Below are 55,213 nucleotides of genomic sequence, written 5' to 3'. Positions count from 1 at the left end.
TAACGTGCTAAGTTGGATTTCACGACTATGAGAGATTGTTCGATAACCAATGCCCTTGACGTCATCGGGGAACGCTGGACCCTGGTGGCCCTGCGCGAGATCATGCTGGGCAATCGACGCTTCGACGCGATCGTCCGCAACACCGGCGCCAGCCGTGACATCCTGGCCACCCGCCTGCGCAAGCTCGTGGATGCCGGCGTCCTGGAAAAGCGCCAGTACGAAGAGCGCCCTCCCCGTTACGAATACCTGTTGACCGAATCGGGGCGCGCCCTTCGGCCGGTGCTGTTCGCCTTGATGCAATGGGGAGACACGTTCGTCACACAGGGCCCCCCACCGAGCGTCTGGGAACACCGATGCGGGTCGGTACTGCGTGTCCAGCCCACCTGTGAGAATTGTGGAGAGGCAGTGACGTTCGACGATCTCACATCGCGACGGCTTGGCAGGGTGCGATGAGCTCCAGGCCTCTCACCTACGGGCCCGCGGGGGCTACCTGCCCAGGCGAAAGCACTTGGGCTCCCACACCATCCGGTCTGCGACGATTCGAACAGACAGTCCCCATCGGACGCGGCGATGAGGCATGGCGAAAGGCTTCGCAGGCCGTACTGGCGTGGGGTGTCAAGCGGCGCAGCGGCTTCCGGGTGAATCCGGAGGTGACCGTGAGCGAGGGCGCCGAGTTCCAGATCAGCTTCGGATGGGGCCGGTTCAGCATTCACGAGCCGGTGCGCATCGTGGCCGTGGCCAACACCAACGACCGCTGCGGGTTTGCGTACGGCACGCTACCGGGCCATCCCGTATCGGGCGAAGAGGCATTCATCGTGCACCAGAATGGCAACGGCACGGTGTTTCTCACGCTGCGCTCGCTGACGCGGGCCGCCCCATCAGGCTTCTGGCGGGGGGTCTTCCCGATACTCCTGATGGCGCAACGGGTCTTCCGTCGTCGTTACCTGCGGGCGCTGGCGTCCTAATCGACGGAGGACGCCAGGTCCACCAGTGTCCGCGCCGGTCCTGTCGGCGGAGAACCCGGCCGCCATACTGCCCGGAACTGACGCGTGAACACCATCGCGTCGGCCAGGGCGACCTCACACAGCGTGCCCGCGGACAGTTCGGGGGCCGCGATGAGACGGCTGATTATCGCCGGCGCCAAACCCGTTGCCGCCGCGGCCTTGATCGCCGCTGCCGAGCCCAGTTCTGCCGCCGGCGTCGCGGGCTGGCACACCTGGCTAAGCACCTCCCAAACGGTGTCGCGGGTACCGGAGCCCGGCTCGCGCATCAGAAGCGGCGTGGTGGCGAGTTCGCGCAGCGTCACGGGTTTACGCCGCCGAGCCCACTTGTGTCCGGGCCCCACCACGACGACCAGCTCGTCGGCGCCCAGCACTTCCCCACCCAGTCCGGCGGGCGCGTGCGGCCCCTCGATGAATCCCAGGGTCGCGCTACCGCCCCGCACCAACTCACAGACCTGTTGCGTGTTGCCCACTTCCAGCGACACCGCGACATCAGCGTGCCGTGATCGAAGAGCTGTTAGCCACAACGGAATCCGATGATCGGCGATGGTGCGCGAAGCGGCGACCACCAGCCGCGGCGCCTGGCCGGAATGCAGCGCGGCCACACCGGTGACGAACTCTCGCGCCGCTGCGAGCACCGGAGTGGCGTAGCCGATGACGGCCAATCCAGCATCGGTAAGCCGCGACCCGGTGGGACCACGCTCCAGCAATACCAACCGAAGGCGCCGTTCCAGCGCGCGGATACGCATGCTGGCCGCGGGCTGTGAAATGCCGTGCTGGCGCGCCGCGGCTCCGAGGCTGCCCGTCTCGGCGACGGACACCAGCAGGTCCAGCACGTCGAGATCGGGTGTGCCCGGCGGAAGAGGCATAAGTACAGTTTATGGGGTTCGACTAAAGCGCCTGATAATTGCCCCCTATTACGATGGGAGGCCCATGGACGACAACGACATCCGGCACCTGCGCCGCTGCATTGAACTAGCCGCCGAGGCCCTCGATGCCGGCGACGAGCCCTTTGGATCACTGCTCGCCGGACCCGACGGCACCGTGCTGATCGAGGACCGCAATCGCGTCAGCGGAGGCGATTCGACACGCCACCCCGAATTCGAACTGGCCCGGTGGTCCGCTGAGAATCAGCCGCCGGCCGACCGCGCATCCTCAACGGTGTACACCTCGGGAGAGCACTGCCCCATGTGCTCGGCCGCCCACGCATGGGTGGGGCTGGGCCGAATTGTGTACGCCAGCTCCTCGGCCCAGCTGACGCAGTGGCTCACCGACCTCGGCGTGCCCCCGGGCCCGGTTGCGGCACTGTCCATCAACGAGGTCGCGCCTGGCATTGAGACCGACGGTCCGGCACCGGATCTCGCCGGAGATGTGCATGCATTGCACGTCCGCTTCCGCGCGGGTGGCTGATCAGTTCACTTGACGCACGCGACGCCGTCCGCACCCATCTGGCTCAAGTCGGTTGGCGCCGGCGCCTGCACGCCCGTTCCCGTCGCGGCAACCGCGGTCAAGACGTCGGTCGAATTGGCATCCGCTGACGAGTCGCCCTTCTTCCCGGCGCTGTGATGGGCGATGTAGTCGTCCGCGGGGAACTGCGAACCCACCGTCAGCTGAACAGTTCCGGGTGCGACCGCACCGGATTCCGTCATCGGCAGATGCAGTTGATCGGCGAGCGCCTGCGCGCCCTCTTGGGCATCTGCGCCATAGACAATCGAGCTCTCGGTCGACATCGCCTCGGCCGTCGTCGCGCGACCACGCGTGAATCCCCGAGCCGTAAAGGCATCTTCGATGGCCGCACCCAGTCCGTCGCGCTCCGTCGCGTTGACGACGTTGAGCACCACGGGCGTCGAAAGCGGGGCCGCGGGCACCACCGCGGCCGCAGTGGGCGGCGCGGGGGCGATATCGGCGAAGAAGCGATCATGGACGATCTGCCGGATCGTCGGGAGGTCCACGATATTGACGTCCGAACCGTTCGGATCCTGGCCAAAGTCAGAGATGGGCAGCGTGTAGAGAGACATTGGCCTCTTGGTCAATGCCGAGGCGCGCGCGGCGAAGTCGACGATATTGAGGCCGGAGTCGATCGCGACGTTCTCGTGCGCGACGTTCAGGAAGTTGCGCACCGCGGCCGGATTCGACATCGCTCCACCCTTGCGCACCGCGGTCAACAACGACACCACGAAGGCCTGCTGGCGCCGGGTGCGGTCCATATCCGTGAACGATCCGTCGTTCTCGTCGCGCCTCTGCCTGACGAAGGCCATCGCCTGGGCTGCGTCGATCTGCTGAACACCTTCGTGGAAGTTGGCGCCGGAGAACTCGTCGACCGTGTCGTGGTTCAGACACACGGTGATGGGCTGCACCGACTTGGCGATCTGGAAGAACGCGGCGAGGGTCACTTCCACGAAGTGATCGATCGGCACGCCCAGAAAGTCACGCACCGTGTCGATCTGAGCCTTGCGCCCAGCCTCACGGGCGGCCTGCTCACGGGCGGTCAGATCGTTGGCACCTGCAGTGTCCGAACCACCGCTGGCCTGCCTGTCCAGTGCCTGCTGGTAGGCAAATCCGTAGGCCTGCTTGATCTTGCCCTTGCACACCGACCCGGGGCAGCCCGCCAGGTCCACATAGTCGTCGCGCGGGATCGACACCGCGGTGATAGGACCGTCGTTGCCCGGGATGTGCACCACAATCAGCACATTCGCGTTGTACCCACCGGACGTCTCGTCACCGGCATGCAGCGCGTCGTACATATCCTGCGGTAGCGGCTGCCCGTTCTGGTCGAGCCGGCTATCCAGGCCCATGAGCAGGATGTTCTGGTCTTGGCCGACAGGAGTCAGCACCCCGGGTAACACGTGTGAGGTGATGATCTGCCCTACCGCCGTGTTGTATCCGGCCCAGCCAAAACCTGTGATGGCCATGACAAATGCCGCAGCGATACCGACGACCAGACGCCCCTTCTCCAGCACCCAGCGCTGTGCCTCACCAGAATCCAGCTCGCCCATAACAGTTGACCATTGTTGTGGACAATCGGTCCAAAACACGGCAAGCACGCCTCGGACTCTCCGGCGAGTCCCATATCGACGCCCACTGTGAAGTACGTGTGAATTTGCCAGGGCCGCTCGCTAATCCGCGCGCGCAAGCCCCAGCACCGGGATAATTCGAGTGGTCATGCGCGCGTACTCGGCGAAGTTCTCGAAGCGTTCCGCCTGGCGCGTATAGATCCGGTCGCGTTCCTCACCCACCACATCACGCACTGTCACCGGAAAGCGGTCATCGCCGATCTCCACCGATACCTGGTCCGGGTGGGCCAGCGCGTTGTAGTACCAGCCGGAGCTGTTCTCCCGTCCGTTGTTGGAGGCGAACACATAAAACTCGCCACCTTCTTCGCCCGGTTGGTAAGCCATCGGGTTTTGACGCGGTTCGCCCGACTTGGCGCCGATGGTATGCAGGATCAACATGTCGAACTGCGCGAGAAAGCCGTCAACGGCGCCGTTCTCGCGAATCTGGGCCATCACGCTCGCATGAAAGTCTTTGGGGTTCGTTTCGGTCATGCCCTATTCAATGTCAATCTAATTGACACTATTCCCGTGGCGGATGAAATCCTCAACAATTCCCTCGACAAACCCGTCGTCGACCGCCTCCCCCGTCACGATCACGCGGTAGTACAGGGGCGCCACCAACTGTTCGGCGAGGCGAGCGACATCGACGCCCGCGGGCAGTTCCCCCCGCTGCACCGCCCGAGTGAACGGAATCTGATCGCGTGCCTGCTGTTCGCGTAGATAGCGAGCCCGGAACGCGTCCGCGAGCTGCGGGTCATGCTGAGACTGGCCAATGAGAGCCCGAAACACCGCGCCAGCATCATCGGTCGTGAGGAACCGCGCGGTGGCGCCCAGATGGTGCCGCAGGTCGGCCCCGAGGCTGCCCAGATCGGGTGGATCCAACTGAAAGGCGGCGTCTTCCAGGAAGACGTCCATCAGCACCTCCGCCTTGGAACTCCACCAGCGGTAGACGGTCTGCTTGGCCACCCCCGCGGCCTTGGCAATGCCTTCCATGGTCACTCCGGCATAGCCCTTGGCGACCAGCAGATCGTCGGCGGCGTGAATGACGGCCTCACGCGCGGTCTCGCTGCGGCCATGCCGATTTCCGAAATGGCGGCGCGCGTCGTCGGCCTCGCGGGGCTTCGCCGTCTCACTCACAGCATTCATCGAATCACCACCCTAGACTAGACGAGACGTTGCGTCTATTCTAGGTGATATGACAACGACACTTCATGAACCCGAATTCGCCACGATCGTGGACCGGCTCTTCGAGAACGCCTCACGCGATGCACTCCCCGTCGACCGGACTACTTTCCACGAGAAGTCCGTCGAGGAGCGCGTCGAACTGTTCCAGAACATCTACGTGCCCGTCGCGCCCGATGCCGGACGGCTCCTCTACAGCCTGGTCCGCGCCACCAAGCCCAAGACCATCGTCGAGTACGGCCTGTCCTACGGGATCTCGACCCTGCATTCGGCCGCGGCCGTTCGCGACAACGGTTTCGGCCGCATCATCACCACGGAAATGAACACCGCGAAGATCACCGCCTCACGCGCGACCTTCGCCGAAGCCGGAGTGTCCGACCTCATCACCATCCTGGAGGGCGACGCCCGCGAGACACTAAAGACGATTGATGGACCGATCGAGTTTCTGCTGCTAGACGGCTGGCCCGACCTCGACTTGCCCATTCTCAAGATCCTCGAGGACAAGCTGGCGCCAGGAGCGCTCGTCATCGCCGACAACGTCGGATTCGAAAGCAGCAAGCCATATCTGGAGTACGTCCGCACCCCAGAGAACGGCTACGTGAGTGTGGCCTCACCCATCGGGGAATGCATGGAGCTCAGCTGCCGTTGTGCGTAACGGCGCAATCTCACAGAAGCGTTGGCGGCGGTCGTCTCGCCAAAGTCTCCCGCCGCCAACGCCTTCAGAACCACTCCAGGAAGGTGTGGCATGTCCAAATCTACTCTCGGCCTGACGGCCGCGGCGTGCACTTCGTTCGCATTGCTGTGTGCGGCGCCCGCATCCGCGGGACCCAAATCACCTCAGACACCCAGCGAACTCGGCGCCGAGCTCCAGTCACAGGGCTATAAAGTTCAGTACGAGCGAATCGGCAACTGTGCCTTGGATGCCGGATCGGTTGTCGGCACCCGGATCGGCCCGGCGGTGTGGGCCGATACCACCACCCAGACCAAGGCCGGTGGCGGCGTCGGCGACGGTGCCGGCACCCGCGGAGGTGTCACCTGGAGCCATGACGTGGACCACCAGATCGCCTACATCACGGTGGCATGCAAACGCGCGGCAAAATGAGCCGAGCCGTACGGGAGATCCGGTCGCGATGGCAGCGGTGATGGTTGGCAAATAATCGGATGCGCTAGCCGCCCTGGGGAACTAGCATGCCTGAAATCGTCAGTGCCACAGGGTAGCTGGTACGCCCGAAGTGGAGGACTTCCGCCATGGCAACGTGGGTCAGCCGAGGCGAGCGCCCAGAGGATGCCTCGGCCAACAGATCCGGAGGCGAGCCCTGAGGGCTTCTATGCTGGCGGCGTGAGCACGAGCGAGCCCATGGGCACCATTCGAGTCAGCGCTGTAGTGCTGCGGGACAACCGCGGAGCTGTCCTGACCGTCCGTAAACGCGGCAGCACCCGGTTTATGTTGCCCGGCGGTAAGCCCGACGTGGGCGAGAGCGCAGCGGAAACCGCCGTACGTGAAGTCCGCGAAGAGCTGTCGATCGATCTGGAGCCGACGGCACTGCGCTCGCTCGGGGTCTTCAGAGCTGCCGCCGCGAACGAACCCGGATTCGATGTTGAGTCAACGGTGTTCGCCCATCCGCCGGTACCGGTCAGTCAACCGGCCGCCGAAATCGAGGAACTGCGCTGGCAGTTACTTGATGGGCCGTATCCCACAGATCTGGCACCCCTGCTCGCAGAGCACATACTCCCCGCTCTTGTCCAAGCGCCAAGCACGGGTCTGACAGCCCCCTAGAACAAAAGAAGACCCCCCGAACGTTCGGGGGGTCTTCTTTCTGTGGAGCTACGCGAGTTCCCCCAGGAAGACGCGCGCTGTGTTGATCACATCAACAGCCGATCGACACTGGTCGATTGTTTGCTATGCCAGCAAGTCTCCCAATGGCTACCCGTAGGACTGCTGGTCGGTAGCCCGACCACGACCGCGCGAGCCGCGCAACCCGCAGCGTTACAGCAGCCAACACCTGGAAGCACTCTCTGAGATCTCGCCGCACCCATCGGGGTGAGCGAAACAACTGTGACTCGCCGAACTCATCGTGTCCAACCTCGGGAGGTGGTACACGTATGTGCGCAAGTACGTTCAGGCTAGATACACAAGCTACGGGAGCTGCAGTGGCGCTGACGATCCGGAAGATCCTCGAACAGGTCCAGAACGGGACCATCAGAATCCCTGCTTTCCAACGCGGATTCGTGTGGGATGCGGAACGCGTATCCTACCTAATGGATTCGGTCTATAAGGGTTATCCATTTGGGGCGCTCATCTTGTGGCGGACTAAAGAGAAACTGAGCCATGAGCGAAAACTGGGCCCATTCGAGTTACCAGATGTTGAACCTGAGTATCCGATCGACTATGTGCTTGACGGGCAGCAGCGGCTTACGTCGATATTCGGCGTCTTCCAGACCGATCTAACACCTGTTGAAGACGCTTCATGGACGAAAGTTTACTTCGACATGTCCGCGGAGGCAGACCTACAAGAAAGCCAGTTCGTATGTCCTGCGCCGGGCGACATTGACGTGAAACGGCATTTTCCTATCGGCACGTTTTTTGACGTAACCGCCTATCGACAGGCCACCGAGCATCTGACGCCAGATCAGGCTAAGCTAATCGACATTGTTCAATCTTACTTTAAAGAAGCGACCATTCCGACACAGGAAGTCGCGACGGAGGACAGAGCCAAAGTTGCGATCGTCTTTGAACGAGTTAACCGCTTAGGCGTGGAACTAGACACTTTCCAATTGCTTTCGGCGTGGACTTGGAGCGACGATTTCGACCTTCAGGAGAGGATTCGCACACTCGCCGATGAAGTCTCTCCACACGGCTTCGGCGATATCTCAGAAGACACCAATCTGATCCTGCGTTGTTGCGCCGCTGTCGTAGCCAAAGATGCATCGCCAGCCACGCTAATGGGCCTCAAAGGCGCAGACGTCCGGGCAAAGTTCGACGAGATCGAAAATGGCGTAAAAGGTGCCATAGATTTTCTGCGCAACAATCTGAACGTAAAGACACTCGCGAACCTACCTTATCCATCTCTCCTCGTCCCGCTAGCAGTCTTCTTCGCTACCACCGACAACAAGGGGGTGAAACTGAGCAGTCAGCAACGTGAAGCTATCGAGAGATGGATTTGGAAATCTTGCTTCTCGCGTAGATTCAGCGCAGCCGTTCTCCGAAACCTAAAGCGTGATATTGACGAGGTTTTGAAGCTAAAAAATACAGCGTCGTCAGAACTTGACTCTTTCACAGTTTCTTTAGACGAAGATTACTTCATCGATCAGGCCTTTACCATCGGAACCGTTCACACTAAGACGTTGATCTTGCTCTTGGCGAATAAAGGACCGCGTTCATTTATATCTGGCTCCTTAGTGGATCTTGGACCAGTGCTACAAGCATACAATCGCGAAGAATTCCATCATTTAATGCCTAGAAGCTTCCTCAAGGACAAGGGTCGAAGTACCACAGATATCAACCGGCTAGCGAATTTTGCGATTATCTCTGCAATGGACAATAAGGTGCTTAGCGGCGATGCTCCCAGCGTCTACAGACGAAAGATGCCTTCAGAAGCTATCGACGACATTCTTGTCTCGGCGATATGCCCAAACTCTCTGTTTGATAATGATTACGACGCATTCATTCGCGCGCGGGCGAAGTCGCTCGCTGACTATGCCAAGTCACTCATGGGGTTGAAAACGACATGAGAAGTGATAGGACGTCTCTCCGACTGCACTACAACCACCTAGCCCTAAACCAGATCCTGCGTGTCGGCCGACTTGGTCGAACGTACTGATTCGGCGTTTGCTGGTCGCTTCACGCAACCAGTCCTGAAGCCGCGGCAGCAGTCCCCAATGTTGATGTGGCGTTGATGTAAAAACGCCCCAGTCAGATTTTGATTCTCTGACCAGGGCGTTTCTTTGTGGAGCTGCCGGGAATTGAACCCGGGTCCAACGGCCGTTCATTAAGGCTTCTCCGTGCGCAGTTCGCTATGCCTCTACTTGGATCTCTCGGTCTCGCGAACAAGCCGAGATGACGATCCCAGTCGCTGTTTGATGTCCCTACGGGCCCCGCGACCGAACCCGTAGGTTTGTCCCTCTAGCTGATGCCAGGGTCCGGGCCGAGGGCGCTCCCGGTCTGACAGACACGCAGTCGCTTAGGCAGCGAGTGCGTAGTCGCGCTGATGAGAATCGGCGCTTAATTGGTTGCAATGACGCTTACGGTGGTCTCTTGCCTGCACCGGCACGCTTCCCTTAAGTCGAGACTCGCTGTCGAAACCTTTCAGCCCCGTCACCCCACCGACCATCGGTGAGACACTCCATCCTACCGCCGAAGATCCACGAAGCCACCGAATTACCCGGCCATGCCACGGTAGCGTGCTGGAAATCGCCAAACCTGGGGAGTTACCACCATGCGCATGCTGCCGAGTGCCTACGCCGCCGTTGTGGCCGGTGCGACCGTATTCGCTGCTCAGGCGTCCGCCGAGCCGGCGGTACCCAACCTCGACGGCTACGCACCTGTCGAGCCCACCGCCTATGAGACGTACTCCGCATACGCCACGACGGGTGTGCAGTTCCTCACCCCCGACGGCCTGCGCTGCCGCATCACCTCGAACTCCCGGGCCACCGGCCTCGAGGGCACGTGCTGGGGCAAGCTCCCCGGCGTCGCGGGCGACGAGAACATCGCCACGGTCTCACTCAACACCCCCGCCGCCAGCCTGACCCACATGCCGGATCTGGGCCAGCAGGAGATTGTCGCGCGGCCCGACGCGTCACCGGCCGGCCCGGCGCCCGTCGACCCCAGCGCCTATCGCCCGCTGACCTCCGGCCAGAAGATCACCTACGGCCTCAAGGCCACCAACAAGATGATCACGTGCGCCGTGAGCGATCAGCGCGAGACGATCTGCATACTGCCCACCAACTTCACCGGCGACAGTCCGCACGGATTCGTGCTGTCCCCCACGGGCAGCCGGGCCTTCTAGCGCGCGTCCTCGAGCACCTGCAAGGCGGCGTTGTATCCCGGTATGAAAGAAATCGCCGGTCCCCCATGACATCCGGCGCTCCCGAGGTACAGGCCCTCGACGGGCAACGGATGGTCGCGGTATCCGCGTGGCCCCGGTCTGTTGACTCCGATCTGGTCTGCGTGCACTAACCCGAAGCAGTAGTCACCGCCCGGTGCCCCGAACATGGTGCCCATGTGCCGTGGCGTGAAGGTGGTGTGCCGCAGCACGATGTCCCCGAAATTGGGAGCCAGCCGGGAGATCTTGTCGATGACCCGCTGCCCCATCTCCGCCTTCATCTCGCCGTACCGGGCATGCTCGGTCTCGACCGGAAACCACAAGGCGAACGCCGAGGCCGCGTACTTGCCCTCCGGCGCCAGCTCTCGGTCGTGCAGGGACGGGATCTGGAACACCACGGCGGGGTCGGCGGGCACGATCCCCCGCCGACAGTCTTCCCACTGCGCCTGCAGCTCTTCGGGCGTGCTGTACATCCCGATCGTCGACTGCATCTGCGGATCGTTCAGACTCTCGTACGGCGCGACGAACTCCGGCAGCGCCGCCAGGGCGAAATGCATTTGCAGATAGCTGCCGCGATGATCCACGCGCGCGAATCGGTCACGCTGATCTGGCGGAACCACCGAGGAATCCAGCATCTCCACCACGGTGAGATCAGGCGCGACGCACGAAACAACCACCGGCGCGGTGATTGTCGATCCATCGTCCAACGCGACTCCGGTCACCCGACCGCCTGCGGTGAGGATTTCGGCCACCTTGCTGCGGAGCCGCACCTCCCCGCCGTGCCCGACGAAGTGATCGTGAAGATGCGACGTCAACGCCCCAATGCCGCCACGAAGCTTCTTCATCTGCAACGCGGTCGCGTCCGGCATCGCCAACCCGAAGGCCAGCGCGGCTGCGCTCCCGGGTGTTTCCGGGCCGCGATAGGTCATGTTGAGCGCCAGGAATGCCAGCATCCCGCGCAGCGCACCATGTTTCTCCTTGTCGGGGAAATACCGGTCCAGCACGTCGGTCACCGAACCGAAGAGCATCTCGTTGATGCTGGCCCGCTCGAATTCATTTGTTGCGCAGGCATACATCTCGTCAAATGTCTTCGGCTGCTGTCCCACCTCGAATCGCCCCAGCGCCCTCGTCGGCGCTTGACTCCACGCCATGATCCCCGCCATGCCGTTGACAGCCTCGGCTCCATGCGCCTCATTGAGATGGGTCAACAGCTTCATCGGATCGCTGTAGTAGATCAGCGGATCGTCGCCAATTCCCCTGAGCGCCACCGAAACAACGTCCAGGTCGACCGTCGGCAAGGCATCAAGGCCGAGGTCACGGCTCAGCACGGCGGATGTCGGAAACTGGACCGATCCGGCGATCTCGAACCGGTACCCGTCGAACAGCTCCACCGTCGAGGCCATGCCGCCGGAGTAGAGCTTGGCGTCGAGGCAGACCGTACGCAGCCCCGACTGCTGAAGTTTCGCCGCCGCAGTCAGTCCGTTGTGCCCGGCGCCGATCACGATTGCTTCGAAGTCCGCCATCACCCCACGCTGGCACGGCTCACCAAGTTTTGTCAATAGTGACAAAACTTGGTTTCAGGACGTCTCGCCGATTCCCGCCTTCAGCGAATCCAGCGCGGTGCGACTCAGCCGCGTGAGCTCCTCGGGCGAGTGATCCTCACCGAGCATCCACGCGTCCATGGCACCGAAGACCGCTGCGGCAATACAGCGCGCCGTCACGGTATTACGCAGGCGCACATCGGGATTGACATCGCCGCCACCATCACGTACGAGGTGCTCCTCGATCACCTCGGCGAATTCGGCCTCCACCTGGCGGATATGCCGCACGATGCGCGCCCGATCGAGCTCCTGGTTGCGCAGCGTCGCGATCTTGATCACCGCGTCGACGTCGTAGGGGGCGCTGAAGATCGCCGACTCCACCGATACCAGGATGGGTTCGCCCGGAGTTCTGGCATCCAGGGCGCTGCGAAACCATTGCAGACCAAGGTCGTAGTCCAGAAAGAGCAGATCGTGCTTGGACTCGAAATGGCGATAGAAGGTTCGCAGCGAGACACCGGCATCCGCCGCGATCTGGTCAACGGAGGTGTCCTCGACACCCTGGCCAAGAAAGCGCACCATCGCCGCCTGCCGAAGCGCCGCGCGCGTCCGCTCGCTGCGCACAGTCTGAGCAGGTCTGACCATCCTGGAAAGGTACCCCACCGGCAGCCGAAGACAAGTTATGTCACTATTGACAAAACTTGATGGTGCTGCGAGGCTCCGGACATGGTGTCGCTCGTCGTCCACGCGATCCTCGGAATCGCAGTCATCGCGCTCATCGTCGCGTCGAATCGACCGATATTCGCCCGGACCGCAACGGGTCCCGCGTTATCGCTGCTCGAAATCGTGTACTACGTCGTCGGTATCGCCTCGATCGCGCTAGGCTGGTACTTCAACATCCGGTACGTCGCCGAGTACCACGTGTCCAACCCGATCACCGGCTGGATCGACTACATCAAGCTGATGTTCGTCAATCCGGCCGCGGGCTCAGCCAGCCAGGACTACACCATCGGCAATGTCATTCTGCTGCCGCTGATGACGATCATCGACGGGTACCGCCGCGGCATCCGGCGTCCATGGCTCTACTTCGTCTCGAGCCTCTTCACGAGTTTCGCGTTCGCGTGGGCCTTCTACCTGATCACCGTCGAACGCCAGCGCAGGCACCAACCGGCCACGGTCTTCGAATCCGTGTGAGCTACATGCCTTTTGCGCGACGCCCCAGTTCACGGGTGATCTCGCGGGTGGCGTCCCGCTTGGCCAGGTCCTGACGCTTATCGTGCGCCTGCTTACCGCGCGCCAAGGCCAATTCCACTTTGACCTTGCCGTCCAGGAAGTACAGCGATAACGGCACCAGCGTGAGGTTGCCATCGCGGATCTTGCCGACCAGTTGATCAATCTGCGCTCTGTGCAGCAACAGCTTCCGGTTCCGCAGCGGCGCATGGTTGGTCCAGGTGCCGTGGTCGTATTGCGGGATATGCAACGCGCGCAGCCACACCTCGCCATCATCGACGGTGGCGAACGCATCCACCAGGGAGGCCTTACCCTCGCGCAGACTCTTGACCTCGGTGCCCACCAGCTGCACCCCGGCCTCGTACACATCGAGAATCGAATAGTTGTGCCGCGCCTTGCGATTGGACGCGATGATCTGGCGCCCGTCGGTCGGTTTCTTACTCATCGCCAGGACCTATCTACGCACGTACAGACGCAACGTCACATACGCGGTTACCCCGGCCAGCAGAATGCCCAGCGCCGCCATCTGAATCGACGCGAGGAACACGTCCCCGTAGGTGATCGGGGCAATCAGGTTGGCCTGAATGAACTGTTCCAGCGCCCCGTTGAGGATGGTCACCCGCGCCACGATCAGACCGATCACCGCCAGCAATACACCGGCAAGCGCAGCGATCACCGCCTCCAACAGGAACGGCAATTGTGTGTACCAACGAGTGGCACCCACCAACCGCATGATGCCCACTTCGGTGCGCCGCGTGTAAGCAGCGACCTGAACCATGTTGGCGATCAACAGAACCGCACCCACGGCCTGGACCAGCGCGATCATGAACGCCGCATCACGCAGGCTGTTCAGGACCGCGAACAAGCGGTCGATCAGATCCTTCTGGTTGAGCACGCCCTTCACACCGGGCTTGCCGACGAAGGACTCATCGAAATCCGCGTGCGTCTCCGGGTTCTTGAGCTTGACGATGAAGGAGGCGGGGAACGCGTCCTTGCTCACATCCTTCATCAAGTCCCGGAACTGTGGCAGCCGCTTCTCGGCGTCCGCGTACGCATCCTCACGGTTCACGAAACGCACCGACTTGATGTCGGAACGCTTCTCGATCTCGTCGCGCAGGCTTTTGCAGATATCGCTGCTGCAGTTGGTGTCGCTGGCCGACAGGTCCTCGGTGAGGAAGATCTGCGTCTCCACACGGTCCAAGTAGATGGCCTTCGAGTTCTTGGCAAGCGATATCACCAGCAGACCACCACCGAACAGCCCGATCGCGATGGCGGTCGTGATGATCATCGCCACCGTCATCGTCACGTTGCGGCGCAGGCCGGTGAGGACCTCGTTGAACAGGAATCCAAAACGCATGTTCTATTCCACTTACCTATCTACCCCGTAGACACCGCGCTGCTCGTCGCGGATCAGCTTGCCCAGTTCCAACTCGATCACGCGTTGGCGCATCGAGTCGACGATGTGATGGTCGTGGGTCGCCATCAGCACGGTAGTACCGGTGCGGTTGATCCGCTCCAGCAGCGCCATGATGTCCTCGCTGGTCTCGGGGTCCAAGTTCCCGGTCGGCTCGTCGGCCAGCAGCACCAGCGGACGGTTGACGAACGCGCGCGCGATACCGACGCGCTGCTGCTCACCACCGGACAGCTCCGAGGGCAACCGGCTGGCCTTGCCGGTCAGGTTCACCATCTCCAGCACCTCGGGAACGATGCGGTTGATGATGTCCGTCTGCTTGCCAATCACCTCTAGCGCGAAGGCCACGTTCTCGTACACCGTCTTCTGCTGAAGTAGCCGGAAGTCCTGGAACACGCAGCCAATCGTCTGCCGAAGGTGCGGGATCTCGCGGCCGCGCAGCTTGTTCACATGGAACTTGGAAACCTGGATTTCGCCCTTGGTGGGCAGCTCCTCGCCCAGCAGCAGCCGCATGAATGTCGACTTACCCGAACCCGAAGGACCGATGAGGAACACAAACTCACCCTTGTCGATCTCGAGGCTCACGTTGTCCAACGCGGGCCGAGCCGACGATTTGTAGAGCTTGGTTACCTTGTCGAGGCTGATCACGGCACGCCAGTCTAGCCGGGAAACCCGTGATGACCGTGAGGGCGCACTACGGCGCGGGGGTCGCGGGCGTCGGCGGAGGCGCACCCGGCAGTGGCGGAAGCTGCGGCGGGACCACCCAGGGAGGCAACCATCCGGGCGGCTGAGGCGGGGTCGTCGTCGGGGGTGTCGGCGGTGTTCCGCTGGGCGTCAACGTCGGGAATGTCGTGACGATGGTGTTCGTCGGCTCCGTCGTCGTGGTCGTGGTGGGCGGCGTCGTGGTCGCCGGACGCCTGGTGGTGCTCGGCACGGGCCGCGGCGCGGTCGTGGTGACGCTGGGCGTGGGCACCCAGGTGTATCCGGGAGGTGGCTGCGGCGGCGCGGGCTCCGGCTTATTGATCTCGTAGAGCCAGCTTGCCGCGACGAACGCGAGAATCAACACAGCCGTCGAGGTTCGGATCCTGACCTTTGCCCTGAGCTTCGTTCCCCAGGACAGGAGCTTCTCCCACAACGGTTCCTGGCGGGGTTCTCTCATTTGAGATCCTCGTCCTTCACGATCGGTTGCGGCTTGGTGTCAACACCCTCGTCGCGAGCCTCCTCGCGTCTGTTGTCCCGTTTGAGCTCTCCGGAGCTCGACGACGACATGGTGCGCACCACCGGGCGACTGTCCCCCACCAGCGCCACGCCCGCCTTGGCCAGCGCCGCGATCACCTTGGCGCGTAGCCGCCGGCCCACCTCGAACTGCTTACCGGGCAGCGACCGCGCCACCATGCGCACGTTGACCCGGTCCACCTCGATGCTCTCGACACCCATCAGCGACGGGGCATCGAGCAGCAGCTGAGACAGATCGCGGTCCACCAGCGCCTGCTGGCAGACGTCGTACAACACATCGTTGACCCGGGCCAGGTCCACGCTCGTCGGAACCGGGATATCGACGACCGCGCGCGCCCAGTCCTTGGAAAGGTTGACCGCCTTGACGATCAACCCGTTCGGAATGGTGATGACCTCACCCTCGCTCGAACGCAACTTGGTAACCCGCAGGGTGACCTCCTCGACAGTCCCCCGGGACTCGGTGGTCTGCCCCTGCACGTACAGCTCCACCAGATCGCCGAAGCCATACTGCTTTTCGGTGATGAGAAAGAATCCGCTCAGCAGATCCTGGACGACACGCTGGGCACCGAAACCGAGCGCACCACCCAGCACGGCGGCCGGACCCGCGAGCCCGCCTATCGAAATGCCCAGCACCCCAACGACGTGCACGGTGGTGACCACAACGACCAGCACCACGACGATCCAGGAGACGACGGAGGCGAGCGCCTGCCGGTGCTTACTGGCTTCGGAGCGCACCAACGCGTCGCTCTGCGTGAACGAGCGGTCCAGCCGGCGGGTGATCTTGTGCGCGCCCCAGTTGATGAAGCGGACAAGGATCATCGCGCCCAGGACGGCGATGACGATCTGCAGGCCGCTGTCGAGTAACCAGCGACCAACCTCGCTGGACCACAGGGTGTTCCAGCGCTCCTCGAGACGAAGACTCGCCGCGCTGAACTCGGCGGCGCTAGTCATCTCGCCTATTGCGCCACCGAATGCCCGCCTCGAGGAATCCGTCGATGTCCCCGTCGAGCACCGCCGCGGGATTGCCTACCTCGTACTCGGTACGCAGGTCCTTGACCATTTGGTAGGGCTGCAGCACATAGGAGCGCATCTGAGTGCCCCATGAGCTGCCGCCATCGCCCTTGAGCGCATCCATCTCGGCGCGCTCCTCGAGCCGCTTACGCTCCAGCAGCCTGGCCTGGAGCACCCGCATCGCCGCGACCTTGTTCTGCAGCTGCGACTTCTCGTTCTGGCAGGTGACGACGATCCCCGTCGGGATGTGCGTGAGCCGCACGGCCGAGTCGGTGGTGTTCACCGACTGGCCACCCGGTCCGCTCGATCGGTAAACGTCAACGCGCAGATCGCCTTCGGGGATATCGATGTGATCGGTCGTCTCCACCACCGGCAGCACCTCGACATCGGCGAACGAGGTCTGGCGCCGACTCTGGTTGTCGAACGGGCTGATGCGCACGAGCCGGTGTGTGCCCTGCTCCACCGAGAGCGTGCCGTAGGCGAAGGGGGCGTGCACGGCGAAGGTCGCGCTCTTGATACCCGCCTCTTCGGCGTAGGAGGTGTCGAAGACCTCGACCGGGTACTTGTGCGCCTCGGCCCAGCGGATGTACATGCGCATGAGCATTTCGGCCCAGTCCGCGGCGTCCACACCGCCGGCGCCGGACCGAATCGTGACCACGGCCTCGCGCTCGTCGTACTCACCCGAGAGCAGCGTCCGGACCTCCATGGCCTCGATGTCCTCGCGCAGCTTCGCGCGGTCGGCATCGGCCTCCGCCACCACCGAGGCGTCGTCGCCTTCCTCGGCGAGCTCGTAGAGCACCGGCAGATCATCGAGCCGCTGCCGGAGCGCTTCGACGCGCCGCAGCTCACCCTGCGCGTGCGAAAGCTGGCTCGTCACCTGCTGGGCACGCGCCTGGTCATCCCACAAGTTGGGGTCGGCGGCGGATTCTTCGAGCGTCTTGATCCGGGCACGCAGACCGTCGACGTCGAGCACCCGCTCCACCGTGGTGAGGGTCGTGTCGAGGTCAGCGATGTCGGCTTGGCAGTCCAGATCCACAACAGTTGAGGTTACCGGGCTGACGGAGCACAACATTCCGACCCGATGGATCACCCCTACCCTCGCGTCACCGCGCGGATGTGATCGGCAGAGTGGCCCAGACGGATAGCTGCCTCCGATACCGCCGCGCGGTCCATTAATTCCGGTGGCCCCAGCGCGCCGAGGACCGCTGCCACCTCGCCGTCATCGCCGAAGACGGGAACACCCAAGAACCCGATCCGGCATGGCTTGGCCAAGTCAACCGGTTCGCTCATCATGTCCACCATGACGTCCAGAGTTCGCTGGTCGGCCTCGCGGCGCCCTCCCGCCGGCGCACCGGCGAGCGAGTAGAACTGATCTACATGCATGCTCTGGCGCGCGACATAGAAGCCGTCGGCACGCACCCGCGCCAACATGGCCGAGACACGTTCCCATCGCGAGTCAGAAACCTTCGCCCCGGCGTTCTCCAGCCACCGCCGAACCAGCGAATCGTCGGCCCACGCCATGAAGATGATCCCGGCCGGGGCCGCCAAACGGACACGGCTACCGACGGGATAGCCGACACCCGTCGCGGAACGTCCCGACGACGAGATGACCGCCACATCGTCGCCGATGACCATCGCCATCGTGGCCAGCGCGGCGAAGTGGTGCGCGAGCTCGGCGACCTCACGGTCTGCCGCCGCGGCGATGCCGAAGCGCGCACGCGCCGCATGACCGCCGATGAGCAGCGCCGGGCCTATCGAATACGTCTTGTGCCGGGGATGTCGCTCCAGATAGCCCGCGTCCGTTAGCGCCTGAAGTATCGCGAGAGTGGATGCCGCGTTGACACCCACCGCTTCGGCGATCTCGGTCATCGACTTGGGCTGGGTGGGTCGTGCCGCCAAGTGATCCAAGATCTGCGTGGCCCGCACGACAGCGGGCGCGGGCTTCGTCATTCGCGTCCCAATCTGGTAGCAGACTGCTACGATTTGCTGTCGGATTTGATATATCAAATCCGACAAAGACATACAATAATCAACTACTAGCTACCCGGTGGATTGATCCATGCATTCCTTTGGAAAACAGCTAGCCGCACTACCAAGATCACGGTACGGCCCGTGGGCCGTTATCGCGGCCGGAGAGACAGAAACGGCGACCGCGTTCGCGCGCCATATCGCGGCGAACGGCATCAACATCGTCCTGGCGGCGCATGGCGGCAGGGCCGACGCATACACGCTGGCCGTGACCGCCGGGGTCAGTGTGCGCACCACATCGCCCGACGTCTTCACCGGCGAGCTCGCCGCGGCCACCGACGACATCGACGTGGGCCTGTTGGTGTGCGTCACCGACGAGGACACCGGCAGCAGCCGCTTCGGCGAATCCGACCTGAATCGAATGCGGACGCTCTACCTGTGCCATCGATTCGGGCATAGAATCGCCGACCGCGGCCAGGGCGGCGTCATCATGGTGAGATCGCTGGCAACACGAGGGATGGCGCACCACACTCAGCCGCGCGGAGCCGATTCGACATTCACGACGGGCATCCGCGATGACCTGCACAGGCAGGGCGTCGAGGTGGCCCTGTTCGACGATTACGTGCCGCACCGGCCCGCGATGGACGCCGACGACCTCGCCTTGATGGCCCTGGCCCGGCTCGGTCGGCGACGACACCGTCAGTGTCTTCACGAACTTGATCAGCCGGATTGCCGCAGCGTCCGCGGCGTCAACTGACGATCCGACAGTTGTGCACCGGGCGTTCAGTTTCCCGTCCCTCCCTATCCAAACTGACGCACTGGTAAGTTCCTGACCGTGAGTCAGGAACTTAAAACTGCGCCCAAGACCGAACTGCTTCACCCCACCCAGGACGACTTCGCCGAATTCGACGGCGAGACACGTCGGCTCCTGAAGGCAACCGTCGATTGGTTCGAAGAACGCGGGAAGACCCGCCTGCTCAAGGACTATGTCGACAAGGTCTTCTACCAGGACTTCCTGGACTTCGCGGCGCGCGAGAAGCTGTTCGCCACCTTCCTCACCCCGGCCGCCGACGGCGCCGGGAACGCCGACAAGCGCTGGGACACCGCCCGCGTGGCCAAGCTCTCGGAGATCCTCGGCTTCTACGGCCTGAACTACTGGTACCCGTGGCAGGTGACCGTGCTCGGGCTCGGGCCGGTGTGGCAGAGCACCAACACCGACCCCCGCAAGCGTGCCGCCGACCTGCTTGATGGCGGTGCCGTCGCGGCCTTCGGCCTGTCGGAGCAGGCCCACGGCGCCGACATCTACTCCACCGACCTGGTACTCACCCCCGTCGAAGGCGGCGGATACAAGGCCTCCGGCCGCAAGTACTACATCGGTAACGGCAACTGTGCCCGCATCGTCTCGGTGTTCGGCCGTGTTCAGGACCGCGACGGTCTGGACCAATACGTCTTCTTCCTCGCCGACAGCGAGCACCCCAACTACACGGTGATCAAGAACGTCGTGCCGTCCCAGATGTATGTCGCCGAGTTCGAGCTCAACGACTACCCGGTGAGCGAAGACGACATCCTGCACGTCGGCGCGGACGCCTTCAGCGCGGCACTCAACACCGTCAACATCGGCAAGTTCAACCTGTGCTTCGGCGGCATCGGCCTCTCGACACACGCCCTGTACGAGTCCGTCACCCACGCGCACAACCGCATTCTGTACGGCAACCCGGTCACCAAGTTCGACCATGTGCGCCGCGAGTTCGTGGACGCCTACGCCCGGTTGATGGGCATGAAGCTGTTCAGTGAGCGCGCCGTGGACTACTTCCGCACCGCCAGCCCCGAGGACCGCCGCTACCTGCTGTTCAACCCGGTGACCAAGATGAAGGCCACCACCGAAGCCGAGAAGGTACTGGCGTTGCTGGGGGATGTCATGTCGGCCAAGGCATTCGAGGCCGAGACCTACACCACCGCGGCACGTATCGACGTGGCGGGGCTGCCCAAGCTTGAGGGCACGGTGGCCGTCAACCTGGCACTGATCCTCAAGTTCATGCCCGCCTACCTGCACCATTCGCAAGACCTCCCGGTCCCCGGAGTGCAGCTGGAAGCTCGCGACGACGAGTTCCTGTTCAACCAGGGCCCGGCCAGCGGCCTGGGCAAGGTCCAGTTCCACGATTGGCGCAAGCCGTTCGCGGAGAACGCCGGCATTCCGAACGTCGCAGCCTTCACCGAGCGCGCCGAGGCGCTGGCCACCCTGGTGGCCGCGGAGAAGGACGCCATCAAGACCGCCGGCCTGGATCTGCAGTTGAGCATCGGTGAGCTGTTCACTCTCGTGGTGTACGGCGGACTGATCCTGGAGCAGGCCAAGCTACGGGGTACCGACGAGCAGCTCATCGACCAGATCTTCGAGATCCTCAACCGGGACTTCTCGCAGTACGCGGTCGACCTGATCGGCAAGCGCGAGGCCACCGCTACGCAACGGCAGTGGGCCAAGGACGTGATTTCAGAACCCGTATTCAATTCCGAACGCTTCGATGCGATTTGGAATCGAGTCGAGGCGCTGTCCGGCGTGTACGAAATGCGGGCCTAGTCCGCAGGTCTACCCGCGCACCCTCGGAACCGTCGCTAGCATCGGTGGGGTAACCCGTCCGCACAGGACCGCGGCCAGCCCCCTGTCGGCCAGCCCATAGCCGACGACAGCCGCTGCCCCCTGTCGGGCAGATAAGGACGTACGAGGGTGCGCGCCGTTCACGTCGCCATCGTCGGTGCGGGGCCCTCGGGCTTCTTTGCCGCCGGATCGCTGCTCAAACACTCCGATTTCGACGTGCATGTCGACATGCTCGAAATGCTCCCGACTCCTTGGGGTTTAGTTAGGTCCGGGGTCGCTCCGGACCATCCCAAGATCAAGTCGGTCAGCGCGGTGTTCGAGAAGACGGCGACGCATCCGCGTTTCCGGTTCTTCGGCAACATCGAAGTGGGAGTGCAGATCACTGCCGAGGAGCTGGCGTCGCGCTACGACGCGGTGATCTACGCGGTCGGAGCCCAGTCCGACAAGCCCCTGGGCATCCCTGGGGATCAGCTGCCGGGCTGTATCGCCGCCGTCGACGTGGTGGGTTGGTACAACGCCAATCCCACGCACCAGAAGGTCTCGGTTGACCTCTCGGGCAAGCGGGCCGTGGTCGTCGGGAACGGGAACGTGGCGCTGGACGTGGCGCGCATCCTGGGCATGGATCCGGAGTCGCTGCACACCACCGACATCGCCGATCGCGCGCTGGATTCTTTGGACCACAATGCGATCCGTGAGGTTGTGATCATCGGTCGACGTGGACCGCTGCAGGCCACCTTCACCCCGCTGGAGCTGCGCGAGATGGGTGAGCTGCCGGGCGTCGACGTCGTGGTGGATCCCGAAGATCTGGCCGGCATCACCGATGAACAATTGGCCGCCGCACCCAAGCCCACCCGCACCAACATCGACACCCTGCGCAAGTTCTCGGAGCGATCGCAAACCGAGGGCCATCGCCGGGTGGTGTTCCGGTTCCGCACCTCCCCCATCGAGCTGCACGGCGACAGCGAAGTGGAATCAATCACGTTGGGCCGCAACGAACTAGTCGAAGAAGACGGATATATCGTCGCCCGTGACACGGGTGAACGCGAGACGCTGCCCACTCATCTGGTGGTACGTGCCATTGGTTATCGCGGAGTTCAGCTACCCGGGCTGCCCTTCGATTCCCGGCGCGGTGTCATCTTCAACAACGCGGGACGTATTGAGGGCCGCGAGAACGAGTATGTGGTCGGCTGGATCAAACGCGGTCCGGTCGGCGTCATCGGAACCAACAAGAGCGACTCGCAAGAGACGGTAGACACCTTGCTCGCCGACCTGGCGACCGCCGACTTGGGCGCCGCGCCCGATACCGCCGCCCTGCAAGAATGGCTGTTGGGCCACGAACCCCACATCGTGTCTCAATCCGATTGGCTGACCATCGATTCGCATGAGCGCGCGACCGGTGAACCGCAGGGCCGCCCCCGCGTGAAACTTGAGACGGTGCCCGAGCTGCTGGCCGCAACCGGACGACACGGCGAACCGTGACCGTCCACATCGTGGTGTCGCAGGTGATGCCCGCCAGCTGCGAGCGCACATTCGACCTGATCCACGATTACAGCCGACGGCTGGAATGGGACACCCTGCTACGCCGCGCGTCCGTGGAGGGCGGCAAGGCTGATGTCGGCAAGGTCGCCGTCTGCACCGCGCGCTGGATCCTGGGCGGATACTCGTTTCGTACCCGATACGTCACGTTCAAACCTCCGCATCTGGCCGCGATCAAGCTCGAATCCAGGCCGCCCTTCTTCACCAAGTGGGCCGCGTCGCTGCGCCATGAATCCATCGACAGCGACGACACCGACCTCGCGGCCGATCACCGCGAGGAGATGTCGCTGGCGACCTACACCATGACCTTCGCCTGCCGGCCGGCGTTCATCGAGCCCATCGCGGAGCGAATGTTCAAGCGCGAGACCGAGAATCGCCTCGTCGCATTGGCGAACTTTCTGCAACCCTGACCCCTCGCCGACCGCGAGGATAGATACGCACCAGTCGCAACATATGTCCGCGGCCTCCAAGCTCCATGCCACCAAACTTCCTTATAGTTTCCTTAGATATCTCTTATTTTTCTTATTTATCGAGTAGTCTCGCCCCTAACCAAGGGAGCGATGGATGACAGACCATGCGGTAGTGGTTGTCGGCGGCGGGCCGACCGGACTCATGTTGGCCGGCGAGCTGGCGTTGGCGGGTGCAGATGTGGCCATAGTCGAGCGGCGCACCACACACGACCTCGATGGCTCACGTGCCGGTGGCATGACGTCACGCACCCTCGAAGTGCTTGATCAACGCGGGATCGTTGACCGGTTTCTACCCCAGGGGTTTACCGCACCCATCGCACATTTCTCCGCGCTCCTTCTGGATATGACCGACCTGCCGACAAGGCACACATACGGATTGGCGTTGCTCCAGTACCGCATTGAACGCACCTTGTCCGAATGGGTCGGCGAGCATGGAGTGCCGATCTATCGAGGGCGTTCGGTTGCCGGGTTCACCGATTCCGGCGATGCCGTCGATATCGACCTCTCCGACGGCTCGACGCTGCGGGCGCAATATCTGGTTGGCTGCGATGGCGGACGCAGCCTGGTCCGCAAAGTCGCCGGAATCGGGTTCCCGGGTTGGGATCCATCGACTAGCTGCCTGGTCGCAGATGTTCAGGTGGTCGAGGAACCAGACTGGGGTATCCATCGCGAGGGCGCCCTGCATTCATTCTTCAGATTCGAAGAAGGCGGGCCCGTCCGGGTCTTGGTCACCGAACCACAACTCGGCCGAACGGATGAACCAACCCTAGGAGATCTCAGTGAGGCGTTAGTGGCTGTCCGCGGCACTGACTACGGAATGCATAGTCCCACATGGATTTCCCGATTCTCCGATGTGACCCGACAAGCCGCCGCCTACCGCGAGGGGCGGGTGCTGCTTGCCGGTGACGCAGCCCATGTGCACTTCCCCATCGGCGGGCAGGGCCTCAACACCGGAGTCCAGGACGCGGTCAACCTAGGTTGGAAGCTGGCCCAAGTCGTCAATGGGACATCGCACGCGAGCTTGCTGGACACGTACCACGCAGAACGGCACCCCGTAGCGGCCCGAGTGCTCCACAACACCATGGCACAAACCGCACTCAGCCGCTCCGGCGAGCGGGTTGACGCCCTGCGCGACATCATCTCGAAGCTACTGACCTTCGACACGCCCCGACACCACGTCGCGGCAATGATGAGCGGCCTGGACATCCACTACGACCTGGGTCCAGGGCACCCCCTCCTCGGACGGCGCGTGCCGGATCTCGACGTGCTCACCAGCGATGGCATTGTGCGCGTGTTTACGCTGCTGCACGATGCGCGCGGCGTCCTTCTAAATTTCGGCGCACCCATCACCGGCACCTCAGGATGGTCACATCGGGTCGATGCCATCGATGCCGAATATGTTGGGGTATGGGATCTTCCGGCCATAGGTGTCGTCAATGCCCCCCAGGCGATACTGATCAGACCGGATGGCTACGTCGCCTGGGTCGGCGACGGCACCGCGGCCGGGCTCAACGACGCGCTGCACGAGTGGTTCGGGCCACCGCGTTACAGCGGCGGGGGCTCGTAATACCGCGGCGGCGGTTCGTGCTTTTTGGCCGGATCCTCTGTTGATGACGGCGCCTCGATCGGTCCCGGAGGTGGCGGCGGCGTTGACGGCGGGGGCGGTGGCGGCACCGGATCGATGTTTTCGATCGAGGGCGGCCCACTCGGATACTGCTGCGGCGTTGGCCCAGCCGACGGAGCCAGCAGCACATCCCAACGCTCGGGATTCTTCGGCGAATACAACACCGGAATCAGATCGCCGATGCGCGGCCAGTTGTTGACGTCACGCACGATCTGCCGGTAGGTGATGTATTCGGCGACCGTTGGGCCATTAATGGCACCGGTGATGGTAACCAGCTGTCCGCCCGTCACCCCCTCGGGACGAGGGCTTACCCCGGTCACCAACAGGGTCCCTTCCGCCGCGTTCATACCGGGTTGAGCCTGCCGACCGCGTCGCATCTGCATGATGACGAGAGCGAGCGATCCGCCGATCAGCAGTAGCACCAAGAATTCCCACACACCCCCATGGTAGGACTGCAGGCATGACGCCCACCGTCTCCTTGCGCGAAGATCGTCGGCTGGCACTCGAATTAGCCGATGCCGCCGATGAAATCACCACGTCGCGGTTCGGCGCGCTCGATCTTCGGGTAGACACGAAACCCGACCTGACGCCGGTGACCGACGCAGATACCTCGGTGGAATCCGTCCTGCGCTCACTCTTGCATCGATCGCGCCCGGCGGATTCAGTGTTCGGCGAGGAGTACGGCGGGGAGGCCGCATTCACCGGTCGGCAATGGGTAGTCGATCCCATCGACGGCACCAAGAACTTCGCGCGCGGGGTCCCCATCTGGGCCACACTCATCGCGCTGCTTGAGGACGGCGTGCCCGTCGTCGGTGTGATCAGTGCCCCGGCACTGTCCCGCCGGTGGTGGGCGGCCGCCGGGCTCGGCGCGCACACCCGTGTGGGTGCGGGTGAAGATCGGCTGATCCACGTCTCGGGAGTCGACCACCTCGCGTCGGCAAGCCTGTCGTTCTCCAGTCTGTCGGGCTGGGCGGATCGCGGCAAACGCGATCGATTCATCGACCTGACCGACGAGGTGTGGCGGATCCGGGGATACGGCGACTTCTTCTCGTACTGCCTGGTGGCCGAGGGCGCGGTCGATATCGCTGCCGAGCCCGAGGTCTCCTTGTGGGACCTGGCGCCGCTGGACATCCTGGTTCGCGAGGCCGGCGGACAATTCACGAATCTGGCCGGCGAGCCCGGACCACATGGCGGCAGTGCCGTGGCGACCAACGGGTTGTTGCACGACGAGGTGCTGCGCGCCCTGTCCTGAGCCCTGCTCCCTCACGAGCAGATGTTTGTTGCCGATGCGGCCGAGGGTGTCTCCCGCGATACGCGTCCCCGCAAGCGGGAGTTTGTCGCCTGCCCGCGCGAGGAAACATCGTGTGATCTGGGCCTCGTTTTGTGAGGATCTTACCGCTTAGTAAGATACGGTTCTTACTTCGGAGTAAGGTAACGATCAGTTACTCCGGCAGAACCCCACTTTGACCCCAGAAACGGCTGGTGACATGACCAACACGTTGACCCCGCGCGACGAGAAGAAGGCCGCCAAGAGCAAGAGCCTGGCGAAGCACGAGACAGGCGTAGGCCTCCAGAAGCACAAGCGCGGCGCGATCGACATCCTGATCGCGGTGCTGACCCCGATCGCGGGTTCGGAGCTGCTGGACAAGTACAACCTGCGCGGAGCCTTCAACAAGGGCATCTTCGAGACCACGAAGGGCCTGTTCACGACTCTCGGCGTTGCCAACCGCACCTTCAAGAAGGTGACCGGCAGCAAGGGCGCGCCCAAGCGACTCGACAAGGCGAACGCCGACTTCTTCGACCTCAATCCCGAGGACGAGCAGAAGATGATCGCCGACACGGTGAAGGAATTCGCCGTCGAGGTCATCCGTCCTGCCGCCTACGAGTCGGACAAGAACAAGGCGTACCCCGCCGACCTGCTGAGCAAGGTCGCCGAGCTGGGTGTTACCGCCATCAACATCCCCGAGGACTTCGACGGCATCGCCTCGCAGCGCTCGACAGTTACCAACTCCCTTGTCGCCGAGGCCCTTTCGTACGGTGACCTTGGTTTGGCTCTGCCGATTCTGGCACCCTCGGGTGTCGCCTCCGCGCTGACCAACTGGGGCAGCGCCGACCAGCAGGCCACCTACCTCAAGGAGTTCGCGGGCGAGAGCGTGCCGCAGGCCTCGGTTGTCATCGCCGAGCCGCAGGCGCTGTTCGATCCCTTCAGCCTCAAGACCACGGCCACCCGCACCCCCAGCGGCTTCCGGCTCAACGGCGTCAAGTCGCTGGTGCCCGCCGCTGCCCAGGCCGAGCTGTTCATCGTGGCCGCCAACTACAACGGCCGCCCGTCGCTGTTCATCGTCGAGTCCGGCACCGAGGGCATCACCGTCGAGGAAGACCCGAGCATGGGTATCCGCGGCGCGGCACTGGGCCGGCTGAACCTGAACAACGTCGCGGTTCCCGCCTCCGGGTTGCTCGGTGAGGACGGAGCCGGCGAGTCCGATTACTCCGAGGCCGTCGCACTGGCTCGCCTTGGTTGGGCATCGCTCGCGGTCGGCACCGGCCAGGCCGTGCTCGACTACGTGATTCCCTACGTCAAGCAGCGCGAGGCATTCGGCGAGCCCATCGCCCGCCGCCAGGCCGTTGCCTTCATGTGCGCCAATATCGCCATCGAGCTCGACGGCCTGCGGCTGGTCACGCTGCGTGGCGCCTCCCGCGCCGAGCAGGGCCTGCCGTTCATCCGCGAGGCCGCGCTGGCCCGCAAGCTGGCCACCGACAAGGGCATGCAAATCGGCCTCGACGGCGTGCAGCTACTCGGCGGCCACGGCTTCACCAAGGAGCACCCGGTGGAGCGCTGGTACCGCAACCTGCGTGCCATCGGTGTCGCCGAAGGCGTCGTAGTCCTCTAAGCCCAGAACCTCTACTAAACGAAAGTCTTTCCATGGCAATCAATTTGGAACTCCCCAAGAAGTTGCAGGCGGTTCAGGAGAAGGGGCACCAGGGCGCTGCCGAGCTGGTACGGCCGATCTCCCGCAAGTACGACCTGGCCGAGCACACCTACCCCGTCGAGCTGGACACCCTGGAGACACTGTTCGCCGGCGTCACCGCTGCGGGCACGTTCGCCTTCGCCGGTGCCGAGGCCTTCCGCGCCGAGGAGAACACCGAGAAGCAGAACGTCAACGGCGCCAACATGTCCGCGCTGCTGAACGCCCTCGAGATGAGCTGGGGCGACTGTGGTCTGCTGCTGACCATCCCCTTCCAGGGCCTGGGCAACGCCGCGGTGTCGAGCGTGACGACCAAGGAAGACGCCGACAAGTTCGGCAAGGTGTGGGCCGCCATGGCCATCACCGAACCGGGCTTCGGGTCGGACTCGGCGGCGGTCACCACCACCGCCAAGCTCGACGGTGACGAGTACGTCATCAACGGCGAGAAGATCTTCGTCACCGCCGGTTCACGCGCCACCCACATCGTGGTGTGGGCGACCCTGGACAAGACCAAGGGCCGCCCCGCCATCAAGTCCTTCCTGGTGCCGCGTGAGCACCCCGGTGTGACCATCGAGCGTCTCGAAGAGAAGCTCGGCATCAAGGCCTCCGACACCGCGGTCATCCGCTTCGACAACGCGCGGATCCCCAAGGACTACATCCTGTCCGATCCGGAGATCAACACCGAAAAGGGCTTCGGCGGTGTGATGAGCACCTTCGACAACACCCGCCCGATCGTGGCGGCGATGGCCGTGGGTGTCTCGCGGGCCTCGCTCGAGGAACTGCGCAAGATCCTCGAGGACGCTGGCATCGACATCTCCTACGACAAGCCCGCGCACGCTCAGCACGCGGCCGCCGCCGAGTTCATCCGGATGGAGGCCGACTGGGAGGCGTCGTACCTGCTGACGCTGCGCAGCGCGTGGCAGGCTGACAACAACATCCCCAACTCGATGGAAGCCTCGATGGCCAAGGCCAAGGCCGGCCGCGTCGGCAGCGACATCACCCTCAAGGCCGTCGAAATGGCCGGCACCACCGGCTATTCCGAGCGCACCCTGTTGGAGAAGTGGGGCCGCGACTCGAAGATCCTGGACATCTTCGAGGGCACTCAGCAGATCCAGCAGCTGGTGGTCGCCCGCCGTCTGCTGGGGCTGAGCTCCGCAGAGCTCAAGTGACGCACTGATCAAGATCCATTGCGGCCCTTCCGGGACTCACCCCGGAGGGGCCGCACCATTTTCGACGAGGCAGCTGAGCGAAGACTGGCAAAGACAGATAAGCTCCCGTTTCTATCGACGCGACACATCATCTTGTGGAGGACATATGTGGGTTCGGTCAGGTCTGCTCGCCGCGGTGAGCTGTGCCCTCATTCCGTTCGGCGCCGGCATACCGGTTGCCAGCGCCGAGGAGTCGACCTGCGCTGCGATCGACCAAATGTCGAAGGCGGTCGATGATCCGGCCAACAACGGTCCGATCGTCACCGAGGCCCTGATGTACATCCGCGGCGACAATCCCGCCTACTCCGGGCTGGACCGTCAGGTCGAAGCCGTCGGACAGGCCCGCGACATGTGGGGGCGAGCCAACGATGGCGTGCGGGCCAATCTGGACGGTGTCACCGAGCCCGGCGCTCGCCAGCAGCTCACGGCATACGCCGACGGCCTGAGCGGTGCCTACGACCTCGCGGGGGCATGGCTGGCCGCCACCCCGGAGGTGCGCTCCTCCCCTGAGATCATCGATCGCGGTGCCGCGGTCGGCGGCCTATTGTTCGACGGCGTCAACAACTTCCACGTGCTGGCCAACATCTGCAACGGCGGCCGTCACTAGGCGTGCGACTCAATCCAGCCGAGGCACGCCACCGCTTCCAGACGGCGGCGGTGGCGCGGCTGGCGACGGTCAACGAGTCCGGTGCGCCGCACGTAGTTCCGGTGACCTTCGCCATCGCTGACGACACCATCTGCTGGGCCGTTGATCACAAGCCGAAGTCACGCAACGATTTACAGCGACTGCGCAACATCGCCGCGAACCCTGCGGTCAGCTTCCTGGCAGATCACTATGACGAGGATTGGTCGGCGCTGTGGTGGGTGCGTGCCGATGGCATCGCACGGGCCCTCGATACGCCGGACTCCACCTGGATTAACGCGCTGGCCAACAAGTATCGGCAGTACCGCGAGACGCCACCAACGGGCCCTATGGTGCTGACCGATGTCTCCCGGTGGAGCGGATGGGCCGCTTCCCCCGTGTCGGCCTGATTACTCCGGCCTGATCCCGTCGCGCTCGCAGTCAGCCAGCAGTAGCCGCTTGATGACCTTGCCGGTCGACGTACGCGGCAGAGCCTTGACGAAGTACACGTCACGCGGCACATGGAACTTGCTGAGCCGGTTCTTGATGAAGGCGCGCACCATGTCTCCGTCCAGACCGGCATCCTTGTGCAGCACGACGAATGCCGACAGCCGCTGGCCGAAGCTGTCATCGGACGTCCCGACGACGGCCACATCGGCAACCTGTGGCAGGAAAGCCAACGCGTCCTCCACCGGCCGGGGGAAAACGTTTTCACCGCCGGAGATGATCATCTCGTCATCGCGACCGTCGATGTACAGACGCCCGTCGGCGTCCAGGTGGCCCAGATCACCGGTATCCAGCAGACCGTTGACCGACGCCGGTGACGGGTCGGCCACATACCCGTCGAACAACATCTCATTGCCGACGAAGATCCTTCCCGTCACACCGCGCGGCACCGGACGCCGGTCGGCGTCGAGAATCGCGATGGTGGTGCCCAGCGGCGGCCGACCCACGGTGGTGGGAGCGATCGCGAGATCTTCGGGATCGGCGATGGTGGCCCAGGACACCTCTGTGGATCCGTAGAAGTTGTAGAGCACGTCACCGAATGCCTCGGTAAACCGTTGTACCAGTGAGGCATTCAGCGGCGATCCACTGCAGGCGACGAGCCGCAGGCTCGATGTGTCGTACCTCTGGCGCACCTTGGCGGGCAGATCGACTATGCGCTGCAGCATGATCGGGACGGCGATCAGCGTGGTCACCTTGCGCGTCGCGATGGCGCGCAGGCACTCCTCCGGATCAAACTTCTCCTGCAGGATCACCGTCGCCCTCAGTGGTGTGCTGATCTGCAGGCAGCCCAGTCCCCAGGCATGGAAGACGGGGGCCGAGATGAGCATGGTCTCGTTCATCTTCATCGGCATCCGCGACAGCATCGCGGCGATGACGGCGAACCCACGCGGGGTCGGCCGCAACGCTCCCTTGGGTGTTCCCGAGGTTCCGGAGGTTTGCACCACCTGGTGGCCGGGCCGGGTGGGTGGCAACACTCCCGGCCTGTCGGCTACCACGAAATCATCCAGCCCGCGGCGCCCGTTGATGGCACTGCGGCGGCCCGTGCTGACGAGCTCGACCTCCCAGGGCACGTACCTGACGAGTTCGTCCAGATCGTCGTCGACGAACACCTTGGTCAGATTGTTGCGTGCCACAGCAATCTGGATCTGAGTTGCTGCCAACGCGTTGTTGAGCAGCATCACATCCACCCCGAGCATGCCGAAGGCAATCAGACACTCGACCATGGCAATGTTGTTGCGAGCCAGCAGGCCAATCTTGGAGGTTTCGTTGATGCCGTCGCGCATCAGACCGGTGGCCATGCCTTCGGCGCGCCGGTCAAGTTGCTCAAAGGTCAGCTGTCCGGCGTCATCGGCAATCGCGAGCTGCTTGGGCGCGCGTGCCGCAGCCGCCGCGTATCCGCCCTGGAGGGTGAATCCCCACCGCGCCAGTGAACCCAATTGACGAAGCCCGCGATCGGGGCGCGGGATACGCACCACACCCACCCCGATCATCAGCCGGGCGATGCTGACTTGAATATTTCCGTTATCGCCCATGTTCGACACGTTGGAAGTTGACGCGCCGGACAGGTAGTCATCGATTCTGTCCAGCCCGTCCATCAACCATTGGTTGACGGCCACGCTCGGCTTCTTGATGCCAGCGGGTAGGACGGAAGCCGCCCGCAACACCGTGATGCGAACCCGGGTCTGTGCGGAGCGTTCCTCGAACAACCGCACGGAGATCAGCCCGTCGTTGTCGACCCCCTCGATCGCGAAGCTCTCCTTGGTGTTGCTGAGAATCAGGCGCACACGGGCCTTGGTCTTGGTGGACAGCACCAGGTACTCAGGGTCAGGTCCCGTCTCGGTGCTCTCGATCAAGGTCTCGCAGGAACCGACCCCGGTAAAGAACATGGGGTACATGTCGGGTGAGCTGATCAGCTCCCACACAAGCCCGCGCGGGTGCTTGAGCAACTTGTCGCAACTAATTACATCAGCGACCATAATGGTAGTCCTACCTGGGGTTTTCGGTCATGCACCGCGCGAGCGTACCCGATGGCGCGCATCACTGCCCAGGAACTGTTGTGGTTCATGTCACTGACGTGACCAGATTGCCGAGCAGCGGGCCGGGCGAACCGCCGGCAACCTCGACAGGACATGTCTGATCGGCAAATCGGCCGCCGCCCGGCGAACGGTCCCGCCCCGGGGTTCACTCACCCAATCCGCCGCCGAGCCACTGGCAACTACATGAAGGAGCCGCGCCTAGATGTGCGGGGCCTCGCGGATCTTGCTGCCATCGTTCCCGAGCGTCTTGCAGTACATCGTGACCGAGGTGCGGGTCGCGGAGATTTCCAGGTTCGACGCGTCACGCCCGCTCTGGTCCTTGAGCATCTTGCTCACCGCATCGTTCTGCTTCTGTTCCTCGGCGGCGATGAAGTTCTTGCACGTGGTGTCGCCACCCTGATTGATGACACCCGAGCACCCCGTCACGAGGGCGACTGCCACGAAACCGGTTACAGCCAAAACCTTCACAGCGCTCATGCGGTGACAGTAACTCATCGCCGAACCCAACTCCGGCAAGATGTACGTTGAGCCGGAGATAGGGAGGGTCATGTTCCATCTGTTCAACGAGCGCTCACGCCAGGTCATCGTGATCGCACAAGAGGAAGCACGCGAACGGCAGCACAACTACCTCGGAGCAGAGCACCTCCTGCTGGGTCTAGTCGGAGAAGGAACCGGGCTGGGGGCTCGGCTGCTCGCGACGGCCGGAGTTCGTTTTGAGAACGCGACCCGGGTGATTCAGCTGATCGTCCCGTTAGGGCAGGAGCCACCGACGGAGAAAATGCCGTTCACGCCGGGAGCCCAGCGGACCCTCGAGCTGGCGATGACCGCGTCGACAAGCAGGCGGCAGACAGAGATCTGCACGGGACACCTGCTGCTGGGCCTCGTCGACGCCGCCGATCCCACCATCATCCAGATATGGGAGAAACTCAGCGTGGATGTTCTCGACCTCTGGGACAACGTCCGGGCGCACCTGGACGAGAACCTCGGCGACTAAGCGCGCACGGGCCGTGACTGCGCGACGATGCTCTTCTCACCCGCGCTCGCGGCCCGCCGCAGGGCCCCGTACTCGCCGATGTATCCGGCCACGCTGCCTATCGCGGGCAGCATTCCGAGATAACGGAAGATCGGCTTGGGTTGCGGCCGCTTCTCCAGCTCGCCGGCGATGGCCCGCAGAATGCCCGCGAGGTGCCAGAGGGTGCGGGCGAGTGCGAACGGCGACCAGCTTCGCGGCGTCTCCGGTTCCTGATCATCGGCACCAACCAGCGCCTCGGCACCGAGGGCGCGACCGCACAGCACCTTCGCAAGCAGCCGGACCTGCTCCTGGTGGTCGTCGATCCCGAGTTCACGGGCGATGGCGACCAGCACGATGGCCTGGTTGGAGAACCCCAGGAGGTCCTGCACAGGCAGCCGGGCCGCGAGCGCGCCGAAAATCCCTGGGAAGGCGACGAATACGGTGTTCACGGCACCGACGCGCTGAACCCACCAGTGCGCCTTCCCGCGGGTGTCCAGCTGCTCCCATGCCTTCGTGCCGGGGGTAGTCGCCGTGTTCAGAGCACAGGCCAGCGCGTCCAGGGCCTTGTCGACGAGTCCGTCGCCGGCGCCCAATTCGTAGGTGCGTTCCTTGAGGCCGAACGGATCGGACTGCGCCAAGACGGTAAGCACCGGGTTGATCACCCGGACCGCGCGGCTCAAAGCGTCGGCGATATCGGCATCGGTGAGCACAGCATTAGGTAGCGCGATGAGACCCATGCGCCCATCATCTCGCGCCAGACATCGACGCGCGCGGCGGGGACCAACTCCCCCGAATTCAGATCGTCAAATCGCCACGGCGTGAACGTGTTCGGGCGTACTGTGCCCTCAGCACAACCAGATAAGGACGGGCAAGGCTGACCCATGGCACTCGCAGCAACTCTCATCACCGCCTGCACCACCGCAGTCGGCGCGACGGCATTCGGCGCTTCACTCGCCATCACCCCGCAGCCGCCGGACACTGTCCTCTACGTCATCAGCTCCGATCGCCCGATATCGGCGATCACGTGGAGAGACAGCCTTGGGCACATACGTGAACAGCCCGTCGATGGCACACAGCACACCTGGGCCTGGACCTTCACCAGCGATATCACCGATCCGCCGTATTTCGTCAGCGCCCAGTCCGCCGGAGCGCCCGTGACGTGCCGCCTGGTCATCAACGGCAAGGTCAAGGTCGAGAACACCACCGCGGGCCAGGACTCGGCCGCTACCTGCCGCGGATAGCCCAGGCGCGGTCGGCCGGTGCCAGTCCCGTTGTGTACCCAAGCGCCGACAACTTCCGAGAACTAACCCCTGATCAACCTCTCAACCCTGACACCGACCCGCGAACTATCTTGTCAAGCAATGATTGACGTCAGATGTTTTGTCAAGTATTCATTGACGCATGTCTAGGTCAACATTCACAAAGACGGGTCAGCAGTTGCACCGCCAGCTCGGCCAGATCTTGGCTGCCCCAGTTCTGCGTGGCGAGAACGATCCACTGCAGTTGGTGCGTGAAGCACACAAGGTTCAGGAGCTCGCTGAGGTGTTGATCGGCGCGGCGGTTCAGCAAGCGCGCGAGGCGGGCCGAACATGGCAAGAGATCGGCGAGGTGCTCCGCGTATCGCGTCAGGCCGCGTTTCAGCGTTATGGAAAGCCGATTGATCCGCGAACCGGTCAGGTCATGACTGTCAGTCCACTTCCAGAGGCCGGCGAGCTGGCCAAGATGGTTATTGACGATCTTGCCCATAGCCGATGGGCTGATGTCAGCGCCCGCTTTGACGCCATAATGAGCGAGCGGCTCACCGATGAAGGGCTTGCCGAGGCGTGGGCTCACATTGTGGGGTTGGCCGGGACCTACGAGAGCCACGGGGACACTGACGCTGTGCGCATCGGCGACGTCACTACCACCAACACGCCCTTGAGCTTTGAGGCCGGCGAGTTCGTCGCTCGCATTACCTTCCGTGACGATCGAACTCTTGCCGGGCTGTATATCCTCGACCCCCAGGCAGCTGGTGGAGTCGCTCGCGATGTGAGTCCGTAAGGCTCGCAGGCGATGTGAGGCATCCGCGCGTGACTAGTCGCCGGGCGGCGCGGTCTTCCCAATTCAGGGCAAAAAATACCCCAGGCCAGAGGATGTAAATCCTCTGGCCTGGGGACCTAGTAGCGGGGACAGGATTTGAACCTGCGACCTCTGGGTTATGCAACGGACTCTCGCGCCAGTTCCCGACACTCCCCCATTTTCTCACGGTTACCTGCCCTGATGTGTCTGGCAGAGCGTAAATCGCAGGTCCGGAAATCGGAGTTGCTCGGACATAAATACCGAGTAAATACCGACTGTACCGCGTTATATCACATCTCTCTGGCGCTATTTAGCGTTGCATTACGTCGTCTTGTCGTCTTACTCGCCATCCCGACCCGCGAGGGGGCTAGGCAGCTCCACGGGGCTTCACCTGAATCTCGCCCGTCTCCCACGCCCTCACGGCTCGCTGCTCGGCGGCTTCGTGCTGCGCGACGAACTCCCGCAACATCATCGCGTCGTGCCGCAAGGTCGCCGTGACCGCCTGAACGTTCGATTCCGCGCGATCAAGCACACCCGACAGCGCGCTCCCCAGCGGCTTGAACACGGGGGCTGTTCGACCATCCTTGGTGTACATCGAGCCCGACCGCGCGACCGCCGATTCCACCTTGTTCCGATGAGCTGCCAAGCCCGCCTCCAAGTCGTCGGCACGCCCCTCTAGCTGTTGCGCGAAACTCAACAACGCCTCGGGGTCAACCTGTAGCAAGTCATCCACGTCGGACCTCCCTCACACTCCCGAACTTCCCCGCGTTCTCGCGATCCTGATCTGCCAGCCCCTCGGCTCCACCCGCACCAACCTCGGCCACCCGAGCCAGCTCCTCCAGACTCTTCCGAGTCTCCGCAATCGCGTTCTCCAAGATGGCCGCGTGACCCGCTCTCATCCCCACCGGGTTCACCGTGGGCAGCCCTGCCGCCGCCGACCGCGCGGAAGTCGCAGTGGTGCGGTGCATCTGGACTACGGGGTCTCCAGTAGTCGCAATCATCACTTCTTTCCTTTCTTCTGGTGGTGCGGACTCACCCAGCTCGTCACCGTGTCGGTGTCCCACGGGGATCCCGCCTCCTGGCCTTCGGGAGTCACTGTGCCCGCCGCCTCCTTCGTCGGACGGCGCTCCCCGCCCTCCAACTGGTCGGGGGTCATTGAACATTTCCCAGCGCCGCCAGGGCTTCCCGCTGGCACAGCGCCATGCTCGACTCTCGGGCCTCCCCGAGCACGTTCAACACGTGCAGAAAAGCGAGGCTGTGGCCCAGCTCCGACGCCCATACTTCAATTTGCGCTTCGATGTGAGCCGCCCGCTCGGCATGCCGCGCATGCGCTGCGAAGTATTCGAGTTCCTGCTCTTCGTTCACTATTTCTCCTTACGCTGCTTGACTTCTCGACTGCTGGATGGACACGTACACGGCATCGGCCCAATGCCCCCGTGACATCGACTCCGCTGCATCGGCCAGGTGCCACCTGGCCAGAACATCGCGGTATCCCACTGGCTGGGTGCCGACCCACCGCGCGGCCCGAAGCCGAGCCGACTCGACATCAAGTTCTCCGCACCCCGCACTCCCCAGTGCCGCACGAGCGAACAAGCTCATAGCCTCATCCGCGCCCACCGAGTCGTCCCCACGAGAACGCCCACACACCAACAGTTCCCCCGCTTCCACGAGCGACTGGAACTCCTCGGCGGTCTGGCTGTTCCCCTCGCCGGGAACGGTGCTCAGAAGACCCTCGATTTCCCAGTTGAGGGGAATGAGGCTGGTGAGCTTGTCCGAGACCATGAGGGAGCCATCGAGGTCGTGAGAGCTTGGACTGCTGGGCATCTCGTCCATCGGGAGGACTTCGTCGGGCAGGAGGACTCCCTGCGGGTGGATGGAGATGGCGTCCGACGTGGCATAGACGGTGCGGTGTTCGAATCCCCGCCTGATGCTGGCTACCGCCATGGGTTGAGCCCATCCCGACTCCTCGAACTGCTGTCGGATGGTGGCCAGCACGCGGTGCAGGCGGGCCTTGTCATCGGACAGCTCGGAGATGAATAGTACTGGCGTTGGGGTGATCTCGGGCTTCGGGAGGTCGAGGGACGGAGAGAGACCGTACGTCCTTTGGAGCCAGGCTGCGTCCACCACGGGACCGCGTGGAGCTGCGGGTACTGGGCTCGGTGGAGCAGGGGTCTGGACTCCTGGTGCGGGTACTGCTGGTGTCCCCTGTGACACGGAAGGAGTCTGGACGACGGGTGGAGTTGGGAGACTGCCGATTGGGCTGAGTCCCGAGGGAATTGGAGTTGGACCCGAGATACCAGGAGTGAAGCCTGTCCTTGCGGGAACCTGCGGTGCTGGTGCGGTCGGGTCCGTGGGTGTCGTTGTAGGGAGCTGGGTGCCGCTGGCCGCGCTGGACACGGCGGTGGCGATGGCCTGTGCCGCCGTGGGCAGATCAGGGAGCGGAATGGACGGGACTCTCGGCAGGACTGTGCTTTTAGGAGCCTGGTGCTGCTCGGGGGCCTGATGGGCTTGCTGCTGGCCTGCGGAGGTGGTGCCGTGCGAGGAGGCGGAACTGGTGCTCGGTGAAGACGGGGTGCCCGATGGGCTGGCTCCCGAGATGAGATTGGAGAGAGTCGGGTTCACCGTGGGAGCGGGAGACCCTTGCGTGCTTGGCGATTCGGCACTCGGTGAGTTCACGGCACGGGGCATCTCGGGGAGCTGGTGTGGCGCGGGCGCGGGCGCGTGATGGTCTCCCGTATAGGAAGCTGCGGACACGTGAGGATCAGGGCGCTCGGGAGTTGGCTTTGTGGAGACACTGGTGTAGCTGGGCGTGCGAGATGCGCCACGATCACCGATCAGGGAGTGCCCAATGCTGTCAAGTTCGGTTGTCAACTTGCTTGCGACAGAGGCGATGTCCGCCCGATACTTGTCGGTGAGTTCAGTTGACGATGGGGATGTGGGTGTGCCCGACAGCTCGGAGTTCATTGCGTCTCGGATTTCACTTGTTCCCGCGCGGACGAGATTCGCGATGTGCTTCTTCGCCCCTCTAATCTTGCCCGCCGCATCCAACATCCACCCTGAGACTGTCTTATAAGTCACGCTCTGTTCGTTCAGATACGTTGCCGCACTGGCGTATCCACTAGAAACACTGTCGGCGGTCTTTCCCTTCATCCCATCTACAGTTTGTTTCTCAGCGTCACTTGCGCTTTGAGCCTGCGTCTCTGCTGTTGTTCCAGCGTTATCCGCCACCGTCTCGGCCACGTGGTAAGCACTTTCACTTTCCACAGGCCAGGAAACACCCACGAGAGAAAACGGGTCGATGGGCTTCTCGACATCAGGTTGTGGAGCCACGGTCAGGAACATCCTTCGGGATAGGTCTTGTCAACAGGGTCTGAAATGTCATGGCCTAACTGAAGTTCATCACGCAGGTGACGCACGTACTGGTCGAATCCGTCGAGCATGGAACGGTCACCGGGGAGGTTGGCATCAATAATGTCTGCCCGTGTCGCAGCCAATTCCTGTGTCAACCAGCCCAGCTTGATACGAACCCAGCTCACACTCGCGGGGCTTTTCACGCCCGCGAGCTGTCTCGCCACGGTCTCATCACTTGGAAGCGCCAGTCCTGCTGGAGCGGTCAGGTTTCCACCAACAAGCCGAGGGCACGGCGGTAGGGGATGAGTCGCCCACACCTGCGACACGTCCACCAGGCTCCGAGCCGCGACTGAGCTGCTCGTCTCTCCCGACGTGCTCGGCCCCGAGGGGGTGGGGTGCGAACACCCCATCACCCCGATACTCACGCTGGCCGCGACGGCCAGGGCGGCGAGTTTTATTGTGCCCGTCCGGGATTGATTGTTCTTCATGTGAACACGCTACTTCCCTGGCGCGAGTCCAGGGCTGGCCGAGGGAGCCCCACCCTTCAGATACTCGATACGGAAGCCCTGCGGAGCCTTGCCCTGCAAGGCCAGGCCAGAGTCGGTCAGCTCGGCCTTCAACGATGCGCGGCGCTCGGAGATGACACCCTTGAAATCGGTGATCACGCCCGCTGGATTGTCCATCTGCGCGTTCCCCTGACGAACCAAAAGGGCGAGGTCGCGCTTCCCTGCGAGAGCCCGCATCCTAGCGTCGTAGACGATTTTCTCGGCCTGCGACGGGTCAACGCCAGCACCAGGGCGGTTCATGTTGAAGATGGCGCAAGCGTTGTCGTTGAGCCAGTTGTTCCCGATGAGACCGTGCGGGTCGGCAGGACGAGAAACGTCCGCGCACTGCTGCTCCCGTGGGAACGGCTGCGCCCCGTGCTGGGTCTCGGGAGCGCTGTCATGCCCGCACGCGGACAGACCGACCATGGCGAGCACTGCCGTGGCCGCGATGATGTTCTTCTTCATGTTTCTTCCCTTTCTTCATGTGGTCGGTCTGGTGAATGTTTTGTCCGGGTAGATGGTCTTAGGTGACCTGCTGGCGGAGCGAGCTGAGCAGGTTCCCCGCCGCTGGTGATGCGGGAGCTGCGGGAGCCTGGACATGCTCGACGGCGCGGGGCTCCTCGTCCAGCTCGTCGTCTTCGTCCTCGAAGTCGTCATCGTCGGCCCAGTCGTCGTAGTCCTGGACATCTCTATCGAAATGGTCCATCACTTTCACGGTGTCTCGTCGGCTCGCACCGATAGCGACGACGAACGAACCGACGCACACCAACCAGCCGACCACGGCGACCACCGCCGCCCAGGCGGGCGCGGGATGGTTCGAGAGCGCCACGCCCGTGCCGATGATGCCCGCCACCAGCCCCACGAAACCCATGGGGCCGTAGCGGTCGGCGTGCTGGTCGTACCTTTCGTCCAGCGCTCGGGCGACCTCGAACGGGACTTCAACTTCTCTTTCCATGGTCTTCTCCTATGCCACTTCAGATTTCATGTACAGCGTGTTCCACTCGGATGCCCGTGCCGTAAGCGTCCACCCATCGGGCAGGCGTACCTCACTCAGCGCCGCGAGAGCCGAGTTTTCAATGCTCTTGCGAGTCGGGATCCCCGCGATGACAGCGGCCACGGCTGCCACTCCGACTGTCGTCAACCGGAAGCCTTTGTCGTCTGGGTCGCCAGGACACCAGGCGTCCTGGATAGCGCGTTCAAGTGGCTCCCAGTCGCGCGGTGGATATTTGCGTCCAGCGCCGAGCAGCCAGTCCACAAGATTCATGGATGCCACTTCGGCTACGGGTATCCGCGCTTCCACGAGCCGTCGCTGGATTTCTCCCGCAAGCATCATTCGCCGAGGACCAGAGTCGTCCTTCTTTTGGCCGCGTGGAGCACCCATCGTCGGCTTCATCATCACAACGAACTCGGGAATCCCCGATTTGAGAACGCTTTCCATCGTTTCGTCAGCAGTCACCAATGTCCGAGCAACCTGGCTCATCACGTCGAAGTTGTCGATTCTCGGAGCGCGCACGAACCGCGTGACGGGGGCGTCCCGCCCTTCGACGAACGCGCACACGGACACGCCAGTGACTACGGCGTCGAGTCCAACAACGAATCTGCTCACAACGAAAAACCTTCCACTTCAGTCTGTTCCGTCTCCTCGTCGGTCTCGTGCGCGGGGGGCGTGACAGTGCTCTCAGTGCTGTCGTCCGTCTCGGGCGCGGTGGGACGTGACACCACTTTTTCGGTCTTGCCGAGAAGTCGTGCAGCCACACGGCTCTGGTCAGGCACAGGCTGGTGCTGGGCCAGCTCGGCGTCCAATTCGGACGGTTCCTTGTATCCAGCTTGGAACAACACGATGCCGTGGCCTTCAGTCTCCATGACGCCGCGCCCCTTCGTGGACATCATGATTTCCGTGGGGTCAGGCGCACCGGGTGCTTGACGGCCAAGCACCGTCACAGCTTGTTCCGGCGTGCTCACACGGAAACAAATCTTGAGCGCGGCGTTGTCCCTGATGACCGTAGGGACCGAGACCGAATCTGGCTTTTGAGTCGTCAAGACGACGACGATTCCAGCGCTCCTGCCTTTCTGCACAAGAGTGCGAATCAGCTTGATGCACTCGGCGGCGATGGCTTTTTCTTCTCTGTCCATACCGCTCGTGTCCGTCCAAGTTTGGACTTCATCGAGGATGCAAAACACAGGCCGAACGCCCAACTGGGACTTCTGCTCGGCGGTCAGATTCCAAAAGTTGTTCGCTCCCAGCACTTCGTACATCGCCTCGGCGCGAGCGGTGCGGAGAGCGTCGAGACGGCGCAGCGTTTCCAATGGAGCCCCGATGTCACCCGTGCGGTCGTACGTGCTCGAAATGTGCCGAAGCGGGTGAAGGTCGAACCCCGACTTCCCATCGAACACATGCAACTCGGCCTGCCCAGACATACCCGCGAACACGGGCAAGAGCGAAGCTGTCTTGCCCGACCCAGGCACGCCGCCGACCACGAGTCCCGACGAGCCGTTCCACGTAATCCATGCTTCGTCACCCGACTCGGTGATGCCGAGCAGGCTCCTGCCCCGCTCCGCGTCGAACGTGCCGCTCTCGGGCACGGTGCCCGAGAAGGGGTCGATGTCGTTCGTGTGCAAGACGACCGAGCCGCCCTCACCGTCCGAAATCCTCATGTTGTCGGCATCCAGCCCACTGGCTTTGAGCCCCGCGCGGAGCGCGTCAATCCGAGAGTTCCAGTCCCTCGCGCTCTTCCCGGGCTGATGCCCGAATGTGAGCCGCAGCCCCGTCCGGGTGACTCGAACGTCCGACAACGAGGGCACAGTCGTCGTCGTGACTTTCCGCTCAACGACCCCGTACACGCCCTGCACCTGCTCCGTGCTGGTGCTCGTACTCGTGATCCCCGCGCTCTCCAACACGTGCGAGAGCCAGTCGTCGTTGCGCAACAGCTCAAGAATCGAGTAGCGTGCGGCGACTTCCGGGAGAAGTGAAATCGTTTGGTCGCTCCATCCCACGAAGCTCGGGTCATGCGCCAATTCGGGCAACTCAGCGGCGAGCACAGCAGGGGCCAAGTCGGACTCAGCAACCCCGCCACCCGCGCGGAGCACCAGGAGTGGGCCACCGTCACGAGCCTCGATTCCGACTCGACGAGCGAGTCCAGATGGCATGGAACTCTTCACGTGCCACACCCACGTGGGCGGGCGTCCATAGCCCGCGCCGCTGTACCGCGTGAGTGGCGTGCTCAACACGCGGCGCTCCTCCGACGCGGCCTGGCGCGTGATTTCCGCGACGGCCTTCTCGCCGTCCTGACGCGCTCGCAGCTCAATCGTGGCGAGCTTCTCGGACAACTTTTCGTACTCTTTTTCCGCTTCACGCTCGTCGCGGTCGAGCGCGTCCAGACGCGCATCCTGGGCCTTGATGTTCCGCTGCCACATAAAGTCTTCGCGCCTTTCAGCACGCCTGGCGGCGAGGGCACGGCGTTGCTGGCGACTCATGCAATCCACCTCGCGGCTTGCTCACGCTCGACGCGCTGAACCGCGTTATCGACGTTCTTCTGCGCCTGACGACGGGCGCGCTCAACGGTGGCGCGCATCTCCCTGTTGGCCTGGCGCTGCGCGGAATTGACCTCCGACTGAACCTCGACGCGGGCACTCCGCGCGGCCACGGGGCGAGCCCGCTCCACTCGGAGGGACTGGCGGGATTGCAGGCTCATCCACACGAGAAGTCCCGCACCGATGAGCATCCCGAAGCCCACGAGCGGGTAGTCACCGAGTAGTCCGAGGCCGAAGAGGGCTAGCAGACCAGCCGCTACGAGCTTGCCCATCTGCCTCACCTCCTTGACCTCCGAGGGGCTTTGCCGAGACCCCACTTCTTAATTCGGCGGACGGGTTACAGGAGTTCCGCCGTTAATAAGTCTAATCAAATACTTTGCCCTGTCAACCCTTGACTTCATCAATTTCGGTGTCTACCAGTGCATCCCGTTATGTTGGCATTAACAGTTACGTTTGCTGGTGGTGCATAAAGTGGCCGCTACCTGGGGAAATGCGGAGGACGAAGAGTTCGAGAGGCATGGCAATTCGGGTGTTTCCGCAGTTCAGAGGACTGATTGAGATTTCAGTGCATCGACTGGAAACCCCAGGTCACAGGGGTTCTCGACCATCCAGGACGTTCGCCGCGAGGTGTGCGCCGTGGCATCGCCACGGTGTGCAGCGAGCATCGAGCGGGTGCTTGGGAGGTGAGTCGGTCTTATGGATTGGGAGAGCTGAGCGCCGAGTCCCGTTATGGCGCTCCAGAATTGGGCGTTCAGGGGGCCTTACGCGGGGCGTTACGAGAGGGCCTGGGAGCGAGGGTTCGAGTGAGGCTCGAATACGTGAGAAAGGGGTTCTCTAGCTGGCTATATAGAGCAGTGCCCGTGCCGAGAATCGAAGGTCGCGGAAATCTTACGGGCGGTCTTACGGGGGTGCTTACGGGTCGTCTTACGGGGCATCTGACGCGCGGCCTTACGAAATGGGGGTTCCGATGGGTTCGAGAGGGCGGGCAAACGGGCTCAGGAGACCGCTTGGAGGCCGTGACGGCGCTGAGCCTCGGCAGCCTCCAAGGTCTTCGTGATGACTGAATGGTGCACCCCGAGCTTGTCCGAGATGACGTTCTTCCGACTCTCCGACTCCGACATCGCGAGGATCCGAGCCACCGTGTCCACGGGTTGTCTCACTGCCTTGCTCCCCACGATTCTCTCGGCCAACGCGACCAGTTCTGGCGCGTCGGAGCCCTTCTGTGCCGCGTTGGGAGACGCGCTGCGCGGGGTGTTGGGCGCGTCCGTGGAGACGGCGCGCGACGCGGGACGCGATGCGTCGGGCGCGCTTGAGGTGATTGGGCGCGGCGCGGCGGGCGTCGCGGGACGGTTGCTGACCTGGGGTTGCGCGGTGCGGGGTGCTGGCGCGCCGACCCTCAAGCGGGCTGCAAGGGGCGCGGTCAACACCAATCCCCGTGTAGCGCCGAACACGCTCAGGTCGATGACAAGCGGCGCGACCCATGCGAGTTCGGCGGGCACTCCGAGGGTCGCGGTGAAGGAGTAGATGCCGAACGCAGACCAGCCGAACGCGCCCATGGTGACGCCCCAGACGACGATGGACAGGAGTCGGTCTGACCGTTCAGAGCCGAGCATGCGGCTCAGCGTCGGGAGCCCGTGGACAGCCAGCATCAGGAGTGTTGGGGGTGCCGCCGCCCAACCGATTGCGAGCAGTTGGGCGGTTCCGGCTGGAACGGTGAGCCAGGCATGTCCGATGTTTCCGCAAACACTGAGCATGGTGGCGATGGTGAGCCAGAGCCAGAGAAATCGGCGGTCGGCCTTGAGCGTGTGAGTGACCGCTTGGTGCTCTGCCTGCTCGGCTTCTCGGCGGGTGAGGATGCTCATGGGGGCAATTGTTGTTGCGCTGGAGCGGGTTTCGCTAGTCATCGTGTGTCACGTCCCCGCTGTTGTTCAGGGCTTCCTCGACGACCCGCTGGACAGCGAGCAGAGCGCGGTAGGTGGTCATCTCCACCGCCTCGCTCCCGAGGTGCGGGGTGCAGTGGGAAACGAAGTTGTGGATGGACTGGCTGACCTCAACTACCACGTGCAGGTCTTCCGGCGGCATAGTCAGGTGCTCGGGCTCGATGGTCTGACAGGCGAGCTGCACGGCGCGCGGGAGCGCGGGGAGATCAGGGTAGGGGTCGTACTGCATGTCAGTTCTCCTGTCCGTACGTGCGCCAAATGTTCGTCCGGGTGATTCGTTTGTCCAGCTCGGCGCGGAGCCGAGCGACCTCAGCACGCAACTCCTCGACGGCGGGATCCCCGCCTTGTGCGCGGGCCTCGTTCTCGGCACGCTCGGTCAGTTGGTCGAGGTTGAACGGGCGGAACCGTGCCGAGGGGCCGACTGCGTGCAGTAGTTCCTCGCGGGCCGACTCGAAGACGGCGGTCGGCGCGGGCTTCGTGCTTCCGCCCGTTCGGATGATCGTGTATCCGTTCTCCCGTGTGACAGTCGGCGTGGCCGAGGGGGTGGGAGCCGTCTTGGAGACGGGAGCCCTCTTGGGAGCAGGAGCCGAAGGAACGGGTGGTGCAGGCTTCGGTGCGGGAGGCGGGGTGGTGCCGCCTCCGCGAGGATCGGTGTTCCCGCCCTCGTCGTCGTCATCGTCATCGAGTGGCGGCGGAGTCTTGGCGACGCTCGCGAATCGAAGCTCAGCAGGCAGCTCGCCCCACTCGGCTTCGAGGTTCGGCGACAAGTTGAACTCAGGCTTCTTGGACACCTGACCTTTGCCGACGACGACCCCGGGAATCTCCAAAATCTGTTTCTTGAAATTCCCTTGTAAGAGCTTCCCCCGATGCCCCGTGGCAGCCGCCCACGCCTCGTAGAGCGTGTACAGGCTCCTCACTTTCAATCCGTAACCCGCCCGAATCGTCTTGTGCTCGTCACCCTCTCGGGGTGCAATCCAGCCCTCGCCGCCGATTTTCCACAGCCAACAAGCGTCGTGCAGGAAGGCGTGCACGGACGACACGCGCTGTTCGAAGTCCGTCAAGACGATGCGCCGGGGCGGCAGGAACTTCCCCCGTGCTTTCCGTGCTCGCCACGCCTCGATGAGGCGGTTCAGGATGCCCGGCAGCTCCGCTTCTAGTCGTCCGGGGAGAGTCTCGTCCTCCGAGCCCTCCTTGCTGTGCGGGAAGCTCACAGGCACTACGCGAGCCATGAAAGCTCTGCTCCGCTCGCCCACTGTAGGCAGCGTGTTGCCCGAGAAGACGGGAAGAGCTTGGTTGATGAACGTGAACCGCTTGCCGTATTTCAGATTTGCCGTGATCGGGTCTCGACCTGTCAACCTCTTCAAATTGGAAACGCTCGGCACGTACTCGTCAGACACGTCCGCATCGATGTTGATGCGCTTCCCATACAAGTCGGCAATCGCGAACTGGTCACTCTCCAGGTCTTGCATCTTCATGCCACTCGTGGCGCCGGGTCCGACGAGCTTCACTAACAACTCCAAAAAGGTGGACTTGCCCGACCGCGTTGGGCCGAACAGGAAGGGGCTCTTCTCCGGAAGCCGTGTGAAGTCGAGGACTTGTGAACACACGTCGAGCAGCACATCAGATTGGTCTCGACCTTTGATTGTCGTGGACTCTGAGAGCCACACATCGAACGTCGGGCAGGTGGCGGACGGGTCATACTTCACAGCGAATCGCGTAGTCATCAGATAGCTCGGAGAGTGCGGAAGCAGCTCCCCGGACTCCAGGTGGACGACTCCGTTTTCGACGCAAAGGAGCGGTTCATCGAACAGCGGTGACTCTCCGAGAAAAGTGCGCGCATCACGCAAAACAAGTCCACGAGAGTGACACAGACCGCGCAGACGACTCGACAGGTTCGACACCTTCCCCGTGTCGTACTGGTCAAGGAGCAAGTCACCAATCATCGACTCGATAGCGGCGTCGGAAACCTCGTACACACCGCCGCTGTAGACCGAGAGGCCGCTTGCGCCAAGAGCTACTGGTGTTTCCGTGGTCAGGAGGTGCTTGGCTACTGTGTCTACGCGCAGTTTTCCGCCGGGGCTGAACATCCACTCCGAGTTGTCACCGTTAGGGTTGCCCTCGCCGTCGATGACCCGCAGAGCGGGCTTCGGGCGCTGCTCAGCGGGCTTGGTCTTCGCGTTCTTGATGAGCGTCTCTAGGGTCAGCTTGCGCTGGCGCTCATCGAGCGTGGACAAGAAGTCATCAATGCCCGACTTACCCTCGCCGGGGCACCGCAGGAACTTCACCGACGCAGCAGTCGGGGACAGTCGGGACGCCAGCTTCTCACCCGCTGTATACACGTTGAAGTTCACCTCGGCGTCCGCGTCCAGCAGGATGTGCACTTGCTTGTTCGAGGTCAACTGCACGAGTTCCATCGGAGCTTGCCACCCGTCACGCGACCAGCCCGTGCACCCCGGAATCTGAATCACGGAGGTGTTCATGTCGATGGCGCTCGCGACACTGTGCCCTTGTTTGGTGCCTTCCACGATCAGCACCTTCGAGCCACTGCGCTTGAGGATGAGCCCATACCTGATGCCCGAGTCCGAGCGCATCAGGTACTTCTTGACCCGCCCCGTGTCGGGGTCGGTCAGCGGCTCGTCGAGGCGCAACTGCCACTCGATACTTCCGTCCTTGGTGCGCCACCCGAACAGGATTCCCCTCGGGCGCACGATGTCCTCGCGCTCACGGAAGTAGTCAGGGAGGTCGGCCTGGGTCTCCACGGAGCGGATCAGCGGAGTGGCCTTCAGGTACGCCTCGGAGATACCACTGGATACAAGGTATTCCAGGTGGTCGGGGAGCAGGGTCTGCCCGACCTGCTCGGTCGGTGCTACGATCATGTCATCGGGCAATGCCATTGGTCTGGTTCCTCTCGATATCGAGCGTCCACCCCGCCAGGTGGGCGCTCATTTTTTGTCTAGGCCGAAACGGGAATGTTCCTGGGCCAGAGCCGCTCTGCGTCCTCGGGGTCAATGAGGTAGACCCGCCGACCGCCGCCGATTTCCAACTCCTCGGCAGGCAGACGGCCTTCGGTGACTGCTAGGAGCACGGTCTGCCGTGCCTTTCGGCAGCGCGCCGCGATGATGCTCACTCCAACTTTTCGTCCCATATCACTACATTAGCTGTCTAATGGTCAGATGACCAGGTAAATCCAGCACTATTACCGTCCTGAAGTGCTCGAACACTCCCCCTGTTCGATAAATAGAAGCACTCATTGAGTTAGCTGGCTGAGGAGCTTGCAGCCCTGCACTCAGAGAGCGCGACCAGACCGACACCCACGCCTACCTGTGGTGATGCGGAAATCCGTTGTCTCGCAGCATGTTTCGCTAAACATAACAGTCACAAGGGATTTCACTTTGCCTAGCCGTAACACCCAGACCGCACATGGAGGCGAGAAGGCGAAGGTCACGATTTGGTAACGGGCACACGGTGCGGATCAGTCCTAGTGCCGAATCCGTGGCGGATTGGGCACTAGATTGGGCACTAGAAAACCCCATCTGACCTGCGGTTTTATTTCTAGTGCCCAATCGGGAAAAAAATGGGCACTAGGAAAAGTGGTCTCTGACCTGGGCTTATATGACCGCTAGTGCCCAATCTGGCAGTTATATAGAGAACAAGGAAATTTTTTCCCAGTGTTCGAGGTGTGAGTGTGTGAGATGCCCCGTGCGATCACTCCCATATAGTCCTCGTGGCCTGAAATCGGGATATTGGACACTGGCGGGCATATAAGCCCAGTTCAGCGGGTGTTTTTCCTAGTAGCCGATTGGAAACGCGAGACCATGGGATTGGGCACTAGCGGCATATAAGCCCAGGTCAGGCGCGGTTTTTCTAGTGCCAAGTTTCACGGGCCTGCGGTTCTGGATTGGGCACTAGCCCGACACAGGCCACCAGACACTCGACACCTCCCCACCCTCCCACCATCCAGCCCCGCCCCGAACCCGCAGGTCACGAGGGGCCAACCTAACGGCCATGTCGGATGCACCGGACTCCCCCACGAGAATCCCTGACCAACCCTTGTCGAGTCCCCAGCACGCCGCAGGGCCTCGTGTCCATCCACCTCGACCTCGCTGCCGCCGAATCCCAGAGAAACGCCGTGAATCTATGTCGCACTGACGTTGATGGTTGCTACTCGCTTGCCCAGCGGCGTTAGGCGAGGACGCTTTCTTACCTGCACGACCAATCCAATGCTGTGCAACTGTGCCAAGAGGGACTCACTATCGGGGAACCGCTCGTCGAGGCGGGCACGTTCGTAGCCGTTGGCGTGTAGCGCCAAGAAGTCGATCAACTCTTGAATATCCGGGCGAAACACCGACAACGCCGCGCTCTGTTGCCTGAGCGCTTCACCCGCCTCCCAGAACTGAAGTGTCATCAGATGCGCGGCAAGGAGAAGCGCGGCTGCGGCCAGCAGCATCGGCACCGTGAAGCCCTGCTGCAGTCTGCCGATGTACTCGATGGAGTCCCAGATAGCTTGTGGCGCTGTCGTGATGAATCGCCTCGACAGCGACGCTGACTGCAGTACCGCGAATATCGCACCAATACCGCAGATGCACAACAACCCTATGCGAGTAGCCTTCGACAGAACCGCGATGACCTTCTTGCCAAACGGAGTCTCGGCCTTCCGGTAGCCCCACGCCACCAGCCCGACCATCACACTGGCCACGGTCATCCAGTCACCCACCGACAGACCCATTGCCGTGATGGTCTCGTTGGCTGCACCCAACTGCGCCATGAAGAGATAGCCACTGACCGCTGTCGCAACACCTGCACCCAACAGCCCGACCCATCCGAAGAGAGGCTCCAGACGGGCGTTGACGAACACCGAGTCCTTCGGCTCCCAGACTGCGGAACCACGAGGGGTGCGAAGAGCCTTCACCAGAGCCCACATGACCACGAGGATGCCCGCAAGCAGCGCCACCGCCGCCACGAGCGAGGAACCAATCGCTGGACGCGGTGGCGCGTGCCCGCCCTCCGCGAAGCCGCCAAAGATCCCGCTGTAGTACGTCCCGCGCACGATGTCGCCATGTTCATGGAAACCGCTCAGAGTGCCTACACCCGCCCGAGGTGGACGCTCCGTGGTCTTTGCAGCACAGACGTACTGACTTCCGCGCGGTTGGCATTGGTCTATCACCAATTCAATCTCGGTGCCGAACGCATCAGCGACACGAGGTTCAAGCACTGCCAGCCCCACAGCGCTAAATGCCAGCATCCCCGCGATGGCATAGAAGAACAGAAGGTAGAAGATAACACCTTTGATAAGCCGCTTGCGGAACGCCCACATCACCCACAGAACAAGCACCGAGTTGTAGACAAAGTTCAGGACAGGCTGCTGCAGCTCACCGTTCCAGCCGAGCAACTTCACAACTGCCATCAACGCCAGGCAGATAACCGCAGCAGCGGCCACCCCGATACAAACCCGAACAGCGGTGCTCGCACGTCCAATGTCCAACATGCACTGACGCTAGCGTCAGCGTCCGACATCGGCTCAAATTGATGTCCCCGCCATAGCGCTGCTAGCCGCTGTTACGCTCGCCGAAACACCAGCACCACAGGGGGCGTCGATGATCAAGCACACGAGAACAGCGGCCATTCTCGCCACGGCTGCCGCGAGCCTCGCCCTGGCACCCGTCGCGGTCGCTGATACGCAGATGTCTGGGCACTACACGGAGACCACGACCAATCGCGAAAGCGTCCAAACCATCACGAATCACTGGTTCTTCACCCCGTGCGGCGACGGCTGCGCCACCGTGCAGCTCTGCGACAACGCCAAACGCGAGAACTGCGAGACCGCCAAAGCGCAGCTATCAGACGGTCGCTGGAAGATGGACGTGTCCGACATCGACGTGGGCTGCCCGGACGGCTCCACCATCCCCAAGGCCGCTCACTTCCACTACGAATGGAACCCCAGCAGTCTGGCCGGAACAGGCGAGGGAACACGCGAAGGCCCGGGATGCCCTGGGCTCGTCACCCCGGCCAGGGCCATCACGGACATCCAGCTCAAGTTGGTCTGACGAGCGACTGCACCGATCCCCGCCCGTCAGCTCGCAGACTGACGAGCATGCTCCGCTAGGAGTGCGAACACGGCGAACTGTTGCAGCAGAATTCCGCACTGGTCACCTGGCGTGAGACTCGATAGGTCAGGAACCGCTTCGTTGCCGCCATAAACATCCCGTGCGATCCCGACCCCCATATCAATCGACCCCAAGGGCGGACTCCCCTCGGCTATCTCGGCGATCCTGCTTTTCGCCGTCTCCCAGAACCCGTCCGGAATCCGCGTGCCGGGGAAATGCTTATCGAAGCTGTCCTTCGCCGTCTTCGACGCGAACACACACAAGTTTCCGAACTGCCCCATGGTGTAGTAGTGCGCCAGTGTCGGCGGGTCGGCAATCCGCGACAGCGACAAGAACTCCATGGCGTCAGGATCCGTAGCGATGCGCTCAATCTCCTGCTCGATGTACCCGTAGACCTTGAACGGCATCAACATGAAAGTCCCATCCTCGAACTGGATGGAAGTGATGTCAGGGTTCTCATCGTTGGCGTCGGCAGTGTCCATGTGTTCCCCTCGAATTAGCGTCCGCGTATCAAGGTCACCGTATCGACGGGAGGGGGCACCACCAAGCACGACACACAACCCCATCCCAACCCACCGGACACTCCCCGTACACCCGCACCGCTAAGCCCCAGGTCAACCCATATCCCCCACCCGTACACGGTTTCCGGTGTCCGGGTGCCGCTCCCGTACACGCACACCCGCTGACCAGGCAATGTCGAGTCCCCACAGGAGCAAAAGGGCTGGTCAGCCAGGTTACAGGGGTCGATAACCTAGAGCACCGTCCGGGCGCCGGCCGAGACCCCGTACGGTAAAAGGGCTGGTCAGCGGGATTTCGACGGGACGGGTGTCCGGGGATGCACTGGACTCTCTACACGGGCGAACCTTGCCCCTATTTCGTCAATCAAACAGTCGTCAATTGACGAAATAGGGCTCCATCATCTGAGGTAGATGTCACACCCGACAATCCTCTTAGTCAGATTGAGAGAATAACGACGCCGCAAACCTGGCGGCTTCCTCGTATGCATGAATCGCCGCCGCACGATTACGCGGCTCTGCAATACCCTCAATTTGAGGATCGTACGCTTGCAATCCCACACACGATGACACTGCTTGAGCGATACCATACATAGCGGTAATGCGAAACTCACCGCCGCCTGTCCTATAAGGGCATGATAACGACACCCCATATGGAGAATAACCGAATGAAATCGCGGTGGCCTCGTCGTCCAAGGCGAAACCACCGCCACACTCTGAGTACGCCGATGCGGGTAGTGCCGTACGCGCCTGCACTAGCACCCCATCAAGCGCAGCCGCTAATAAGTGCTGCTCCTCGACGGGATAGATACCGTCGAACGATTCCACCCAGTCTTCAAATACTGTACCGACTCTGGGAAACCAGAAATTAATATCATATGACACGAATCACCCCGGAAAGTAAGTTACGCCGACGCAACATCATCCAGCAATACGTTAAGAAGTATCCTCCGACTATCCTCACGAAGGTCTCCCTTTACGATTCGCTGACCCAGCATCGCAATAATTCGCCCATAATCAACATTATAGTTCTTGTTCGGTACATTATTGAAACCCGAGATTACCGGCGTTTGGTAAGCGACGTCTTTTTTACTTCTAGTCCACAACACCCAATGAAGGTTGGGCTTGCGTTTCCGAAGAATTTCGCCTAAATAAGCTTTCATATCACCCACCACCGAATACCACTCCGAAGTCAGGCCACCTGGCCAACTCTCTTGGTCTGGGTCAGGCTCTGCTCGATCCACGAACCAATCATTCAACAATGCAACGGATTCATCCGTGAAGTCCAGTTTCGGCCCGTCATTTCGCGTTGTGAGCCGATTTAACATCACAATCCGCTCATCGAGAGTGCTTACAAAATAATCGAAGTCTTTCATCGCGTCAGCACGCGACCACTGGTATGGCGCGCCAGCAACCACCACGCCAGAATCGGGTAATTCGTACCCCGTGAAATCAGTTTCTTTACCACTAATCGACATAGTTCTAAGCAATCCTCCATGGAATACCCGCTTTAGCAAGAGCGTCCACAAGCGGCTTCGTAGGCCCGACAGCTCCAGTAGTTCCGCTCTTAGTAAAGACCCACTCCACAGTATAGCCTTGTTTCATCAATTCGACATCTTTATCGATTTGAAGACGAGTTGGAGCCGAACCTGTTGTGGTAAGGGACGTTCGCCCCAGCTTGACTTCAACTGCATGATTTCCGTCGAGTATATCGATACGGCGATCTCCCAGTTTCGTCTGCTCAGTTACTTCAGTACGGGCATTGGGATGATACCTATTCTTCACCATGTCGCGTGCGGCGTCGCCTGCTGCTTTGTTGGCTGTTATCAGTGGGGGTGGTTTTTTGGGTTCTGCTTTTTTGATTACTTTCAGTTTGGTTAGGAGGTTTTTGATGGCGTCGCCTGCTCGTTTTGCGGTGGCGGCGATTGTTCTTGCGAGTTCGATGAGGCGTTCAATGATTTTGGCGCATCGCCCGGCCATGACGGTGGCGCGCGCTGCCATGGCAGCGTTTCCCCAGATTTCACCGCCCACCTCGAACAGGATCGCAAATACCACTTCCCCTACCGCGAATTCAATAGCGAATTGTTGCAGCTCGTTTTCAAGTTCACGGTGGGCATCTTCGATTGCTTGCGCAAGATCGTTGCATGATTTTCCCAGGTCACTCAGGGAGGTCTGTAGTTCAGAGTATTTTGTCTTGAGGTCGTTGAGATAGGCTATGGCCAGGGGGATTTCGGGAGAATCCTGGGTTTGCAGATGATCGATAGCGGATTGAATAGAACTCTGATGTTGACCGATACTGGTGGCCGCACCATTCCAGGCCGTGCCCGCCTCCCGCAGTTTTCCGGGGCTGCCATTGGGCCAGATGTATCCCACTAGACTCTGGATCGCGTCCCATATTTTCCCCAGGATTCCGCTCGGACCACCAGAATCGGATCCCTTGGCCGAGACATACGGGCACACCATGAGTGCCTTGCTTCTCGGAGGTGGGGCGGGCGCAGGATCAACACCTTCTCCGCTGGATGCCGCATTGGCCGCTGCGTGGTTGGTTCCGCTGACCTTGATCGCATCGGAGCTGTTGCCCAACATGTCCACGAGGTCGCCGATCGCATTCAGCGCGTCATAGGCCGCCGAATCGTAGCCCTCAGCGAACGTCTCAGCAGTCTGATCGGTGCCCGCCATCCCGTTGAGTCCACCGATTTTCCCCAGCAGCGAGGTAAGGGCCTTATTCACGTCCCCCGCTGCCGTATCTACGGTCTTGGCAGCTTGGGCGTACACAGCGGGATCAACCTCGACCACCTGAATATGCCTCCCCGATAGTAGGCTGGACCGCCAGAGAGCAAGCGTAAACGATGGTTACCTGACCAGCCAGGCAACCTGGAACTTCGGAAGGCTTCTTACCATGGTGGTACCTGGTAGCGGGTCCGGCGACGTGCTGTATCTGCAGTATGCGGGCGTGATCGGCTCCGCCAAAGACATCGATGATGCCAACACCGCAATCAAGACACTGTTCGACCGTCTTAAGACCGAGGGCGATGAAGTGGTCGGAGGATCCTGGACCGGCAGTGCCGCCAGCAAGCTCGATGAGGGTTGGCAGCAATGGCAGGAAGGCATTCACAAACTGGTCCTGGCCCTTGATCAAGCCACCTCGTGGGCCGCAGCCGCTGCGACAAGCCTGCACGAAGCTAGCGAAAGGCTCACCTGATGGCCAGCGGCGGAGATGACGCCTACAAGGTGGACCTGGAAGCACTAGACAACTTGATCACTCACATGGATCAGTTCACCAAAGGCACCGATCACAACGTCGAACTCATCGACGGCTACGTGGCCACGATGCCCTGGACCGGGGAAACCGAACGCGCCCACAAAGCCTGGCAAGCCCAATGGCGCTCCGGCGTCGAAGACCTGCAAGAAGGGCTGCGCAAGATCCGTGAGGGAGCCAAAACCGCGCACGGCAACTACACCGGCGCGATCAACGCCAACCTGAAAATGTGGGGCGGCTAAACCAAGAGGCACCGCCGCCTGTCTCATGTGCTCTATCGGCTCCGTGTGCGCCCGAACGGGTCTGCGCCCGGATTCCACTCTTCCTCTTCCCAACCTTCGGGTGGAGTTTGTTCCTCGCGTTCACGGACCGCACGCGGCTTCGGCGCGTGCAGCGCCCCCGACAACCTCCCGAAATCCTCATCGAGCACATCGAACATCCCGGCCAACTCTGGATTAGCGTCGGTGACCTTCGTGATCTGCTCACGCACCTGCGCCACCGCCGACTCACACGCCTGCACATACGCGGCCTCGATCCACGCCGCCAACCGATCCGCACGAGGAGGCGCAGACTGCGGGGTCAACTCCAATTTCAGCAAGCGGCCCTGCGCCGAAACCGTCACCTTGCCCACCCCGCCAGAGACCGCGTGCCCACCCACCCGCGC

Annotated in this window: 63 protein-coding genes, 1 other RNA gene and 1 pseudogene; 26 read left to right on the top strand and 39 right to left on the bottom strand. The window is 62.5% G+C overall.

Features of this window, described 5'->3' with window-relative positions:
- The first annotated feature begins 27 nt into the window (after positions 1–27).
- Together B4394_RS10360 and B4394_RS10355 are read left to right on the top strand one after the other, a co-directional pair.
- The gene (locus B4394_RS10360) at positions 28–453 is read left to right on the top strand and encodes a winged helix-turn-helix transcriptional regulator (protein ID WP_078314961.1); all 426 of its coding nucleotides are present in this window, start codon (positions 28–30) and stop codon (positions 451–453) included.
- On the top strand, positions 450–965 hold the full coding sequence (locus B4394_RS10355; protein ID WP_078314960.1) for a DUF1990 domain-containing protein: 516 nt from the start codon (positions 450–452) through the stop codon (positions 963–965). Before B4394_RS10360 ends, B4394_RS10355 begins: the two co-directional genes overlap by 4 nt.
- Here the strand turns inward: B4394_RS10355 and B4394_RS10350 are convergent.
- On the bottom strand, positions 962–1,870 hold the full coding sequence (locus tag B4394_RS10350) for a LysR family transcriptional regulator (RefSeq protein ID WP_078314959.1): 909 nt from the start codon (positions 1,868–1,870) through the stop codon (positions 962–964). The genes B4394_RS10355 and B4394_RS10350 overlap by 4 nt on opposite strands.
- A gap of 64 nt (positions 1,871–1,934) precedes the next feature.
- Between B4394_RS10350 and B4394_RS10345 the strand changes: the two genes are divergently transcribed.
- On the top strand, positions 1,935–2,411 hold the full coding sequence (locus B4394_RS10345; protein WP_078314958.1) for a nucleoside deaminase: 477 nt from the start codon (positions 1,935–1,937) through the stop codon (positions 2,409–2,411).
- A gap of 5 nt (positions 2,412–2,416) precedes the next feature.
- Here the strand turns inward: B4394_RS10345 and B4394_RS10340 are convergent, their stop codons facing one another.
- From B4394_RS10340 to B4394_RS10330, 3 genes are all read right to left on the bottom strand, one after another.
- The gene (locus B4394_RS10340; RefSeq protein ID WP_078314957.1) at positions 2,417–3,997 is read right to left on the bottom strand and encodes an LCP family protein; all 1,581 of its coding nucleotides are present in this window, start codon (positions 3,995–3,997) and stop codon (positions 2,417–2,419) included.
- Between the two features lie 120 nt (positions 3,998–4,117).
- Positions 4,118–4,546 carry a nitroreductase/quinone reductase family protein gene (locus tag B4394_RS10335; protein ID WP_078314956.1) on the bottom strand — a complete coding sequence of 143 codons (429 nt, stop codon included), beginning with the start codon at positions 4,544–4,546 and terminating at the stop codon, positions 4,118–4,120.
- A gap of 18 nt (positions 4,547–4,564) precedes the next feature.
- Positions 4,565–5,191 (bottom strand): TetR/AcrR family transcriptional regulator, encoded by a 627-nt coding sequence (locus tag B4394_RS10330; protein WP_078314955.1) that lies wholly within the window; start codon positions 5,189–5,191, stop codon positions 4,565–4,567.
- A 58-nt stretch (positions 5,192–5,249) separates the two neighbouring features.
- Between B4394_RS10330 and B4394_RS10325 the strand changes: the two genes are divergently transcribed.
- The 4 genes from B4394_RS10325 (at position 5,250) to B4394_RS10310 (ending at position 8,968) form a co-directional block, all read left to right on the top strand.
- On the top strand, positions 5,250–5,891 hold the full coding sequence (locus B4394_RS10325; RefSeq protein ID WP_078308791.1) for an O-methyltransferase: 642 nt from the start codon (positions 5,250–5,252) through the stop codon (positions 5,889–5,891).
- A 90-nt stretch (positions 5,892–5,981) separates the two neighbouring features.
- Complete coding sequence (locus tag B4394_RS10320; RefSeq protein WP_078308790.1) at positions 5,982–6,338, top strand: hypothetical protein; 357 nt, start codon at positions 5,982–5,984, stop codon at positions 6,336–6,338.
- A gap of 237 nt (positions 6,339–6,575) precedes the next feature.
- Complete coding sequence (locus tag B4394_RS10315; protein WP_139360097.1) at positions 6,576–7,013, top strand: NUDIX hydrolase; 438 nt, start codon at positions 6,576–6,578, stop codon at positions 7,011–7,013.
- A gap of 374 nt (positions 7,014–7,387) precedes the next feature.
- Positions 7,388–8,968, top strand: coding sequence for a GmrSD restriction endonuclease domain-containing protein (locus tag B4394_RS10310; RefSeq protein WP_217697767.1), 1,581 nt, complete (start codon positions 7,388–7,390; stop codon positions 8,966–8,968).
- Positions 8,969–9,181: 213 nt separating this feature from the next.
- Here the strand turns inward: B4394_RS10310 and ssrA are convergent.
- Positions 9,182–9,550, bottom strand: a transfer-messenger RNA (tmRNA) gene (gene ssrA / locus B4394_RS10305).
- Between the two features lie 122 nt (positions 9,551–9,672).
- On the opposite strand from ssrA, the gene B4394_RS10300 reads away from it, so the two are divergent.
- Positions 9,673–10,242, top strand: a complete 570-nt coding sequence (locus B4394_RS10300) for a hypothetical protein (protein ID WP_078308789.1) — start codon at positions 9,673–9,675, stop codon at positions 10,240–10,242.
- Here B4394_RS10300 and B4394_RS10295 read toward each other — a convergent pair.
- Together B4394_RS10295 and B4394_RS10290 are read right to left on the bottom strand one after the other, a co-directional pair.
- A complete protein-coding gene (locus B4394_RS10295) occupies positions 10,239–11,801 on the bottom strand; it encodes a phytoene desaturase family protein (protein WP_078314953.1) in 1,563 nt (520 codons plus the stop codon). The two genes, B4394_RS10300 and B4394_RS10295, sit on opposite strands and share 4 nt — an antisense overlap.
- 54 nt (positions 11,802–11,855) lie before the next feature.
- Positions 11,856–12,461, bottom strand: a complete 606-nt coding sequence (locus B4394_RS10290) for a TetR/AcrR family transcriptional regulator (protein WP_078308787.1) — start codon at positions 12,459–12,461, stop codon at positions 11,856–11,858.
- Between the two features lie 81 nt (positions 12,462–12,542).
- On the opposite strand from B4394_RS10290, the gene B4394_RS10285 reads away from it, so the two are divergent.
- Positions 12,543–13,010 (top strand): DUF2834 domain-containing protein, encoded by a 468-nt coding sequence (locus tag B4394_RS10285; RefSeq protein WP_078314952.1) that lies wholly within the window; start codon positions 12,543–12,545, stop codon positions 13,008–13,010.
- A 1-nt stretch (position 13,011) separates the two neighbouring features.
- On the opposite strand, the gene smpB is transcribed toward B4394_RS10285, so the two are convergent.
- From smpB to B4394_RS10250, 7 genes and pseudogenes are all read right to left on the bottom strand, one after another.
- Positions 13,012–13,491: an SsrA-binding protein SmpB gene (gene smpB, locus B4394_RS10280; RefSeq protein ID WP_078296445.1), complete on the bottom strand. Its 480-nt coding sequence runs from the start codon at positions 13,489–13,491 to the stop codon at positions 13,012–13,014.
- Between the two features lie 9 nt (positions 13,492–13,500).
- On the bottom strand, positions 13,501–14,403 hold the full coding sequence (gene ftsX / locus B4394_RS10275; RefSeq protein WP_078292190.1) for a permease-like cell division protein FtsX: 903 nt from the start codon (positions 14,401–14,403) through the stop codon (positions 13,501–13,503).
- Between the two features lie 12 nt (positions 14,404–14,415).
- Complete coding sequence (gene ftsE, locus B4394_RS10270; protein WP_046254400.1) at positions 14,416–15,105, bottom strand: cell division ATP-binding protein FtsE; 690 nt, start codon at positions 15,103–15,105, stop codon at positions 14,416–14,418.
- 397 nt (positions 15,106–15,502) lie between these two features.
- A pseudogene (locus B4394_RS26020) lies at positions 15,503–15,616 on the bottom strand (Rv3103c transmembrane domain-containing protein); the annotation flags it as partial.
- Positions 15,613–16,644 carry a mechanosensitive ion channel family protein gene (locus B4394_RS10260; protein WP_078308784.1) on the bottom strand — a complete coding sequence of 344 codons (1,032 nt, stop codon included), beginning with the start codon at positions 16,642–16,644 and terminating at the stop codon, positions 15,613–15,615. The gene B4394_RS10260 and the pseudogene B4394_RS26020, both read right to left, overlap by 4 nt.
- A complete protein-coding gene (gene prfB, locus B4394_RS10255; protein ID WP_078308783.1) occupies positions 16,637–17,740 on the bottom strand; it encodes a peptide chain release factor 2 in 1,104 nt (367 codons plus the stop codon). Before prfB ends, B4394_RS10260 begins: the two co-directional genes overlap by 8 nt.
- A 56-nt stretch (positions 17,741–17,796) precedes the next feature.
- The gene (locus B4394_RS10250) at positions 17,797–18,654 is read right to left on the bottom strand and encodes an IclR family transcriptional regulator (RefSeq protein WP_078308782.1); all 858 of its coding nucleotides are present in this window, start codon (positions 18,652–18,654) and stop codon (positions 17,797–17,799) included.
- A 109-nt stretch (positions 18,655–18,763) separates the two neighbouring features.
- Here B4394_RS10250 and B4394_RS10245 point away from each other — a divergent pair, with 109 nt between their 5' ends.
- From B4394_RS10245 to B4394_RS10225, 5 genes are all read left to right on the top strand, one after another.
- Positions 18,764–19,429: a Rossmann-fold NAD(P)-binding domain-containing protein gene (locus tag B4394_RS10245; protein WP_078308781.1), complete on the top strand. Its 666-nt coding sequence runs from the start codon at positions 18,764–18,766 to the stop codon at positions 19,427–19,429.
- Between the two features lie 78 nt (positions 19,430–19,507).
- Positions 19,508–21,247 carry an acyl-CoA dehydrogenase family protein gene (locus B4394_RS10240; protein ID WP_078308780.1) on the top strand — a complete coding sequence of 580 codons (1,740 nt, stop codon included), beginning with the start codon at positions 19,508–19,510 and terminating at the stop codon, positions 21,245–21,247.
- A gap of 147 nt (positions 21,248–21,394) precedes the next feature.
- Positions 21,395–22,744, top strand: a complete 1,350-nt coding sequence (locus B4394_RS10235; RefSeq protein ID WP_078314951.1) for an FAD-dependent oxidoreductase — start codon at positions 21,395–21,397, stop codon at positions 22,742–22,744.
- Positions 22,741–23,211, top strand: coding sequence for an SRPBCC family protein (locus tag B4394_RS10230; protein WP_078314950.1), 471 nt, complete (start codon positions 22,741–22,743; stop codon positions 23,209–23,211). The genes B4394_RS10235 and B4394_RS10230 overlap by 4 nt, the downstream gene beginning before the upstream one ends.
- A gap of 154 nt (positions 23,212–23,365) precedes the next feature.
- Complete coding sequence (locus tag B4394_RS10225; RefSeq protein ID WP_078314949.1) at positions 23,366–24,838, top strand: FAD-dependent monooxygenase; 1,473 nt, start codon at positions 23,366–23,368, stop codon at positions 24,836–24,838.
- Here the strand turns inward: B4394_RS10225 and B4394_RS10220 are convergent.
- Positions 24,817–25,332 (bottom strand): DUF3592 domain-containing protein, encoded by a 516-nt coding sequence (locus B4394_RS10220; protein ID WP_139360095.1) that lies wholly within the window; start codon positions 25,330–25,332, stop codon positions 24,817–24,819. The genes B4394_RS10225 and B4394_RS10220 overlap by 22 nt on opposite strands.
- Positions 25,333–25,355: 23 nt before the next feature.
- Between B4394_RS10220 and hisN the strand changes: the two genes are divergently transcribed.
- The 5 genes from hisN (at position 25,356) to B4394_RS10195 (ending at position 30,101) form a co-directional block, all read left to right on the top strand.
- Positions 25,356–26,147, top strand: coding sequence for a histidinol-phosphatase (hisN, locus tag B4394_RS10215; RefSeq protein ID WP_078314948.1), 792 nt, complete (start codon positions 25,356–25,358; stop codon positions 26,145–26,147).
- A gap of 235 nt (positions 26,148–26,382) precedes the next feature.
- Complete coding sequence (locus B4394_RS10210) at positions 26,383–27,786, top strand: acyl-CoA dehydrogenase family protein (protein ID WP_078308775.1); 1,404 nt, start codon at positions 26,383–26,385, stop codon at positions 27,784–27,786.
- A gap of 32 nt (positions 27,787–27,818) precedes the next feature.
- Positions 27,819–29,030 (top strand): acyl-CoA dehydrogenase family protein, encoded by a 1,212-nt coding sequence (locus tag B4394_RS10205; protein WP_078292206.1) that lies wholly within the window; start codon positions 27,819–27,821, stop codon positions 29,028–29,030.
- 145 nt (positions 29,031–29,175) lie between these two features.
- Positions 29,176–29,676 carry a hypothetical protein gene (locus B4394_RS10200; RefSeq protein WP_078314947.1) on the top strand — a complete coding sequence of 167 codons (501 nt, stop codon included), beginning with the start codon at positions 29,176–29,178 and terminating at the stop codon, positions 29,674–29,676.
- A 2-nt stretch (positions 29,677–29,678) separates the two neighbouring features.
- Positions 29,679–30,101 carry a TIGR03668 family PPOX class F420-dependent oxidoreductase gene (locus B4394_RS10195; protein ID WP_078314946.1) on the top strand — a complete coding sequence of 141 codons (423 nt, stop codon included), beginning with the start codon at positions 29,679–29,681 and terminating at the stop codon, positions 30,099–30,101.
- On the opposite strand, the gene B4394_RS10190 is transcribed toward B4394_RS10195, so the two are convergent.
- Complete coding sequence (locus tag B4394_RS10190) at positions 30,102–32,174, bottom strand: acyl-CoA synthetase (protein WP_078314945.1); 2,073 nt, start codon at positions 32,172–32,174, stop codon at positions 30,102–30,104.
- A 258-nt stretch (positions 32,175–32,432) separates the two neighbouring features.
- Positions 32,433–32,729: a hypothetical protein gene (locus B4394_RS10185; protein ID WP_078308771.1), complete on the bottom strand. Its 297-nt coding sequence runs from the start codon at positions 32,727–32,729 to the stop codon at positions 32,433–32,435.
- 52 nt (positions 32,730–32,781) lie between these two features.
- On the opposite strand from B4394_RS10185, the gene B4394_RS10180 reads away from it, so the two are divergent.
- Positions 32,782–33,228, top strand: coding sequence for a Clp protease N-terminal domain-containing protein (locus tag B4394_RS10180; protein ID WP_139360093.1), 447 nt, complete (start codon positions 32,782–32,784; stop codon positions 33,226–33,228).
- Here the strand turns inward: B4394_RS10180 and B4394_RS10175 are convergent.
- Positions 33,225–34,004, bottom strand: a complete 780-nt coding sequence (locus B4394_RS10175) for a hypothetical protein (protein ID WP_078314943.1) — start codon at positions 34,002–34,004, stop codon at positions 33,225–33,227. The two genes, B4394_RS10180 and B4394_RS10175, sit on opposite strands and share 4 nt — an antisense overlap.
- Before the next feature lie 123 nt (positions 34,005–34,127).
- Between B4394_RS10175 and B4394_RS10170 the strand changes: the two genes are divergently transcribed.
- Positions 34,128–34,487, top strand: a complete 360-nt coding sequence (locus B4394_RS10170) for an MmpS family transport accessory protein (RefSeq protein ID WP_078314942.1) — start codon at positions 34,128–34,130, stop codon at positions 34,485–34,487.
- Positions 34,488–34,647: 160 nt separating this feature from the next.
- On the top strand, positions 34,648–35,286 hold the full coding sequence (locus B4394_RS10165) for a DUF3887 domain-containing protein (RefSeq protein ID WP_078314941.1): 639 nt from the start codon (positions 34,648–34,650) through the stop codon (positions 35,284–35,286).
- Between the two features lie 385 nt (positions 35,287–35,671).
- On the opposite strand, the gene B4394_RS10160 is transcribed toward B4394_RS10165, so the two are convergent.
- The 5 genes from B4394_RS10160 to B4394_RS25705 are packed head-to-tail and all read right to left on the bottom strand — an operon-like array spanning position 35,672 to position 37,428.
- Positions 35,672–36,037: a hypothetical protein gene (locus B4394_RS10160; RefSeq protein WP_078314940.1), complete on the bottom strand. Its 366-nt coding sequence runs from the start codon at positions 36,035–36,037 to the stop codon at positions 35,672–35,674.
- Positions 36,030–36,305, bottom strand: coding sequence for a hypothetical protein (locus B4394_RS10155; RefSeq protein ID WP_078314939.1), 276 nt, complete (start codon positions 36,303–36,305; stop codon positions 36,030–36,032). Before B4394_RS10155 ends, B4394_RS10160 begins: the two co-directional genes overlap by 8 nt.
- A complete protein-coding gene (locus B4394_RS25355; RefSeq protein WP_176138296.1) occupies positions 36,305–36,460 on the bottom strand; it encodes a hypothetical protein in 156 nt (51 codons plus the stop codon). The genes B4394_RS10155 and B4394_RS25355 overlap by 1 nt, the downstream gene beginning before the upstream one ends.
- On the bottom strand, positions 36,457–36,669 hold the full coding sequence (locus tag B4394_RS10150; RefSeq protein WP_078314938.1) for a hypothetical protein: 213 nt from the start codon (positions 36,667–36,669) through the stop codon (positions 36,457–36,459). The genes B4394_RS25355 and B4394_RS10150 overlap by 4 nt, the downstream gene beginning before the upstream one ends.
- 9 nt (positions 36,670–36,678) lie before the next feature.
- Positions 36,679–37,428 (bottom strand): hypothetical protein, encoded by a 750-nt coding sequence (locus B4394_RS25705; protein ID WP_286142021.1) that lies wholly within the window; start codon positions 37,426–37,428, stop codon positions 36,679–36,681.
- 403 nt (positions 37,429–37,831) lie between these two features.
- Here B4394_RS25705 and B4394_RS25700 point away from each other — a divergent pair, with 403 nt between their 5' ends.
- Positions 37,832–38,029 carry a hypothetical protein gene (locus B4394_RS25700; RefSeq protein ID WP_286142020.1) on the top strand — a complete coding sequence of 66 codons (198 nt, stop codon included), beginning with the start codon at positions 37,832–37,834 and terminating at the stop codon, positions 38,027–38,029.
- 607 nt (positions 38,030–38,636) lie between these two features.
- Here the strand turns inward: B4394_RS25700 and B4394_RS25695 are convergent.
- The 11 genes from B4394_RS25695 to B4394_RS10095 all read right to left on the bottom strand — a co-directional run bounded on the left by B4394_RS25695 (position 38,637) and on the right by B4394_RS10095 (position 50,156).
- Positions 38,637–39,143, bottom strand: a complete 507-nt coding sequence (locus B4394_RS25695) for a hypothetical protein (RefSeq protein WP_286142019.1) — start codon at positions 39,141–39,143, stop codon at positions 38,637–38,639.
- 9 nt (positions 39,144–39,152) lie between these two features.
- Entirely contained in the window at positions 39,153–39,665 is a 513-nt protein-coding gene (locus B4394_RS10135; RefSeq protein WP_078314936.1) for a hypothetical protein, read from the bottom strand.
- 58 nt (positions 39,666–39,723) lie between these two features.
- Positions 39,724–40,155 carry a hypothetical protein gene (locus tag B4394_RS10130; protein WP_078314935.1) on the bottom strand — a complete coding sequence of 144 codons (432 nt, stop codon included), beginning with the start codon at positions 40,153–40,155 and terminating at the stop codon, positions 39,724–39,726.
- A gap of 9 nt (positions 40,156–40,164) precedes the next feature.
- On the bottom strand, positions 40,165–40,806 hold the full coding sequence (locus B4394_RS10125) for a hypothetical protein (protein ID WP_078314934.1): 642 nt from the start codon (positions 40,804–40,806) through the stop codon (positions 40,165–40,167).
- Positions 40,803–42,674: a hypothetical protein gene (locus tag B4394_RS10120; protein WP_078314933.1), complete on the bottom strand. Its 1,872-nt coding sequence runs from the start codon at positions 42,672–42,674 to the stop codon at positions 40,803–40,805. The genes B4394_RS10125 and B4394_RS10120 overlap by 4 nt, the downstream gene beginning before the upstream one ends.
- Positions 42,671–43,003: a hypothetical protein gene (locus B4394_RS10115; protein WP_132935509.1), complete on the bottom strand. Its 333-nt coding sequence runs from the start codon at positions 43,001–43,003 to the stop codon at positions 42,671–42,673. Before B4394_RS10115 ends, B4394_RS10120 begins: the two co-directional genes overlap by 4 nt.
- 723 nt (positions 43,004–43,726) lie before the next feature.
- Positions 43,727–44,593 (bottom strand): hypothetical protein, encoded by an 867-nt coding sequence (locus B4394_RS10110; protein WP_078314931.1) that lies wholly within the window; start codon positions 44,591–44,593, stop codon positions 43,727–43,729.
- Positions 44,594–44,627: 34 nt separating this feature from the next.
- On the bottom strand, positions 44,628–44,900 hold the full coding sequence (locus B4394_RS10105; RefSeq protein ID WP_078314930.1) for a hypothetical protein: 273 nt from the start codon (positions 44,898–44,900) through the stop codon (positions 44,628–44,630).
- A gap of 1 nt (position 44,901) precedes the next feature.
- Positions 44,902–47,565: a phage/plasmid primase, P4 family gene (locus B4394_RS10100; RefSeq protein ID WP_078314929.1), complete on the bottom strand. Its 2,664-nt coding sequence runs from the start codon at positions 47,563–47,565 to the stop codon at positions 44,902–44,904.
- Positions 47,566–47,624: 59 nt separating this feature from the next.
- The gene (locus B4394_RS25135) at positions 47,625–47,816 is read right to left on the bottom strand and encodes a hypothetical protein (RefSeq protein ID WP_139360091.1); all 192 of its coding nucleotides are present in this window, start codon (positions 47,814–47,816) and stop codon (positions 47,625–47,627) included.
- A gap of 990 nt (positions 47,817–48,806) precedes the next feature.
- A complete protein-coding gene (locus tag B4394_RS10095; protein WP_078314928.1) occupies positions 48,807–50,156 on the bottom strand; it encodes a hypothetical protein in 1,350 nt (449 codons plus the stop codon).
- Positions 50,157–50,265: 109 nt separating this feature from the next.
- Here B4394_RS10095 and B4394_RS10090 point away from each other — a divergent pair, with 109 nt between their 5' ends.
- Positions 50,266–50,715 (top strand): hypothetical protein, encoded by a 450-nt coding sequence (locus B4394_RS10090; RefSeq protein WP_078314927.1) that lies wholly within the window; start codon positions 50,266–50,268, stop codon positions 50,713–50,715.
- A 26-nt stretch (positions 50,716–50,741) separates the two neighbouring features.
- On the opposite strand, the gene B4394_RS10085 is transcribed toward B4394_RS10090, so the two are convergent.
- From B4394_RS10085 to B4394_RS10075, 4 genes are all read right to left on the bottom strand, one after another.
- Positions 50,742–51,257 carry a hypothetical protein gene (locus B4394_RS10085; RefSeq protein WP_078314926.1) on the bottom strand — a complete coding sequence of 172 codons (516 nt, stop codon included), beginning with the start codon at positions 51,255–51,257 and terminating at the stop codon, positions 50,742–50,744.
- 468 nt (positions 51,258–51,725) lie between these two features.
- Positions 51,726–52,175: a hypothetical protein gene (locus B4394_RS25130; protein ID WP_139360090.1), complete on the bottom strand. Its 450-nt coding sequence runs from the start codon at positions 52,173–52,175 to the stop codon at positions 51,726–51,728.
- A 20-nt stretch (positions 52,176–52,195) separates the two neighbouring features.
- Entirely contained in the window at positions 52,196–52,768 is a 573-nt protein-coding gene (locus B4394_RS10080; protein ID WP_139360089.1) for a hypothetical protein, read from the bottom strand.
- Between the two features lie 4 nt (positions 52,769–52,772).
- Positions 52,773–54,086, bottom strand: a complete 1,314-nt coding sequence (locus B4394_RS10075) for a WXG100-like domain-containing protein (protein WP_078314924.1) — start codon at positions 54,084–54,086, stop codon at positions 52,773–52,775.
- A 103-nt stretch (positions 54,087–54,189) separates the two neighbouring features.
- Here B4394_RS10075 and B4394_RS10070 point away from each other — a divergent pair, with 103 nt between their 5' ends.
- On the top strand, positions 54,190–54,492 hold the full coding sequence (locus B4394_RS10070; RefSeq protein WP_078314923.1) for a WXG100 family type VII secretion target: 303 nt from the start codon (positions 54,190–54,192) through the stop codon (positions 54,490–54,492).
- A complete protein-coding gene (locus B4394_RS10065) occupies positions 54,492–54,791 on the top strand; it encodes a WXG100 family type VII secretion target (protein ID WP_078314922.1) in 300 nt (99 codons plus the stop codon). The genes B4394_RS10070 and B4394_RS10065 overlap by 1 nt, the downstream gene beginning before the upstream one ends.
- 32 nt (positions 54,792–54,823) lie before the next feature.
- On the opposite strand, the gene B4394_RS10060 is transcribed toward B4394_RS10065, so the two are convergent.
- Positions 54,824–55,213 (bottom strand): YbaB/EbfC family nucleoid-associated protein (locus B4394_RS10060; protein ID WP_078314921.1); only part of this gene is annotated, 390 nt, incomplete at its 5' end.

The sequence above is a fragment of the Mycobacterium sp. D16Q16 genome (assembly GCF_002013745.1).
Classification (GTDB): Bacteria; Actinomycetota; Actinomycetes; order Mycobacteriales; family Mycobacteriaceae; genus Mycobacterium.
This window is presented reverse-complemented; position numbering and strand designations above follow the sequence as displayed.

What these genes read in the sequence shown, in the direction of transcription:
- B4394_RS10250 (WP_078308782.1), bottom strand. Translation starts at nt 18,654, where the DNA reads ATGACGAAGCCCGCGCCCGCTGTCGTGCGGGCCACGCAGATCTTGGAT.
- B4394_RS10110 (WP_078314931.1), bottom strand. Translation starts at nt 44,593, where the DNA reads ATGAGCATCCTCACCCGCCGAGAAGCCGAGCAGGCAGAGCACCAAGCG.
- B4394_RS10170 (WP_078314942.1), top strand. Translation starts at nt 34,128, where the DNA reads ATGGCACTCGCAGCAACTCTCATCACCGCCTGCACCACCGCAGTCGGC.
- B4394_RS10320 (WP_078308790.1), top strand. Translation starts at nt 5,982, where the DNA reads ATGTCCAAATCTACTCTCGGCCTGACGGCCGCGGCGTGCACTTCGTTC.
- B4394_RS10325 (WP_078308791.1), top strand. Translation starts at nt 5,250, where the DNA reads ATGACAACGACACTTCATGAACCCGAATTCGCCACGATCGTGGACCGG.
- B4394_RS10115 (WP_132935509.1), bottom strand. Translation starts at nt 43,003, where the DNA reads ATGGGCAAGCTCGTAGCGGCTGGTCTGCTAGCCCTCTTCGGCCTCGGA.
- B4394_RS10085 (WP_078314926.1), bottom strand. Translation starts at nt 51,257, where the DNA reads ATGGACACTGCCGACGCCAACGATGAGAACCCTGACATCACTTCCATC.
- B4394_RS10120 (WP_078314933.1), bottom strand. Translation starts at nt 42,674, where the DNA reads ATGAGTCGCCAGCAACGCCGTGCCCTCGCCGCCAGGCGTGCTGAAAGG.
- B4394_RS10065 (WP_078314922.1), top strand. Translation starts at nt 54,492, where the DNA reads ATGGCCAGCGGCGGAGATGACGCCTACAAGGTGGACCTGGAAGCACTA.
- B4394_RS10180 (WP_139360093.1), top strand. Translation starts at nt 32,782, where the DNA reads ATGTTCCATCTGTTCAACGAGCGCTCACGCCAGGTCATCGTGATCGCA.
- B4394_RS10080 (WP_139360089.1), bottom strand. Translation starts at nt 52,768, where the DNA reads ATGTCGATTAGTGGTAAAGAAACTGATTTCACGGGGTACGAATTACCC.
- B4394_RS10210 (WP_078308775.1), top strand. Translation starts at nt 26,383, where the DNA reads ATGACCAACACGTTGACCCCGCGCGACGAGAAGAAGGCCGCCAAGAGC.
- B4394_RS10260 (WP_078308784.1), bottom strand. Translation starts at nt 16,644, where the DNA reads ATGACTAGCGCCGCCGAGTTCAGCGCGGCGAGTCTTCGTCTCGAGGAG.
- B4394_RS10205 (WP_078292206.1), top strand. Translation starts at nt 27,819, where the DNA reads ATGGCAATCAATTTGGAACTCCCCAAGAAGTTGCAGGCGGTTCAGGAG.
- B4394_RS10135 (WP_078314936.1), bottom strand. Translation starts at nt 39,665, where the DNA reads ATGAAGAAGAACATCATCGCGGCCACGGCAGTGCTCGCCATGGTCGGT.
- ftsX (WP_078292190.1), bottom strand. Translation starts at nt 14,403, where the DNA reads ATGCGTTTTGGATTCCTGTTCAACGAGGTCCTCACCGGCCTGCGCCGC.
- B4394_RS10190 (WP_078314945.1), bottom strand. Translation starts at nt 32,174, where the DNA reads ATGGTCGCTGATGTAATTAGTTGCGACAAGTTGCTCAAGCACCCGCGC.
- hisN (WP_078314948.1), top strand. Translation starts at nt 25,356, where the DNA reads ATGACGCCCACCGTCTCCTTGCGCGAAGATCGTCGGCTGGCACTCGAA.
- B4394_RS10095 (WP_078314928.1), bottom strand. Translation starts at nt 50,156, where the DNA reads ATGTTGGACATTGGACGTGCGAGCACCGCTGTTCGGGTTTGTATCGGG.
- B4394_RS10335 (WP_078314956.1), bottom strand. Translation starts at nt 4,546, where the DNA reads ATGACCGAAACGAACCCCAAAGACTTTCATGCGAGCGTGATGGCCCAG.
- B4394_RS10130 (WP_078314935.1), bottom strand. Translation starts at nt 40,155, where the DNA reads ATGGAAAGAGAAGTTGAAGTCCCGTTCGAGGTCGCCCGAGCGCTGGAC.
- B4394_RS10225 (WP_078314949.1), top strand. Translation starts at nt 23,366, where the DNA reads ATGACAGACCATGCGGTAGTGGTTGTCGGCGGCGGGCCGACCGGACTC.
- B4394_RS10360 (WP_078314961.1), top strand. Translation starts at nt 28, where the DNA reads ATGAGAGATTGTTCGATAACCAATGCCCTTGACGTCATCGGGGAACGC.
- B4394_RS10245 (WP_078308781.1), top strand. Translation starts at nt 18,764, where the DNA reads ATGCATTCCTTTGGAAAACAGCTAGCCGCACTACCAAGATCACGGTAC.
- B4394_RS10165 (WP_078314941.1), top strand. Translation starts at nt 34,648, where the DNA reads ATGTCTAGGTCAACATTCACAAAGACGGGTCAGCAGTTGCACCGCCAG.
- B4394_RS10090 (WP_078314927.1), top strand. Translation starts at nt 50,266, where the DNA reads ATGATCAAGCACACGAGAACAGCGGCCATTCTCGCCACGGCTGCCGCG.
- B4394_RS25695 (WP_286142019.1), bottom strand. Translation starts at nt 39,143, where the DNA reads ATGAAGAACAATCAATCCCGGACGGGCACAATAAAACTCGCCGCCCTG.
- B4394_RS10070 (WP_078314923.1), top strand. Translation starts at nt 54,190, where the DNA reads ATGGTGGTACCTGGTAGCGGGTCCGGCGACGTGCTGTATCTGCAGTAT.
- B4394_RS10290 (WP_078308787.1), bottom strand. Translation starts at nt 12,461, where the DNA reads ATGGTCAGACCTGCTCAGACTGTGCGCAGCGAGCGGACGCGCGCGGCG.
- B4394_RS25135 (WP_139360091.1), bottom strand. Translation starts at nt 47,816, where the DNA reads ATGGGACGAAAAGTTGGAGTGAGCATCATCGCGGCGCGCTGCCGAAAG.
- B4394_RS10355 (WP_078314960.1), top strand. Translation starts at nt 450, where the DNA reads ATGAGCTCCAGGCCTCTCACCTACGGGCCCGCGGGGGCTACCTGCCCA.
- smpB (WP_078296445.1), bottom strand. Translation starts at nt 13,491, where the DNA reads ATGAGTAAGAAACCGACCGACGGGCGCCAGATCATCGCGTCCAATCGC.
- B4394_RS10345 (WP_078314958.1), top strand. Translation starts at nt 1,935, where the DNA reads ATGGACGACAACGACATCCGGCACCTGCGCCGCTGCATTGAACTAGCC.
- B4394_RS10105 (WP_078314930.1), bottom strand. Translation starts at nt 44,900, where the DNA reads ATGCAGTACGACCCCTACCCTGATCTCCCCGCGCTCCCGCGCGCCGTG.
- B4394_RS10155 (WP_078314939.1), bottom strand. Translation starts at nt 36,305, where the DNA reads ATGATTGCGACTACTGGAGACCCCGTAGTCCAGATGCACCGCACCACT.
- B4394_RS10350 (WP_078314959.1), bottom strand. Translation starts at nt 1,870, where the DNA reads ATGCCTCTTCCGCCGGGCACACCCGATCTCGACGTGCTGGACCTGCTG.
- B4394_RS25355 (WP_176138296.1), bottom strand. Translation starts at nt 36,460, where the DNA reads ATGACCCCCGACCAGTTGGAGGGCGGGGAGCGCCGTCCGACGAAGGAG.
- B4394_RS10285 (WP_078314952.1), top strand. Translation starts at nt 12,543, where the DNA reads ATGGTGTCGCTCGTCGTCCACGCGATCCTCGGAATCGCAGTCATCGCG.
- B4394_RS10185 (WP_078308771.1), bottom strand. Translation starts at nt 32,729, where the DNA reads ATGAGTTACTGTCACCGCATGAGCGCTGTGAAGGTTTTGGCTGTAACC.
- B4394_RS10295 (WP_078314953.1), bottom strand. Translation starts at nt 11,801, where the DNA reads ATGGCGGACTTCGAAGCAATCGTGATCGGCGCCGGGCACAACGGACTG.
- B4394_RS10300 (WP_078308789.1), top strand. Translation starts at nt 9,673, where the DNA reads ATGCGCATGCTGCCGAGTGCCTACGCCGCCGTTGTGGCCGGTGCGACC.
- B4394_RS10100 (WP_078314929.1), bottom strand. Translation starts at nt 47,565, where the DNA reads ATGGCATTGCCCGATGACATGATCGTAGCACCGACCGAGCAGGTCGGG.
- B4394_RS10340 (WP_078314957.1), bottom strand. Translation starts at nt 3,997, where the DNA reads ATGGGCGAGCTGGATTCTGGTGAGGCACAGCGCTGGGTGCTGGAGAAG.
- B4394_RS10200 (WP_078314947.1), top strand. Translation starts at nt 29,176, where the DNA reads ATGTGGGTTCGGTCAGGTCTGCTCGCCGCGGTGAGCTGTGCCCTCATT.